This window comes from Nitrospirillum pindoramense (genome assembly GCF_007827955.1).
GTDB lineage: Bacteria > Pseudomonadota > Alphaproteobacteria > Azospirillales > Azospirillaceae > Nitrospirillum > Nitrospirillum amazonense_B.
Map to the genome: position 1 here is coordinate 1 of NZ_VITR01000025.1, position 52,785 is coordinate 52,785.

Below are 52,785 nucleotides of genomic sequence, written 5' to 3' on the forward strand. Positions count from 1 at the left end.
ATAACTTCGAGCGTTCTGCGGCGACCCTCTCCCGGCCATCAGGCCAACCATCCTACCAGGAGGCGGCCCGATGAGTGGAACTCATACAAGCATTCCCCTCATTCTCGCCGGCAAGGAGATCCGCGACGGTCTGCGCAACCGCTGGGTCGTGGCCGCCACCCTGCTGATGGCCACCCTGGCGCTGAGCCTCACCTTCCTGGGCAGCGTGCCCACCGGCACGGTCGGGGCGGGCGCCCTGGACGTGGTGGTGGTCAGCCTGTCCAGCCTGACCATCTTCCTGGTCCCGCTGATCGCCCTGCTGCTGTCCTTCGACGCCATCGTGGGCGAGGTCGACCGCGGCACCATGAGCCTGCTGCTGTCCTACCCCGTCTCGCGCGGGCAGGTCGTGCTGGGCAAGTTCCTGGGGCACCTTTCCCTGCTGGGCTTCGCCACCCTGGTGGGCTATGGCGCGGCGGGCGCGGCGCTGGCCCTGACCGGCGCCGACACCGGGCCGGAGGGGTGGCGCGCCTTCGCCGGACTGATCGGGTCCAGCATCCTGTTGGGCGCCGTGTTCATCGCCCTGGGCTATCTGGTCAGCGCCGTGGTGCGCGACCGGGGGGCCGCCGGCGGCATCGCCATCGGCCTGTGGCTGGTGTTCGTGCTGGTGTTCGACATGGCCCTGCTGGGCATCCTGGTGGCGGACCAGGGCAAGACCGTCACCGTGGGCCTGCTGAACTGGCTCATGCTGGCCAACCCGGCCGACGCCTTCCGCCTGTTCAACCTGACCGGCACCGACCAGGTCAGCCAATTCGCCGGCATGGCCGGCATCGCGGGCCAGATCCATCTGGGCCCCGTCACCCTTCTCGCCGTTCTGGCCGGCTGGACCGTCCTGCCCCTAGCGGCGGCGGCCCTCATCTTTTCCCGGAGGCAAATCTGATGCGCGCCCCTTACCTGTTCGCCGTGCTGGCCGTCCTGGCCATGGGCGGCTGCAAACCCAAGGCGGAGGTCGCGGCCATCCCGGCACCGCACAACCTGACCGACGGAGACCTCGCCCATTTCTGCAACATGGCGGTGACGGAGCACGGCGGCCCCAAGGGTCAGGTCTTGCTGAAGGGCGATCCCCTGCCGGTGTGGTTCGCCTCCGTCCGCGACACGGTGGCTTATACCCTGTTGCCGGAGGAGCCCAAGGACATCGCCGCCATCTATGTGACGGACATGGACAAGCTGAACGACCAGCACCACCCGCCGGCGGGCAGCTGGATCGACGCCCGCACCGCCTTCTACGTGGTGGGCAGTGGGAAGCATGGGGCCATGGGCGGCGTCGAACTGTTCCCCTTCGGCACCGAGGCGGGCGCGCGGGCCTTCGCCCAAGCGCACGACGGCACCGTGGTGCGGTATGCCGATATCCGCAAGGACCAGGTGTTTGAAGAGGACGATCGGGGCCCGGCCGGGCAGGATACGGCTGGGCGCACGGCCGGCGGCGCGTCATGAACACCCCCACGCGCCGCCGCGCCCTGACCCTGCTGGCCGCCGCCGCCGGCCTGCCCTTGCTGGACCTGCCCCTGATGGGCTTGCGTCCGGCCGCCGCCGTCGAGATGCCCACGTTGCGCCATTGGTCGGGCGTGGCGCTGGGGGCGGACGCCCACCTGGTCATCAACCACCCGAACCCGGCCGAGGCCGACGCCCTGATCCAGGCCAGCTTGGCGGAGGTGGCGCGGCTGGAGGCCATCTTCAGCCTGTACCGCCCGGACAGCGCCCTGAGCCGTCTGAACCGCGACGGCGTGCTGGTCGACCCGCCGGCGGAGCTGGTGATCCTGCTGGCCGAGGCCCTGTCCATCGCCCGCCGGACGGACGGCGCCTTCGATCCCACGGTGCAACCGCTGTGGACCCTGTACGCCGGCCATTTCGGCAGGCCTGGCGCCAGTCCCGCCGGCCCGCCGGAGTCTGCGGTGCGCGAAGCCCTCGCCCAGGTCGGGTATCACAAGCTGACGGTGGCGCCTGACCGGGTGTCGTTCCATCACCCCGGTATGGCCCTCACCCTGAACGGCATCGCCCAGGGCTATGTCACCGATCAGGTGGTGGCCCTGCTGAAGGCGCGGGGCGTGGCCCATACGCTGGTGGACATGGGGGAGATACGCGCGGTGGGCACACATCCGACCGGCCGCCCCTGGACCGCCGGCATCAAGGCGCCGGGGGAGGATGACCGCACGCTGCTGACCCTACCGCTGCGGGACCAGGCGCTGTCCACCTCCGGCGCCTACGGCACGCCGTTTGAGCCGACCGGCCGCTTCAACCACCTGTTCACCCCGGCGACCGGGCGGTGCAGCGACCCGAGGTTCAGCGTCAGCGTCAGCGCGCCCACGGCCACCCTGGCCGACGCGCTGTCCACCGCGCTCAGCGTCACGCCGGTGGGGGCCCGCGTCCTGGCCCGGTTCCCGGAGTGCCGGGCCTGGCGCGCGGGCGCCGACGGGTCGGTCACCGCGCTCAACCGGTCGCAAAGCACCTGACCGCCGCCCCTCATGGGAGCCCCCTCATGGGAGCTATGGGCGAGAAAGCCCTCGCCGGGCTCTCGGCGGCGCGATATCAAGGCGCGATGGACGATACGACCGATTTCGACATCTATGTGGTGACCACCCCCGGCCTGGAATCCGCGCTGTGCGCGGAGATGCAGGCGGCCGGTTTCGCGGGTTTGCAAGCCGGCAAGGGCGGCGTCAGCACCCGGGGCGGGTGGCGGGAGGCTTGGCGCGCCAACCTGGAACTGCGCGGCGCCACACGGGTGCTGGTGCGCATCGGCGCCTTCCGCGCCCTGCACCTGGCGCAGTTGGACAAGCGCGCGCGCCGCTTCCCCTGGGCTGACTTCCTGCGGACGGACGTGCCGGTGCGGGTGGAGGCGAGCTGCACCAAGTCGCGCATCTACCACGCCGGCGCCGCGGCGGAGCGCATCACCCGCGCCATCACCGAGGAATTGGGCGCCGCCATCGCGGATGATGCCGACATCGTCATCAAGGCCCGCATCGATGACGACCTCTGCACCCTGAGCATCGACACCTCTGGCGAAGCGCTGCACAAGCGTGGCCATAAGGAGGCGGTCAACAAGGCCCCGATGCGGGAGACCATGGCCGCCCTGTTCCTGCGCCAGTGCGGCTATGACGGCCAGGAGCCGGTGGTGGACCCCATGTGCGGGTCCGGCACCTTCGTGATCGAGGCGGCGGAGATCGCCGCCGGGCTGAAACCGGGGCGTAGCCGCGCCTTCGCGTTCGAGAAGCTGGCCGGTTTCGATGCCGCCGCCTGGTCCGCGCTCAAGGCATCCCCCCCGGCGGTTGCCGGCACGCCCCCCACCGTCCGCTTCCACGGCAGCGACCGTGATGCCGGTGCCGTGAAAATGAGCCAGGAAAACGCGGCGCGGGCCGGGGTGGAGGATCGCGTCCAGTTCCGCCACCACGCCATCAGCGACCTGACGGCCCCGGACGGGCCGCCGGGATTGGTGATCGTCAATCCCCCCTATGGCGGGCGTATCGGCGACACCAAGCAGCTCTACGCCCTGTACGGCGCCCTGGGCAAGGTGCTGCGGGAACGGTTCGCCGGCTGGCGCGCCGCCATCATCACCAATGAGCCGGCACTGGCCAAGGTGACCGACCTGCCCTTCCTGCCGACCACCGCCCCGGTGCTGCACGGCGGGATCAAGGTGACGCTGTACCAGACGGCACCCCTGCCCCCGGCGGCGTGACACCAAGCGCCAGCGGAAGGGCAATTCCGCAGGACTCGACAAAACTCCACAATTGGAACCGTGGCCCGGGGATATACTGGGATCGAAGCAAAAACGCGACCGAACCGATCCCCGTTTCCCGGAGTACCCATCATGAGCATTTCTTCCATCGGCGGTTACGCCAGTTCCGTCTCCTCGCTGTACCGTCCCGCCGCCCCGGCCGCGACGACCGACAGCGCGTCCACCCAGACCACCCAGGCCGCCCCCCAGCAGCCGGCCACCCTGGACCGGGATGGTGACGGCGATGTCGACACCGGTTCGGTCGACAACGATCGCGGCAAGCTGCTGAACATCAAGGCCTGATCCGGTTCAGGCGACGGCCGGCGCCGCCCGCGCCCCCAAGCGCGGCGGCCCGCCATCGACTTCGGCCCCCCGTTAGCCGATAAGTGGGTATGGACCGAATACTGATCGTTGATGACGATATCGCGCTGGCCGAGATGCTGCGCGAATATCTTGAGCAGGACGGCTTCGCCGTCGACCTTGCCAATGACGGCGCCGCGTGTTTCGACCATGCGCCCGAGGGCCAGGATCTTATCGTGCTGGACGTCATGCTGCCCCGGCTGTCCGGTTTCGATGTCCTGAAACGCCTGCGCCAGCGCTCCGACGTGCCGGTCATCATGCTGACCGCGCGGGATGACGATGTGGATCGCATCGTCGGCTTTGAAATCGGCGCGGACGATTATGTGCCCAAGCCGGTCAACCCGCGTGAGCTGGTGGGCCGCATCCGCGCCGTCCTGCGCCGCGTGAATGGCGGCACGGCCAAGGCGGTCGCGGACCTGCAGGTGGGCGGCGTGCGTCTGAACCCCACCGCACGCACCGCCTGGCGCGGGGAGAACCGCCTGGACCTGACCTCCGCTGAATTCAGCCTGCTGGAGCATATGCTGCGCAACGCGGGGCGCATCATTCCCCGCGATGAGCTTTCCACGGCCGCCTTCGGCCGGCACCAGGCGGCCGGCGCCGACCGCAACGTCGACACGCTGGTCAGCAAGGTCCGGCGCAAGCTGGACGCCGTCACTGACGATGCCGACCAGCCCATCAAGACGATCCGCAACGTCGGCTATCTCTACGCCCTGCCGCTGTCGTGACCGGGCGTGGACCGATACGCCATGCCTGAACACCCTTCACCGCCCCGCTCCCGCTCCGCCGCCGCCCTGGTCGCGGCGGTTCTGGCCCTCGCCGGGACAACCAGCGCGGCCCGGGCGCAAGACATTGAATCGGTGGACAGCTACGTGCTGGGCCAGGGGTTCAACGTCGGCCCGGTCAATTTCGCCGGGTATTCCAGCGTGGTCCTGGCCGCCCCCGACCAGGGCCGCAAGACCTTCAGCCTGGAAGACCTCAGCCTTTACGCCAGCGCCCATGTCGGCGCCCTGTTCAATCCCTTCATGGAGGCGGAACTGACAGGGCTTAACCTGGTGCCGTGGGGCAAGGACGGCGGCGAGGGCGATGGCGGCAAGGGCTATCTGGTGCTGGAGCGGCTGTATAACGACATCCAGTTGCCGGACGGCTTCACCGTGCGCTTCGGCAAGATGTTGGCGCCGGTGGGGGATTGGAACCAGATCCACGCCGCCCCCTTGGTGATGTCCACCATCCGTCCCGCCGCCACCTATCGGGGCTCCAGCCAATACGCCACCGGCCTGTCGGTGCTGTACAGCGACCCGCAGGCGCGGTGGCCGGATGTGCAGGTCTACTGGCAGCCGATGGATGAGTTCTCAGCCCGGCCCGACAGCATCGTCGACGACCATTATCGCCTGGTCGAGGGGCTGCATGTCAGTTTCCCCCTGGCCTTGCTGGACAAGGTGGGGTTTTCAATCCAGCGCACCATCGACCGGCAGGGGGTGGAACAACATCTGTTCGGCACCGACTTCCGGTATACAATGGATCAATGGAGCCTGCAGGGGGAGTGGGTGGTTTCCACCCTGTCCCAGCCCCCCAGCCTGCACTCGACCCGGGATTTGGAGTGGAGCGGCTACGTGGCACCCTCCTACGCCCTCAACGACCGATGGTCCGTCTACGGCTGGTATGAGGTCTATGACGGGCGGGGTTCCATGCCCCTCCTGGGCGCCACGCAGGAGCTGGCCGCCAGCACGGCGATGCCCTTTGGAAATGACCGTGTCGCCCAGGACGTGCTGGCGGGATTCGCCTTCCGTCCGCAGCCCGCCATGGTCTTCCGCCTGGAATATCTACAGAACGTGGGGGGCCGGCCGATCAACCCGACCGGCCTGTTCGCCTCTTGGTCCGTGCTGTTCTGATGCGGCGGCGGCGTTCCCTGCTGGCGTTCCTGATGGGACTGTTGCTGTCGGACTTGGCGCGGGCGGAGGATATCCTGGTGGTGGCCAACCCCTCGGTCACCCTGGGCCGATCATTGAGCACCGCCGATGTCGCCGCCATCTACCTGCTGCGCATGACCCTGTGGCCCGACGGCAGCGCCATCATTCCGGTGAACCGCGAGATCGCCAGCGACGTCCGCGCCCGCTTCACCGCCGGCGTGCTGCACCAGGACAATGCCAGCCTGATCGTTTATTGGAACGAGATGCACTTCAAGGGCAAGCTGCCCCCGGTGGTGCAGGAATCCGAGCAAGCGCTGCTGGCCTTCATCCGCCGGGTCCCCGGCTCCGTCGGCTATATCAGCGGCGGGGGCGTGCCGGAGGGCGTGGTGGTGCTGGCCCGCCTGCCCGTCGTGGCCACCGGCGGGGGCGGTCCATGAGAGTACGCCCATGAAGGCCATCATCGGCAGTTCCATCGGCCGCAAGATCGTCAGCGCCCTGCTGGCCATCTATCTGCTGACCTATGGCCTGACGGCAGCGGTGGTTTATACCGGCGTGCGGCGGTCGCTGCTGGACACGGCGGCGGACAACCTGGCCCAGGTGGCGGACCTGAAATACCAGCGCCTGTGCAACCGCATGGACGAACTGGCGACCGACCTGACCGCCTGGGCGCAGCTGGAGGTGATGAACGACCTAGTGTCCGGGGATGTCGACCGCCGCATCGGCACGACGCTGGAGGCGTTGCAGCGTCTCTATGGGCTGAGCGGCGGCATCTATGCCTTCGACGCGGCCGGGGCACTGATCGCTGATGCCGATGGCGTGGACGGCACTCCCCCGCCGGGCACGCGGTTGCCGGCGGGCTGGGGCGTGACGGCGCGCGGCGCCACCCTCCTGGACAAGCATCGGAACCCGCTGGGCGCCGGCGACATCGTCGCCCTGGCCATTCCGGTCTTCGGCACCTTCGCCCCGGACTACCGGGTGGGCACGCTGGTCATCGCCCTGCCCTGGACCGCCATCGAAACCTTGCTGAACGGGGTGGAATCGCGCACGACCCTGGTGCGCCTGGCGCCCCATCCCGCCGTGCTCTCCACCGCCGCCGAGCCCGCCGACGACAGCGGGAACCACATCGTCGGCCGCTCCCTGCCCCGCGACGGACTGCTGCGCTCCTGGCAGGTGGTGGTGTCGCAGCCGGCCTCGGCGGTGACACGCTCGCTGCGCCAGGTGGCGCTGGAACTGGCCCTGCTGGGCCTGCTGCTAGCCGCCCCCATCGTCGCCTTCGTGCGCTGGACCGGCCGCCGGCTGACGGCGCCCATCATGGACCTGACCCAGGCGGTACGCGCCATTTCCGAGACCGACCGGCTGGACATCCAGGTTCCCGTGACCAGCCGGGATGAGCTGGGGTTCCTTGCCCGCTCCTTCAACCAGATGACCGCCGGCCTGCGCAACGCGCGGGAGGAGCGCGACCGCAGCATGCGCGACCTGGAACACCTGAACCTGACGCTAGAGGGCAAGGTGGCCGACCGGACGGCGGAGCTGGAGGCGGCCATCACCGCCCAACGCCGGCTGCTCAGCGACATCTCCCATGAGATCAAATCGCCCCTGGCGCGGTTGAGCATGGCCCTGGGCCTGGCCCGCCGCCAGGTTGAACCGCAGGCTCCCCGCCATTTCGACCGGATGGAGCAGGAGATCACGGCCATCGCCGCCCTGGCCTCGGAGCTTCTGACCCTGGCGCGGCTGGAGGGCCCGGCCGGCGCCCTGCAACGGGCACCGGTGGATCTGCCGGCCCTGCTGCGCACTATCATCGCCGATGCCGCCTACGAACGGCCCGACCGGCAGGGGGACATGACGCTGACCGTGGCGCCCGGCCTGCCCCAGGACGGGGTCATCCCCAGCAACGCCGAGCTGTTGCGCCGCGCCATCGAGAACGTCATCCGCAACGCCCTGTTCTACACCACGGCCGGCGTGCCCGTGGCCGTGACCCTGGACGCCACCCCGGCCGGGCTGCACCTGGCGATCGCGGACAAGGGGCCCGGGGTGCCGGCGGACGCCATCGGGCAATTGTTCGATCCTTTCTATCGCGCGGACCCGGCGCGGGCGCGCGACACCGGCGGCACGGGCATCGGCCTCACCATCTGCAAGCGGGTGGTGGAGGTGCACGGCGGCACGGTCACGGCGGCCCACAACGTCCCCCATGGCCTGGTGGTGGACATCACGCTGCCAGCCCTGCCGGAAACGCCGCAGGACTGGCACGCGGCAACGCCTCAGGACTGAAGGAAACTGGGGGGCAAGTCCACACAACTCCACGCGGCCCCGCCCTAGGATGGTTCCCGCGTCACCGCCCTGGCGGCGGTTGAGGCGCGGTTCCCCCAGCGAAGGCGCGTGTCCCCCATGAACGCGGCAATCAACGCGGCAACGAACGCGGCAACCCAGCCCGCCCCCCCTTACGATCCCTGCCTAACCCCACCGGCCGCGACCGGCTTTCCGGAGGTGGTGAGCCTGCCGACCGGCCATCCCTTGCGGCCTGCGGTTGAGGCGTTGGTCCGGGATATTTACGCCCGGACATACGGCGCCCGGATCACCCGTTTCCCCCGCCTGATGATGGCCGCCCTGGACAGCACTGGCGCGCCGGCCTGCGCCGCCGGCGTCCGCACCACCGCCGACGGCTTTTTCTCCGAGGCCTACCTGGATCAGCCGGTGGACCGCGTGCTGGGCCGCCACACCGGGCGCCATGTCCACCGGGCCCGCGTGTTCGAGATCACCACCCTGGTCAGCCGGCGCCCCAGCCTGTCGGCGGGGTTCTTTCACAGCATGGCCCTGCGCGGCGCGGCGGAGGGCTATGACTGGTGCTTCTTCACCGCCACGGCGCGCCTGCGGCTGCTGTTGCAGCGGCTGCATCCGCCCCTGCTGATCCTGGCCCAGGCCGATCCCGCACGCCAAGCTGACGCCGCCACCTGGGGCCGTTACTATGACAGCGCGCCCACCGTCTGCGCCGCCGACGATTGGCCCGTCCTGGGCCCGGAGTGGCGCGATGCTTGATCTGTTGCGCACCTTGCGGCGGCACGCCGCCGTCACGCCCCATCGGCCCGCGATTGCGGATGGGACCACCACACTGGATTATGCCGGCCTGGCCGCCCGCGTGGCCGGCGCGGCGCAGGCCCTGAGGACGCTGGACGGCCAGGGCGGCCCCTGTGTGATCGGCATCCTCGGCGGCAACGGCGTGGACTGGGTGGTGGCCCAGCTTGCCATCTGGCAGGCGGGGCACACCGCCGTCCCCCTGCCCCCCTTCTTCTCACCCGCGCAATGGCGGCACATCGCCACCGACGCCGGCATCACCCATATCGTCCATACACCGGACGCCGATGCCGCGTCGGCTGCGGCACTGGGCCTGCCCCTGCACCCCGTCCCCATGGCAACGGCGTCCGCCGCCGCCCTGGACCACGCCACAGCGGCGCGGCAGGTCATCTACACCTCCGGCAGCACGGGCACGCCCAAGGGCGTCCTGCTGGAAGCGCGGCAACTGGGGTGGAGCACGACGGCCCTGGCGCAGGCCATCGCCGCCCGCGCGGACGACCATTATATCAGCCTCCTGCCGCTGGCCCTGCTGCTGGAAACGCTGTGCGCCGTGACCATCCCGCTGTCCGCCGGGGCGCGGGTCACCCTGGTGCCCGATCTGGCCGCCCGCATCGGCGGTCCGCTGGCGCCGGGGTTGGCGGCCACCATCGCCGACCTGGCGCCCACCTGCCTGATGCTGGTGCCGCAATTGCTATCGGCCTGGGTGGCGGACCTGGAGCGGCGGGGCGGTGCCGTCCCCGCGCGACTGCGTTACGTGGCGGTCGGTGGTGCCGCAGTGCCGCCGGCGCTGGCGCAACGGGCCTGGACGCTGGGCATACCGGTGCATGAGGGCTATGGCCTGTCGGAATGCTGCTCCGTCGTCGCGCTGAACCGGCCGGGGGAACGGCGCCCGGGGACAGTGGGCCACCCCCTCCCGGGCCTGCGGGTGACCATCGACCAGGGGGAGATCGTGGTGGCGGGTCCCCCCGTCATGTCGGGATATGTGGGCCAAGCCCCTCTGCCGTCCGGGCCGGACCAACCGGCGGTATGGCGGACCGGCGATCTGGGCGGCTTCGACGATGACGGCCACCTGGTCATCCACGGACGCCGCGACGCGCTGATCGTAACCCCCTGGGGGCGCAACATCAGCCCGGAATGGGTGGAGGCTCATTTCCTGGGCGACCCCCGCCTGTCCCACTGTCTGCTGAGCGACGCCGGGCCAACGGGCGGGCCAGAGGGTGGACCAGAGGGCTTGGCGCTGTTGCTCGTTCCCGCGACGGCGGCGGAGGCTTGGTTCAAGGCCGCCAGTGAGACGGCGGTCGCCAGCCTGGTGTCGGCCGCCGCCGCCAGCCTGCCCGGCTACGCCCGGCCACGTCGGCACCATGTGGCCTTCGCCCGCGACATGGCGGCGCTGGGCCTGTTCACCGCCAACGGCCGGCTGCGCCGCCGCGAGACGGCGGCGGCCTATCGCCCCCATCTCCATCCGCCCGGCGCCATTCCAGCGCCCGCCATCGATGTCCCTTCCCCTTTGTTGACGGAGGCCCCGTGACCGACGCCCCCCAGATCGCGCACCCCCAGCAGACCGCCTACCAGCAGTTGCTGGCTGAAACCGCCCAGGCGCGCGGCGCCTTTCTGTCCATTCCCGTCCTGAGTATGGCAATGGATGGGGCGGTCCCCCTGCCCCTCTACCGCGACTTCCTGGGCCAGGCTTACCATCATGTCCGCCATACCTGCCGCCTGCTGGCGCTGGCGGCGGCCCGCACCGACGACGACGTCTATCGGGATGCCCTGTTCGCCTACATCCAGGAGGAGCAAGGGCACGAGCGGTGGATCCTGGACGACATCGCCGCCTTAGGGGGCGATGCCGGGCGGGTGGCCGCCTCGCCACCCGGTGCCGCCTGCCGTGCCCTGCTGGCCTTCGCCTATGATGCGATCGAACGCGTCAGCCCCTACGCGCTGCTGGGCATGGTGCATGTGCTGGAGGGCATGTCCACCCTGCTGGCGTCGCGGGCGGCCGATGCCCTGCGGCGGGCCTACCGATCCGACGCCAATGGGTCGGGGTTCCGCTACCTGACCTCCCACGGCGCCCTGGATGAGGAGCACGTCGTCTTTTTCCAGCGACTGGTGGACAGCCTGGACGCGCCGGCGGCGCTGCCGGTCATCACCGATGCGGCCAACATGGTCTATCGCCTGTACGGCGACATCTTCCGGGACCTGAGCCGGGGCTTGGATCATGGCCAGGGGAGCGTCGGCCATGCCGCGTAATCCCGTGCACTACGGCCAGACCGCCCTGATCACCGGGGCCGGTGGCGGCATCGGGCAGGCCCTGGCCGTCGAGGCGTCGCACCGGGGCCTGGGGGTCATCCTGGTGGGCCGGCGCCGCCCAAACCTGGAGGCCACCCAGGCGCTGTTGCGGCCGGGCAGCCCCTGCCTGGTCAAGACGGCTGACGTGACCGTGGCCCAGGACCGGCAAGCCCTGACGCAAGCGGTGCGGGATTGGGCGGGGCAACTGGATTTCCTGGTGAACAACGCCGGCACGGTATGGGCGGGCCCGCTGTCCACCATGGACGACCAGGTCCTGTCGGCCCTGGTGGCCACCAACCTGACGGCACCCATGGCGTTGATCCGGGACCTGCTACCGCTTCTGTCCACCGCCGGCGGCCGGGTGGTGAACATCGGTTCCCTGCTGGGAGACATCCCCTATCCCCTGTTCGCCGCCTATTGCGCCACCAAGCATGGCCTGCGCGGCTTGTCCGACGCCCTGCGCCGGGAATTGCGGGGACAGGGCGTGGGCGTCACCTATGCCGCCCCACGGGGGGCCAAGACGCCGGGGACAGAAGCGCTGAAGCCGGTGCTGGCCCTTCTGGATATGCCAGCGGACCCGCCGGTGGATATCGCGCGACGGATTTGGGACGCCGCCCAGGCCGGCGCCGACACCGCCTATCCACCAGGTGCGGAACGGCTTTTCGTCCTGCTTCAGCGTCTTTTCCCGAAACTGGTCGACGCCGCCGTACGCCACCAACTGCGGCGCATTCGGCTGGACGCGCCAGCGGCTGATGGCGGCCAAGCCTTTGGCCGTGCGGCTGTCGACCAGCACCCCCAATTTTGAGGTACCGCCCCATGACACGGTCCGTTTCCGCCCTGCCACGCCAGGTCGCCCTTCTCCTTGCCCTATCGCTGCCGGCCACCCCGGCCGCCTGGGCGGCCGACACCCTGCCCGTCGCCCAAAGTGGTGCCGCCGAGGCCACCGCGCCGGCCATGATGACGGCCTTGGCCACCGTCGAGCGCGACTGGTCCCACATCACGTTCGAGATGACGGACCGCGACGCCCGCACCCAGGCCATGACCGCGCTGGTGGCGCGGACGGCGCAGTTGGCCGCCAATTATCCCGGGCATGCCGAGCCGCTGATCTGGCAGGCCCTGGCCATCAGCAGCCAGGCCGGCCTGCAAGGCGGACTGGGCGCGCTGCCCCTGGCCCGGCAGGCGCGCACCCTGCTGGAAACGGCGGGGCGCCTGGACTATCGCGCCGTTGGCGGGGCCGTGCCCACCAGCCTGGGTTCCCTCTACTACAAGGTGCCGGGCTTCCCCTTGGGCTTCGGTGACGATGACAAGGCGCGGCGGTATCTGGAGGAAGGGCTGGCCATCAACCCCGACGGCCTGGACGCCAACTATTTCTACGGCGACTTCCTGGCCGAACAGGGGGAATACCGCAAAGCAGCGGAGGTGCTGACCCACGCCCTGGCGGCCCCGCCCACGCCGGATCGCCCTGTCTGGGATGCCGGGCGCCGGGTGGAGATCCGCACCTTGCTGACCCGTGTGCAGCAGAAGCTGGCGGCTGGTTGATGGACGCGCCCGCCCCGTCCGACGTGATCCACCGGCCCCATCCCTGGTGGCACAGCCTGGGCCGACAGTTGCGTCATCCCACCGGCCTGTGGGGTGACCTGCTGGGCCGGCTGATGAACCGCCTGAACGCGGCACCCAACCGCGCGGCCGTCGGCGCCCTGGCACCCCGGCGGGGCGACACCCTCCTGGAATTAGGCTTCGGACCCGGTCACGGGCTGGCCCTGGCGGTGGACGCGGTCGGCACCGCCGGCATGGTTCATGGTGTCGATCAATCGGCCGTCATGCTGCGGCAGGCGGGCCGCCTCAACCGCCGGGCATTGGCGGCGGGACGCCTTCACCTGCATCTGGGCCGCTTCGACGCCCTGCCGCTGGCCGCCGCGTCGGTCGATGGCATCCTGGCGGTGAACGTGGCCTATTTCTGGCGCGAGCCCGCGCGGGTTCTGGGCGAGGCGAGGCGCATGCTGCGCCCCGGCGGGCGGCTGGTGGTCTATGTCACCGACGCCGCCACCATGCGGCGCTGGCCCTTCGCGTTGACCGGCACCCATCGGCTGTTCACCGCCGTCGACCTGATGGACATGCTGGTGGAGGGGGGATTTCCCGCCGATGGCATCAGCGTCCGCCCCCTGTCGCTGGGCCATGGCATGACCGGCCTGATCGCCGTTGCCGCCACCCCCCGCCCTTCCGCCTCTTCGTGACGGAGCCCCAAGGTGACCCTGACCAAGCACGCCATCGCCGCCTTCCTCGGCGCCCTTTTCGTCCATGCAGCAGCGGCGGCCGGCGACCTGACCGTCACCGTAGAGGGTATCGAGCCCGGCCCGGGCGCCGTACGCGTGGTGCTTTATGACAAGGCTGACGGCTTCCGGCATGAGGACAAGGCGGCGGCCGTGCAAAGCGTCCCCGCCACCCAAGCCAGCGTGACCGCCGCGTTCCTGAACCTGCCGCCCGGCCAATACGCGGTGATCGCCTATCACGACGCCAACGGCAACGGGAAATTGGACCTGACGCTGGGCATGTTTCCCAGCGAGGGGTGGGGCCTGTCGCTGGACCCCACCGTCCTGGGTCCGCCCCGCTTTGGCGCCAGCGCTTTCGATGTCGGCGCCGATCCGGTCTTTCAAACCGTCCGGCTGCACTACTAATCCCACAGCCATGAAGCCCCTTCCTATTCTGGAAGGAGGCTTCATCGCACTTCATGCAACCTCAGGCCCGCTTGCGGCCGGTAAGCATGGCCTTCACCAGGTTTTCCCGGTGCAGCACGCTGGACAGGATCACCCCACCGACGTGCAGGACCACCAGGATGAGGGTCACCGTGGCCATCGCGCCATGGATGTCCTCCATCGCGTCCTCGCCCAGGATGCCGCCGCCCGTATCCAGGACGACGCCGGTGGCCACGGTCAGGAGCAGGCTGGCCAGCAGTGCCACGATCATGGCGCCGCCCGCCGGGTTATGGCCCACATACCGGCCTGCCCGCCCCTTGACCAGGGCCGCCATGTAGGAGAGGAAGCCGCTTGGGCTGGGCACGAAGTCGGCGAACCGGGCATGCGGGGTGCCGATGAGGCCCCATAGGGACCGCAGCCCAACCGCCACCAGGATCACGAAGCCTGCCGCCTCATGCACCGGCATGATCTCTTCGGCCGACAGCCAAGCGATGGCGAAGGAGGCGGCGATGGTCCAATGAAGGAGGCGGATGGCCGGATCCCACACCCTCACCGTACCAGCGGGGGGTGTAGCGTCGGGGGAAACGGCGCCCTGTGGGGCGCCGTTGGAGGAGGTGGACATGATCATCAGTCCTCATCCTTTTCCGTCTTCAGGATATCGCCGGTGTGGGCGTCAACGGCCAGCTCGACGCGCTTACCCTGGGGATCGCGGGCTTCGACCTTGTAGTTCTTGTCGCGGTGCCGCTTGATTTCGGTGACGTCGGAATATCCCTGGGCGGCCAGGCGCTCGATCACCTGAGAAACGGTCAGGGCGCTTGCATCCCCGGCTTTTCCCGGCTGAGCCTGGCTGGCCGGCATGGTCTCGACGGCCAGCGCGTAGCCGCCGATGGCGAGAGAGCCCATCAGCAGTGCTGCGGCGGCGATTTTGCCATACATCATGGTGTTCTCCGTATTGGGATTGGATGGTGGCATCATCCTGGCGGGTTTCCATTGAACGGAGCCTGAACGGCATGTTCAGCCTGCGTTCAGGAAAGGGACGGTCAACTGTGCCGATGAGATGGATCGCCGCCCTTTTGTTGCCACTGCTGCCCCTGCTGGCCGTGCCCGCCGCCCTGGCGGACACGGACCAGGATCAGGACCGCGCGCGCGCCGCCGTGGAACAGGGGCGCGCGCTGCCCCTGCGCACCATCCTGGATCGCGCCGCGGAGCGCTTCCCCGGCCAGCTTCTGGAAGCGGAATTGGAGGAGGAGCACGGCCGATTGGTCTATGAGATCAAACTGCTGATGGACGGCGGGCGTGTCGTGAAGCTGCATTACGACGCCCGCACCGGCGATCTGCTGGCGGTCAAGGAACGCGGGGCCGAGAAGGACCGCAGGTCATGAGAATACTCCTAGCCGAGGATGATGCGGCGCTGCGCCGCCAACTGGCCGAGGCGCTGGCGGATGCCGGCTACGCCGTCGACCTGGCCCCTGACGGCGAAGAGGCCGCCTTCCTGGGGGAGAGCGAGCCCTATGACGCCGTGGTGCTGGATCTGGGACTGCCGGTGCGCGACGGCCTGTCCGTCCTGCGCGCTTGGCGGGCGGTGGGCATCAAAGTGCCGGTGCTGATCCTCACCGCGCGGGGCACCTGGCAGGAAAAGGTGGAGGGCATCGACGCCGGCGCCGACGACTATCTGGCCAAGCCGTTCCGGATGGAGGAGTTGCTGGCCCGGGTGCGCGCCTTGATCCGCCGGGCCGGCGGACTGGCGGCAGCGGAACTGCGCTGCGGCCCCGTGGCGCTGGACACCCGCACCGGCCGGGTGACGGTGGACGGCCGCCCCATCGCGCTGACGGCGCATGAATTCAAGGTGCTGTCCTACCTCATGCACCATCCGGGCAAGGTTGTTTCCCGCACCGAACTGACCGAGCACGTCTACGCCCAGGATTTCGACCGCGACAGCAACACCATCGAGGTGTTCGTCGGCCGGCTGCGCCGCAAGCTGGGCAGCGACTTCATCCGAACGGAACGGGGCCTGGGGTACCGCCTGGAGGCGGCGCCGTGACGCGCTCATCGCTGGTGCCCTCTGCCCTGGCCTCTTCCTCCCTGACCCGGCGCCTTTTCCTGCTGGCGGTCCTCTGGATCGCCCCGGCGCTCATCATCACCGGCATCATCCTGACCGACCTGTTCCGCACCCATGCCGAGGCGGAGTTGAGCCGGCGCATGGCCCAGCACCTGGATGAGCTGGCGGCGGTGCTGGAGGTGACACCGGACAGCGGTGTGGCCCTGGCCCGGGACCTGAGCGATCCCCGGTTTCGCCGCCCGCTGTCGGGGCTGTATTGGCGGGTGGATGGCCCTGGTAACAGGGTCTTACGCTCGCGGTCGCTCTGGGACCAGGCGCTGGACCTGCCGGCGGACACCCCCAAGGATGGCGAGGTTCATCGCCACACGCTGACAGGGCCGAACCGCACCCCGCTGGTGGCATGGGAGCGCAGCCTGCACCTGCCGGGCGCGGCGGCGCCGGTACGCGCCGCCGTAATCGCGGACGCCAGCGACGTCCAGGCCGCGACAGCCGGCTTTTCCCGCGCGTTGGGCCTGTCCCTCGCGGTGCTGGCCGCCGGTCTGCTGGCGGCGGTCGCCGTGCAGGTGCGTCTGGGGCTGGGCCCCCTGCGGCGGATGCGGGAGGCCCTGGCCGATCTGCGCATCGGGCGGTCCAATCGCCTGGAGGGAACCTTCCCCAGCGAAGTCCAGCCCGTCGTGGACGATCTCAACCTCCTGATGGAGGAGAACCGCGCCATGGTGGAACGGGCGCGGGCGCAGGCGGCCGACTTGGCGCATGCGCTGAAGACCCCGCTGGCGGTCATCGCCAACGCCGCCGCCGCGCCCGGCGGCATGGACCCGGCGGTGGTGGCGGCCGAAGCGGACCGCATGCGTCATCAGATCGAACGCCACCTGGCCCGCGCACGGGCCGCGCCGACGCTGCTTCATTCCCTAGGCGGAACGGTTGTCCTTCCGGTGTTACGGCAGATCGCCCGTACCGTGGCGCGCCTGCATACCGAGCGCGGCGTCGAAATCCAGGTCGATGGCGATGCGCAGGCCCGGGTTCGGGCCGACCCAGTGGACCTGCAGGAAATGGCCGGCAACCTGATCGACAACGCCGCCAAATGGTGCGCGGTGGCGGTGCGGGTGACGGCGGTCCTGGCCGAGGGCGCGGTGGTTATCACCGTCCAGGATGATGGTCCCGGCATCCCGGCCGACAGGCGGTCCGACGTCCTGGCCCGGGGGGCCCGTCTGGACGAGGCGGTGCCGGGTACCGGGCTGGGCCTGACGATAACCGAGGAGTTGGCGCGCCTTCACGGCGGAAGCCTCAGCCTGGACACGTCCCCAACCGGCGGGCTCAGCGTTTCGCTCCACCTGCCGCAGGCAACAGCCCGCTAATTCCCTTGGCGAATGATGTCGTTTTATCGGCGCGTGTTGGCTTGCGATTAATATGCTTTATCGTTAAAGTTAACGTTAACTAAGAGGCGACGACCGTTGCGTGCGGCCGCGTGAAACAACGAACGCGCAGGGGCTGAGGGAAGCATGGCCGCCCGGATGAAGGATATCGCGGTGGATTTGGGGCTGTCGGTGGTCACCGTCTCCAAGGCCCTGCGCGATCACCCCGACATTGGCGAGGCCACGCGCCGCCGGGTTCTGGAACGGGCAACGGAGTTGGGCTACCAGCCCAACCTGACGGCCCGGTCGCTGGTCACCGGGCAGAGTTGGACCATCGGCCTGATCGTCCCCGACCTGCTCCATCCCTTCTTCGCGGGCATCGCCAAGGCCATCTCCGGCGACATACGGCCCCATGGATATGGCCTGCTGATCTCCTCCTCCGATGAGGATGCGGAGGTGGAGCGGCAGCAGATCCGGCATCTGCTGGCGCGCCAGGTGGATGTGATCGTGCTGGCCTCCACCCAGGCGACGGCGGATGGTCTGCGCGATATGGCGGAGCAGCGGACACCCCACATCTTGCTGGACAGGCGTTTCGCGGACGCCGACGCGCATTTTGTCGGCAACGATGATGAGGCGGTGGGCGCGCTGGCCACCCGCCACCTGATCGCGCAAGGCTGCCGCCGCATCGCGCATCTGCGCGGGCCGGCGGTGAGCACGGCGGCGGGGCGGCTGGCCGGGTATCGCCAGGCGCTGGCCGAGCACGGACTGCCCCCGGCACCGGGCCATGTGGCGGACCTGGGCCCGTCGGGCGATCACCGGGGTGAAGAGGCGGGCTACGCCGCCGCGCGGCGGCTGTTGGCGATGTCCCCCCGGCCGGACGGCCTGTTCTGCTACAACGACCCCTCCGCCCTGGGCGCCATGCGCGCGGTGCTGGAGATGGGGCTGAGCATCCCCGGCGACATCGCCATCATCGGCTGTGGCAACCTTTCCTATGCCGACTTCCTACGCATCCCCCTGTCATCCATCGACCAGGGCGCCAAGGCCATTGGCCAGCGCGTGGCCGATCTGGCCGTCAGCCTGGCCGGCACTCGGAATCTCGTGGGCCGGAATCTAGTGGGCGGGAACCTGCCAGACCGGAACCTGCCGGCCCCCTGCCACGTCGATTTCATTCCGCCGCGCCTGGTGGCGCGCGCCTCAACCCTTCGCTTCAACGAGGAATAGCAGTCCATGGTCAGCCTGACGCGCCGCGATCTTGTCCGTTACGGCGGGGCGGTTTCCGCCCTTTCCCTCTCTGCCGGTTCCTTGCCCGCCGGAGCCGCCACCACGCCGGGAAGCGCCGCCGGCCCGTTCCAGCCGACCTGGGAATCCCTAGCCGCCGGTTACCAGGCGCCCACCTGGTTCCGTGACGCCAAATTCGGGATCTGGGCCCATTGGGGACCGCAGTGCGCCCCGGAATATGGCGACTGGTATGCCCGCCGAATGTACACCCAGGGGGAATCGGTCTATCAGCACCACGTTGAGACCTACGGCCACCCCACGCAATTCGGCTTCATGGAATTGATCAACCGCTGGAAGGCGGAGCGATGGGACCCGGAGGAACTGACCAAGCTCTACAAGGCGGCGGGCGCCAAATACCTGGTGTCCATGGCCTGCCATCATGACAACTTCGACAATTTCGACTCCCGTCACCATGCTTGGAACGCCACGCGGGTGGGACCGGGCAAGGATATCGTGGGGGGCTGGGCGGCCGCCGCGCGCAAGCATGGCCTGCGCTTCGGTGTCAGCAACCACGCGAGCCATGCCTGGCATTGGTATCAGACGGCCTATGGCTATGACGCCACCGGCCCCCACGCGGGTCAGCGCTACGACGCCTTCCGCCTGACCAAGGCCGATGGGGCTGGAAAGTGGTGGCAGGGGCTGGATCCCCAGGATCTGTACACCGGGCGCAACATGGTGATCCCCGACGGCATCACCGACCTGGCCGCCATGAACGCCTGGCATGAGGCGCACGACCGCATTTGGAACGAGTCCGTACCGCCCAACAACCGCGCCTTCGCCGAAACCTGGCTGAAGCGGTGCCAGGACCTGATGGACCGCTATCAGCCGGACCTGGTCTATTTCGACGACACCGGCCTGCCCCTGGGCGATTATGGCCTGCGGGCCACCGCCCATTATTACAATCAGAGCGTGGCCCGGAAGGGCGCCGTCGACGTGGTCGTGAATTGCAAGGAACTGACCGACCTGCAACGCCGCGCCGTGGTCGCGGACATCGAGCGGGGATTTGCCGACCACATCGTCGCCGAACCCTGGCAGACCGACACCTGCCTGGGCGACTGGCACTACAGCCGCCCCCTCTATGAACGCAAGGGCTACCTCACCGCCCTGCAGGTGGTGCAGCGCCTGGTGGACGTGGTCAGCAAGAACGGCTGTCTGCTGCTGAACGTCCCGGTGCGCAGCGACGGCACCATTGACGAGCTGGAGCGCGGCATCCTGCAAGAACTGGTCGGCTGGATGGCCGCGAACAGTGAGGGGATTTTCGACTCCCGCCCCTGGAACACCTATGGCGAGGGGCCGACGGAGGTGGCCGCCGGCCAGTTCAACGAGGCGAAGCTGCGTCCCTTCACGGCGGAAGACATCCGCTTCACGGTGAAGGGCGACACCCTTTACGCCTACGCCCAGGAATGGCCAGCCGGGAAAAGCCTGACCATCCGGACCTTGACGCCGGCCACCCGCCCCGTCCAGCGGGTCGACCTGCTGGGCGGCGGCCCCTTGGAGTTCAAGCAGGCCAATGACGGCGTCACCGTCACCCTGCCGGACCGGCGCCCCACCTTCACCCCCGCGTTCCGCATTCGATAAGCGCCAACCGGGCGCAAGGGCGTCACAACAGATCATGTGAGACGGATATGATATCGCGTTTTCCAGGGCGCCCGGCGCTGCGCGCCCTGCTGGCCACCGTGCTGTGCACCGTGTCGATGGGCATGGCCGACGCGCGCGCGGCCACGACCCCGGCCGGTTGGCCGGGCCCCGGCCAATTGTTCGTCGGCACCTGCTATCAACCGATCGACCGCACCCCGGCGCAGATCGACCAGGACATCGCCATCATGAAGCACGCAGGCTTCACCGTGGTGCGCATGGGCGACCTGTCGTGGGATTCGTTCGAGCCCGCGCAGGGGAAATTCACCTTCGACTGGTTCGACGCCATCCTGGGCAAGATGCAGGCGGCCGGCATCCGGGTGATCCTGGATATTCCGGGCACCCCCGCCCCCATCTGGCTGCACCGCGCCTACCCCGGCGTCGACATCGTCAACCAGGCGGGGGCGCGGTTGCCGCCGGCGGAACGCTACATGGACAACATCAGCGATCCGGACTACGTGCGCGAGGCCGGTCTTCTGGCGGAGGCGCTGAGCAAACGCTACGCCCACCATCCGGCCATCATCGCCATTGGATACGACAATGAGATCGGCAACGGCTTCATGTCCTATTCCGAGGCCGACCGGCAGCGCTTCATCACCTGGCTGCGGCGGAAGTACGGCACCATCGACGCCCTGAACAAGGCCTGGGCGACGCAGCGCTGGTCACGCCGCCTCAATGATTTCCAGGATGTCGACCTGCCCCTGGCCGACGGTCCCGGCCCGGCGGAACGATACCTGGACCTGCACCGCTATTGGTCCGACGTCGCCATCGACCGGCTGCGGGAATTGGACACCATCCGCCGGCGCGCCATGCCGGACCTGCCCAGCATCTCCAACCTCTGGGACAACGCCCCCCGGCGCGGCTTCGACTATCTCTCCACCTACAAATCCTATGTCTCCTATGGTGCGGAGGGGTTCTATCCGGCTGACCCCATAAGCGGGGCCTTCGGGGCCCTGATGACCAAGGGCGACCTGCCCACTCCCATCTGGTTCAATGAGTTCACCGCCGGCGGCGGCGGCGATTACGGCACGCCGGGCCGCAGCCGGATGTACGCCTATCTCGGGCTGCTGCTGGGGGCCCAAGGCATCCTGGCCTGGACGTTCAACAGCCACCTGGGCGGCGAGGAACAGGCGTTGTTCGGCCTGGTCGACCATGACGGCACGGCTTCGTGGAAGGTGGACGAATTCGGCCGCATCGCCACGGAATTCAAGGAACTCGCCCACTACGGCTTTCCCCGCTACACCCATCCCGAGGTGGCCGTCGCCTATTCCTTCGAGTCCGCCATCGCCTCCCACCCCAACGGGCCGTCCAGCACCACGTGGCAGTATTTCCAGGGGGCCTATGGCGACATGGTGCAGGGAGCGTTCGAGCCGCTGTTCCGGGCCAACATCGACACCGCCATCATCAACATCGGGCACGACACGCTGGCGCCCTACAAGCTGGTGCTCATCCCCGCCGATTATGTGATGGATGCCGCCAGCGCCAAGGCCGTGCGGGAGTATGTCCAGAACGGCGGCACCGTGCTGATGACCGGCTATTCGGCCAAGGTGGACGAACACGCGCAATGGTTCGACACACCCTTGCCGGGCAGGCTATCCGACGTGTTCGGGCTGAAGACCAACGCCTTCTACCGATCTGAGGCGCCCTTGGCCTACGGCCTGGGCTCGTCATCGACGACGACCACCACCCACTATTACGAAGTGCTGGTGCCGACGACGGCGGCGGTGCTGGCGACCTTCGACAATACGCCGGACCATACCCCCGCGATCACTGTCAACAAGTTCGGCAAGGGCACGGCCCTGTACCTGGCGACGGAGCCGGCCCCCTCCGCCATCGCGCCGATCCTGCGCCGCGCCTATGACCTGGCCGGGGTGCGGCCAGGGCCGCAAACACCGGAGGGCGTCTACGCCCGCGTCGTGGACGGGCGAACCTTGTATGTCAACACCACCCCGGAAACGCAGCGCATCCCCATCCAGGGCGCCAAGACCGGTCTGGTCAGCCACCGGCGCTATGAAAGCATGCTAGTCCTTGGGCCGCAGGAGGCGGAGCTTTTGCCCTGACCGGCTTGATGACCAGGGCCCTGTCACCGCCCGCCGGTATCGGCGGACGTCTGTCCGATATGCTCCCCAATATACTGTTCCAGCGCCGTGGCGGCGTTCAGCATATGGGCGCGCATACGGCGGGCGGCCGTCTCCCCATCCCCTTCGGCGATGGCGGTCATGACGCTGTCATGTTCCTCGCGGGAGTGCGCCATACGGCTGCCCTGGCGTAGCTGGGTGCGACGGAAGGCGTTCAGGCGCGTGCGCACCGCCATGGCCTGTTCGGCCATGAAGCTGTTGTGGGTCGCACGATAGAGCGTTTCATGGAAATCGCGGTTGAAGGCGTCGTAGGCGTCAACGTCGCCCCGCTCCACCATCTCGCGCGACTCCCGGTGCAGCCGCATGAGGCGGCTGCGTTCCAGCGGCGTCATGCGGTGCGTGGCCAGGCGCACGCACATGGCCTCGATCTCCGCCATGGCTTCGAACATGTCCATGATGCGCTCGGGCGTCAGGCGGGTGACGACCACCCCGCGCCGGGGCCGTATCTCGACAAGGCCGCTGACGGCAAGCTGGCGGAGCGCTTCGCGCACCGGCGTGCGGGAGGCGCCGAACCGGTCCGCCAGATCCTGTTCGTCCAGCTGCATGCCGGCGGGCAGATCCCCTCGGGCGATCTCATCGGTCAGCGCGTCGCGGATCCGGTCCGAGAGCAGCGTCCGCTCCTCGGGTATGTCCTCCGCCAGATCCACGACCGCGCTCATGATGTGTCAGCCCCCCACTATCGCCCGTACGACAAGATAAAGGATGGACGGGGCGACAAGGCAACCCAGACCGGTATGAAAGGTGGCCGTCAGGGCGCCATAGGGCACCAGCCGGCGGTCGGTAGCGGCCAGTCCGCCGGAAACGCCGCTGACCGTGCCCATCAGGCCGCCGAAGACCATCGCGCTGCGCGGATTGTCCAGGCCGATCAGTTTGGCGACCACCGGCGTGCCGATCATGACCAGCACCGCCTTGAAGACGCCGGTGGCGATGGACAGGGCCATGACGGCCGAACTGGCCCCCAGGGCGGCCCCGGTCACCGGGCCGACGATGTAGGTGACGGCGCCGGCACCGATGGTGGTGATGGACACGGCGTCCGTGTAGCCGAAGGCCACCGCCGCCAGCGAGCCGACGATGAAGGGCAGGATCGTTCCCAGGGCCAAGGCCAGCGCGCCGATGGCCCCGGCCTTGCGCGCCTGGACGACATCCACCTCGAACGCGGTGGCCACGATGGCGAAGTCGCGCAGCATGGCCCCGCCCAGGAGGCCGATGCCGGCGAAGACCGGGATGTCCACCACCCCCTTGGTCCCGCCGGTCCACAAACCGGCGGCGAAGGCGGCGGCCAGCCCGATGACAATGGCGATGGCCGAGCCATGAACCCGGCCGAACAGCAGGTGCTTCGAAATCGCGTTCGACAGCCACATCACCAGACCGACGATGGCGAACGCGGTCAACAAGGCGTTGGCGGACAGGGCGTGGGTCAGCATTTCCATGGCGGCCCCCGTCAAACGGCGTGCTTACCGGGGGACGGCGCGTCCCCCTGGGCCCGGGCCTGAGCCTGGGCCTCGATCTCGTCCATCGTCTCGCCCTTCTTGCCCAGGCGGCTGATCACGGCGACGGTGGCGAAGCACAGCAGGACTGCGGCGACGCCGGCGATTAACACCAGCGGTCCGCTGCGGGCGGCGACCAGGACGTTCTGCTGGGCGGCCATGGCCACCACGATGGGAATGTAGAGGGCGCCCCAGAACTCCACCCCGAACTTCAGGCCGGGGGTCATCAGGCCGCGACGGGCCATCCAGAGGCGGGCCGCGATCAGCAGCAACATGGCGATGCCGACACCGCCGACATTGGCCTTCACGCCCAGCAGCGACCCCAGCAGGTCGCCCAGGAAAGTTCCCAGCAAGGTGCAAATGGCCAGCAGGGCCACACCGGAAATGGTCATGAACGCCCTCCCCTTCCGGCCGGTCCACCAAAACGCGAAGTCGCCATCATATCCCTCCCGTGCATGCAGACTCTCCCGGCCTGCAGGATTCAAAATACACCATATTGAGTTTCCCGCAATTGTGGATACACTGACCGCGAAAAATCCCACTTGCGCATACGAAGGTCGATCATGCGGGACTGGAACACCAAGGGCCGGGACAGGCAGGCGCGGCTGGATGCGGGTCGGCATTTCGCTGCCGGCAAGATTGTCGCCGCCCATGACCTTGTCGCCTTCCTGGAGGCGGTGCTGCGCCCCGGCGACCGGGTCTGCCTCGAAGGCGACAACCAGAAGCAGGCCGACCTGCTGGCCAAGGCGCTGGCCAAGGCGGACCCCGCCAAAATCCATGACCTGCACATGGTGCAGTCGGGCGTCGTCCTGCCGGAACACCTGGACATCTTCGAAACCGGCATCGCCCGGCGGCTGGACTTCTCCTACTCCGGCCCGCAATCGGCGCGCATCGCCCGCATGATGTTCGGTGGCCAGATCGAACTGGGGGCGGTGCATACCTACCTGGAACTGTTCGCCCGCTATTTCATCGACCTGACGCCGCAGGTGGCGCTGATCGCCGCAGTCAGCGCCGACAAGGACGGCAACCTGTACACCGGCCCCAACACCGAGGACACGCCCACCGTCGTGGAGGCGACCAGCTTCGGCAAGGGCCTGGTCATCGCCCAGGTGGGCGAGATCGTGGACAGGGTGCCGCGGGTGGACATTCCCGCCGACCAGGTTCACTTCGTCGTCAACGCCCAGCGGCCGTTTTATGTGGAGCCGCTGTTCACCCGCGACCCGGCGGCCATCACCGAAACCCAAATCCTGACGGCGATGCTGGCCATCAAGGGCTTGTACGCCCCCTATGGCGTGCGCCGCCTGAACCACGGCATCGGCTTCAACACCGCCGCCATCGAACTGCTGTTGCCGACCTTCGGCGAACGGCTGGGCCTGAAGGGCAAGGTCTGCACCCATTGGGCGCTGAACCCCCACCCCACCCTGATCCCCGCGATTGAAAGCGGCTGGGTCGAGCAAATCCATTGCTTCGGCTCCGAGGTCGGGATGGAGGACTACATGCGGGCCCGTCCGGACATCTTCTTCACCGGCCCCGACGGATCGCTGCGCTCCAACCGCGCTTTCTGCCAGACCGCCGGCTTGTATGCCTGCGACATGTTCATCGGCTCCACGCTGCAGATCGACCTGGCCGGCAACAGCTCCACGGTCACCGGCGGCCGCGTCGCCGGCTTCGGCGGGGCGCCCAACATGGGATCGGACGCGCGGGGCCGCCGCCACCCCAGCGCCCCCTGGCTGCGCGCTGGTGAGGAAGCGGACCCCGACGGCACGCCCGCCCTGCGGCGCGGCCGCAAGCTGGTGGTGCAGATCGGGGAAACCTTCGGCGACGGCAACGCGCCCATGTTCGTGGAGCGGCTGGGCGCGCTGGAGCTGGCCGACAAGCTGCACCTGGACCTGGCGCCGGTCATGGTCTACGGCGACGACGTCACCCACATCGTCACGGAGGAAGGCATCGCCAACCTGCTGCTGTGCCGTGACAAGGACGAACGGGAACAGGCCATCCGGGGCGTCGCCGGCTATACCGAGGTGGGGCGCGCCCGCGACCGCAAGATGGTGGAACGGCTGCGCGAACGCAAAGTCATCCAACGGCCCGAAGACCTGGGCATCGACCCCTTGGATGCCGACCGTGGGCTGTTGGTCGCCCATTCCATCAAGGACCTGATGATCGCTTCGGGCGGGCTCTACCGGCCGCCCAGCCGTTTCCGCAATTGGTAAGGCCGCGCCCCCATGGAAAACCTGCGCTATGAACTGAGCACGACCAAACCCGCCGGTGGAACCCGCGCCGTGGCCCTGGTTGGTGTCGTCGCCTCCGGCAACCTCGAAGTGCTGCTGGAACGGGGGGAGGCGGCCGACCGCTGTGTCATCGACATCGCCACCCCGGCCCATGGCTTCGCCGACCTCTGGCAGGCGGTGACGGCCGACTTCGCCGCCCGGTCCGCCGCCGGCGGCTTGCGCATCACCATCAACGACGGTGGCGCCCGACCGGACACGGTGGCGCTGCGGCTGGCCCAAGGTGTGCGCCTGATGGAGAAACCGGAATGACTAGCCCTACCGCCGCCGCACCGCACGCCCCGCTGCCCGCCGATCCGCACCGCAGCTGGTACGAGGAATCCGCCCGGGGCCGGCTGTCCCATTTGCTGGACGCCGGCAGCTTCAGCGAATTCCTCGGGCCCCAGCGCCGGGAATTGAGCCCGCACCTGGCCCTGTTCAACCTGCCCCGCCAGTTCGACGACGGCATTGTCGTCGGCGCCGGCGCGCTGGCGGGCAAACCCGTCCTGGTGGCGGCCCAGGAGGGGCGCTTCATGGGCGGCGCCATCGGCGAAGTGCATGGCGCCAAGCTGACCGGCCTGCTGCACGCCGCCCGCCAGATGAAGCGGGACGTGGTCATCCTGTTCGACACCGGCGGGGTGCGCCTGCAAGAGGCCAACGCCGGCGAACTGGCCATTTCCGAGATCATCCGCGCCACCGTGCAGGCGCGAGCGGCGGGCGTGCGCGTGGTCGGGCTGCTGGGCGGGCGCGCCGGCTGCTACGGCGGCGGCAGCCTGATCGCCGGCTGCTGCTCCGCGCTGGTCATTTCCGAACAGGGGCGACTGTCCGTCTCGGGACCTGAGGTCATCGAGACCAACAAGGGCGTGGAGGAGTTCGACTCCAAGGACCGGGCGCTGGTCTGGCGCACCATGGGGGGCAAGCATCGCTACCTTATCGGCGGTGTCGACCTGTTCGTGGCCGACACCGTCGCCGCCTTCCGTGCCGGCGCCCTGGCCGCGCTGGACCGCCCCCCCACATTGGACCAGGCCGTTCTGGCGGCGGAACAGGCGCGGCTGGAACGCCGCCTGGCGCGCTTCGGGGATACCGCCGACGGGACCGAGGTGTGGGCGCGGCTGGGCGTCAACCAGCCCACCGACGTGCCGGACATGGACCTGGACGACTTCCTGACCATCGCCAACCGCCAACGGGAGGGCGCCGATGCTGCCCGCTGAAATCCTCACCTCGCTGTTCCCCGCCGGCCACCAGGTGACCGAGGAGGGGGGCCTTCTGGCGGGCACTGGCCGGCTTGATGGGCAGACGACGGTGGATGTCGTGGGCATCACCGGCAAGACCTATCCCGGCGTGGACGAGGCCCTGACCCTGGCCGGCCGCATCCTGGACATCGCCGCGCGGCCGGCCCCGGCGCCGCTGCTGTTCCTGGTTGATTCCGGCAGCCAGAGGATGAGCCGCCGTGATGAATTGATGGGGCTCAGCGAGACGCTGGCCCATCTGGCGAAAGCGTTGTGGCAGGCCGAGCGGGCCGGCCACCGGACCATCGGCCTGCTGTACGGCGGCAGCGCCGCCGGCGCCTTCATCGCCACCGCCCTGGCCTGCGGTGAGCTGGTGGCCCTGCCCGGCGCCTGGCCCGAGGTGATGGACCTGCCCTCCATGGCGCGGGTGACCAAGCTGTCGGTCGACGTGCTGAAGGAGAAGGCGGCCACCACGCCGGTCTTCGCGCCCGGCCTGGACAATTTGTTCGCCACCGGCGCCATCGCGGAAATCTGGGACCCGGCCCAACCGCTGAGCGACCAGCTGAAGGCCGTGCTCGCCCGCCCCGCCACTGGCGACGAGCGGGCGCGGTGGGGCCTGGACCGGGGCGGCCGGCAGAAGGCCGCCGCCATCGCGCGCGAAGTGGAACAACTGGCGCTGGCCCATGGCTGACCCTGCCGCCGCCCGCCGCCACGACCTGGCCTACCTGACCCCCGCCGCCTGGCGCGACCACGTGGCGGGGCTGGAGGACACCGTGCTGGATTGGGCGGACTTCGGCCGGCCGGCCATCTTTCGCCGGCGGCTGTGCGGCGACCCGGCCGGGGCCGTTCCCCTCGGGCTGCCACTGCCGCCGGGCATGGGCCGCAAGCGCCTGGCCCTGTCCTGCCCCCCGGACGCGATCCGGTGGGTGGCGCCGCCACCCCTTTTGCGGGACGCCCGCGCGGCGGCGCCGGAGGCTTGGCAGACGGTCATCGACGCCTTGCTTTCCCGGGAACCCGCCTGGCGCTGTTTCGGCAGCCTGGCGTGGCAGCATTTGACCGGGCTGCCCTATCTGACGGCCACGTCGGACCTGGACCTACTGATCCCCTGCCCGACCCAAGCGGACGCCGCCCGGCTAACGACCGCGCTGGCGGAGATCGCGGTGGAGGCGCCGATGCGCCTGGACGCCGAACTGCTGTCCCCCGCCGGTGCCGGCGTGCAGTGGCGCGAGTGGATGTCGGACGCGCCGGACCTGCTGGTCAAGACGGCGGAGGCCACCACCCTGGTCCCGCGGGAGGGCGTGTTTCCATGACCTCCCTTCCCCAGACACGGACGCCCTACATGCGGGCAACGGATCCCCGCTGGATCGGATGCCTGGCGACGCGGGCGTTGGTCCTGGAGGTGGAGACGTGGCCCAAGCCCGGCCTGGTCAGCCACATCGACACCGGCGCCCACCGCGACATGGACGCCGACCTGCTGCGCCTCAGCGCCCGGACGCTGGAGCCCTTTTTCGTCGCCTTGGCGCAGGCCGGCGCCGCTGATGCCGGCATGGACCGGCTGCGCCAGATCGGGCTGGCGGCGGAACGGGCCATGCGCCAGGCCACGGGTGGGGTGAACACCCACCGCGGCGCCATCTTCGGGCTGGGCCTGCTGTCGGCGGCGGCGGGCCTGGCCACCGCCCGCCCCTGGCAGGGGTCGCTGGGCGCGCTGATCGCCCAGCGCTGGGGTGTGGAGATCACCGCCACGCCGCAGGAAACGGACAGCCATGGCGGCGTGGTGGCGCGGCGGTATCGCGTCGGCGGCGCGCGGGAAGAGGCCGCCGCCGGCATGCCATGCGTCTATGACGTCGCCCGCCCCGCCCTGGCCGAGGGCCGCCGGCTGGCGCCGCAGGATGAGGAAGCGGCGCGCGTTCACGCCTGCATGGCCCTGATCGCCGCTGTGGACGACAGCAACCTGCTGTATCGCGGTGGGGCGGAGGGGCTGGCGTTCGCCCGCGACGCCGCGCACGGCTTCTTGCGCGGCGGCGGTGTGGGGCACCCGCGCTGGCGTTGGCAGGCCAAGGCGGTCCATCAGGATTTCGTCGCCCGTAACCTGAGCCCGGGCGGATGCGCCGACCTGCTGGCCATGGCGCTGTTCACGGAAATGGTGGAAGCGTGACCCTGGCGCTGCTCTGCTCCGGCCAGGGCCGGCAGGATCGCACCACCTTCGATCTGCTGGCGGAGGTGCCGGCGGCCGAGGCGGTCCTGGCGGCCGCCACCGTCGTGCTGGGCGTCCATCCCGTTGAGTTCTGCCGAACGGCGCCCGACGACGCCCTGCATGCCAATCGGGAGGGGCAGATCCTGTGCGTGACCCGCGCCCTGGCCACCGCCGCGGCCCTGTTCCCCGAGGGGGCCCCGGCGGATACCCTCGTGGCGGGCTACAGCGTCGGTGAAATGGCGGCCTGGGGCGTCGCCGGAGTATGGAGCGCCGCCGACACCTTGGCCCTGGTCGATCAGCGGGCGCGCGCCATGGACGCCGCGGGCGGACCGGACGACCAACTGGCCTATGTGCGCGGGCTGCCCCGCGCCGCCATCGAAGATCTGGCCCGGCGCTTCGATTGCGCCATCGCCATCGTGAACCCCGACCAGTTGTTCGTTGTCGGCGGGACACGGCCGGCGACAGAAGCGTTCTGCGCCGCTGCCCTGGCCCAAGGGGCGGCGCGGGCGGCACCCATGGCTGTGCGCGTCGCCTCCCACACCCCCCGCCTGGCCGGGGCGGTGGCACCGTTCGCCGCCGCCTTGGAGGCGACGCCGGCGGCACGTCCCACCCTGGGCCTGATGACGGCCAGCGGAGCCCGGCGGGTCATCAATCCCAGCCAAGCCCTGGCAGGGCTGGCCCGCCAGGTGGCGGAAGCCATCGTGTGGGCGGACGTGCTGGACGCCCTGGGCGAACGGGGCGTGACCACGGTGCTGGAATTGGGCCCCGGCCGCGCCCTGGCCGACATGGCGGCGGCCGTCCTGCCCAACGCCGATGTGCGGGCGGTGGATGACTTCCGCACCATCGGCGGCGTGCGGGCCTGGCTGGCCTCCCGTTAGCGGCGGGCGGCCAGCCCATTCCCACTCCGGACCGCCTTACTCAGACAGCCCCCCTTAGAATTGGTAGGCGGCGGTCAGCGTGATGAAGCGCCCGGTTTCCACATAGGAACCGTTACCGCCGCCATCCTGAGTGCCCAGGTACTGCGTGGTCTTGCCCAGGGTTTTGTAGAACTGGACATTGTCCGTCAGGTTCTTGGCGGCCAAGGTCACCGTCACGCCGGCGAAGGGATAGCTGACGCTGAAGTCCAGGCTTTTCACCGGCTGCAGGTAGGTGTCCAAGTTGTTGCTGGTCAGGCCCACCAGCTGCAGCCCGGTGTACTGGAAGGACAGGTCGGCCTTCAGGCCATCCTTCTCGTAGAACAGGTCGACGTTGTACATCAGCTCCGGCGCGCGCGGCAGCCAGGTGTCGCGGCCGAAATGGTCGGGCCGCCGGCTGTCGGCGGAGCTGTGCTGCACCGTCACCGAGCCGCCGAGGCCGAAGCCGCCCCAAACGCCCGGCAATTCCGTCAGCTTGCGGCGGGCATCCAAGGTCAGGCCCATCAGGTCGGCGTTGCCGCCGTTCTCATACTCGCTGACGACGATGCCGCCATTGTTGGCGGTGGCGACATTGGCGCTGGGCGCCGCACCGGAGGAGCTGGCGGCGTAAATGAAGTCGCGGATCGATTTATAATAGGCGTTGACCTCCACCACCATTTGGTCCGGCCCGTAATATTCGGCCGACAGGTCGTAGTTGGTCGCCTCCGACGGCTTCAGATTGGGATTGCCCTGGCTGATCCCGTTGATCTGGCCGGTGACGTCGTTGCGGGAAATGGTCACCGGGCTGGCGATCAGGCCGAACGCCGGGCGGGAGAAGGACTGGCGCACCGCGGCGCGGTAAACGAAGGCGTCGTCCGGGCGATAGGTCAGGATCAGGCTGGGCAGGACCTCGCCATAATGGTTGGAGCTGGTTTTCCAGGCGCCACCGTCACCGTCCACCTGCCACTGCCGGCTGGCGAAATCGGTATCCTCATAGCGCATCCCCACCGTCGCGCGCAGATCGCGGTATTGGAAGTTCGCCTCGACATAGGCCGCGTAGATGTCCTCGGTGCCGTACACCGTGTTGCGGATATAGTCGTTGTAGGTGTAGGCGCCCGGATTGCCGGTCGCCTGGCCGGTGCTGGGGTCCAGGCCGTATTGGCTGGTGTATTTGTACGGCAGGGCGCCGTTCTCATAGGTGGAGCGGTCCAGGACGCGGAACTGGCCGGCGTAGGTGCCGTCCAGGAAGGACGACAGGTTGCGCCCTGCCAGCGCCTGCACCGTCGGGCCCGCCGGGTTGTAGTAGGGACGCACGGCGCCACTGGAGTCCAAGATGACGAAATTGTCGCCGTTGTTGCCGAAGAACTGGTGCTGATACTGGTAGCGGTCGGACCGGCTGAGGCTTAACCCGCCCCGGATATTGTCCAGAATGCCCTGGTGGACGCTGTAGTTCAGGTTCACCTTGCCGCTGTACATGGTGTTTTCCTGAGCGCTGTCCGACCCTTGGAATTTCCACAGCCGGTCGGACGTCTGGCTCAGGGCATAGGCCTTGTCCGCCGATGTACCATAGGTGACCTTGGTCGCGGCCGGATCGCTGAGGTCGAAGGACGTGGTCCCGGTCGTATCGACGGCGCCGTAGGCGCTGCCCTCGACATAGTTGGGCCGCTCGATCCGGCTGTAGCCGTAGGAGAAATCATAGTCGGCCGTCAGCCGGTCCCAGACGTTCCGCCCACCGATCTTGGTGGTCAGCAGCTCCTCATTCTGGTCGCGCAGCTGGAAATAGGTGCCGGGCAGGATGCCCTGTTCGCTGAAGGTCGTGCCGTTACAGTAATAGCAGACTTGGCCGCCGTTGATGCTGTGCTGGGTGTCGGTGCCCTTGACCTGGTATTTCGAATACGAGCCCAGGATGTAATAGCGCTGGTCCTGGTCCTGCTTATCCAGGGTGAAATTGCCGCCGTAGCGGGTGATTTCATCCTCGTAATAGTCATAACGCACGCCCGCCGCCGACAGACCGTGGACCTTGGTGAAATCGGTCTGCGTCGCCTCCGACGCCAGCGTCGGCCCATAGCCCGTGGCCTCTACCGTTTCGCCCGCCGTGTTCTTGCGGGTGAAATAGCCGGTGGCGTACAGGCCGATATTGTTGGCGAAGCGTTGCGCCGTTTCGATCTGGCCGCCGCCGCCCATGAAGTCGGCGCCGGTCTTGCTGGCCAGGTCGGAATAGTCGCCCTGCATCGTCACCTTGGTCATGGGACCGATGAAGTCGAAGGCTGACGGGGTGCGGATGTCGATGGTGCCGCCGATGCTGTCGCCATCCATGTCGACGTTGGGGGTCTTGTTCACCGTCACCGCCTGGATGCCATAGGGCGCGACCATTTTCAGCGACAGGGCGCGGCTGTTGGCATCCGCCGCCGGCACCCGCACGCCGTTCAGCGTGTAGGCGTTGTAGGAAGAGTCGATGCCCCGGATGGAGACGTATTCCTGCTCACCCGTCGCCGCCTGCCCCAGGCCCATGTCGCTGAACGCCGACAGGCCGGGCAGGTGGGTGATGATGTCGACGATGTTGCCACCGGGATGCTGGGCGATCTCCTCGGCCGACATGACGCTGGTGACGGCGGTGCTCTCCCGCTTTTCGTCCAGCGCCCGCTGGGTTCCGCCCACGCGTTCGCCTGTGACCAGCACGTCGCTTATGGGCTGATCCGCCGGGGCGGCCCCATCCGCCGCCCGCGCCATCGGCGCCACCCCCATTGGCGCCAACAGCGCCAACAGCACCGTACCGCTCACCGTCCAATGAAGCGCTTGGCGGCGCCCCGCGCCCACCCCACCAAAGCCGATCATCCCCTCGCTCCTTCATCATCGGCGCTGGCTGCGTTCGACGTGCGCCAGCTGTTGTTCGAAGGGGCTTGTCCGTTGTCTCCGTTGCAGTTTCGATGCGGGGCTGTGAACATTGCATAATGTATAACTTTTGATATTCCGGTTGCCGCCCCCTATGCCATTCGCTCATTTCCCTGCGGTTGAAGCCCTTATGGCGGCTGGAAATCTAAGGCAGCACATCTCACGGAACCGCCTTGCGCGCCATCGGTGGCGGCGGTGCGCCTGGACGAATCGACCATTAACCGGTCGCATGGTTACCTCGGGAGCATCGGCGGCCAAATGAGCTGGCCGGCCGGGCGATGCCGAGGACGGCGACCAGGACGGCGGCGGGTTCTCAAGAGGGGTCGCAGGCCGGCAACCGCAGGCGGAACACCGCACCGCCACCGGCCCGGTTCCCGGCGGAAATGCCCCCGCCCATGGCCTGGGCGAACCCCCGGCAGATGGCCAACCCCAGGCCGGTTCCCGTCCGCTTGGCGTCGCCGGCCCGCAAGCGGCTGAATTTGTCGAAAATCGCCTCCAAGGCATCCGGGGGAATGCCCGGCCCCGCATCTTCGATACTGATTTGCACTTGCCCGTCCTGGAACATGGCCGAAACGGACAGGGCGGTGCCGGGCGGCGTGTGCTTCAGGGCATTGTCGAGCAGATTGAACAGGATCTGTTCCATCAACAGGTAATCGGCCATGACCATGGGCAGGTCCGGGGCCACGGCGATGGCCAGCGGCCGCCCCGTGCGCGCAGCGCCCACCCGGTCCAGGGCGGCGTCCATCACATCCGCCACCTCCACCGCCTCACGCTTGCAGCGCAAGCCGCCGGCCTCCAGCCGCGTCATGTCCAACAGGTTGCCGATGAAGCGGTCGAGGCGGTCCGCCTCTTCCTGGGCGCCGGCCAACAGTTCCTGCCGTTCCGCCGGGCTGTTGTCCGCGTTAGCATCCAGCAACACGGAATGCACCCCCATGATCGTGGCCAAAGGCGTTCGCAGGTCATGGGAAATGGAGGTCAGCAGGGCGTTGCGCAAACGCTCCGTTTCCGCCTGGGCCTGCACCTGCTGCACCTGCGCCGTCAGCCGCATCCGCTCCGCCGCGTGGGCGGCCTGATCGGCCAGGGCGTGCAACAGGTCGAACTCCGCCGGCAGAAAGGGCGACGTGGCCGGCCGGAAGACCGCCAATACCCCCAACAGCGCTCCCGACGCCCTCAGCGGAACCAGGCACGCCCCCGGCCTGCACGACGGCCGCAACCGCAGGCCGGCCGCCTGCTCCGCCCGCCACTGCACCATCAAGTCCCGCAATTCGGTGTCCGACGCCGCGCCGGACACCGGTTCGCCGCCGGTGATGAGGCCGTCCGCCCCCGACCATTGTAGCGCGGCCTGGCCGCCGAGCAGGCCCGCCACCTGCCGCGCGATGGTTCGGCTCAAAGCCTCCTCCGTGTCGACGCTGGTGATCTCGCGATAAAAGGCGAACAGGGCGGCCGTGGTGTCCGCCTGCAACTTGATGGTCGCTGTCTTGCTTCTGATCTGGGACACCAACTCACTGACCACCACGGCCACGATACAGAACAGCGCCATGGCCAACAGGTCTTCCGGGCTGCCGACCTCAAAATGATAAACCGGCGGGATGAACAGGAAATCCCAGGCGGTGATACTGAGGATACCGGTCGCCAGGGACGGCCCCCAGCCATAGCGCAGGGCGCTGAAAACCACGGCGCTCAAGTAGATGGTGGCAAGGCTGGCGGGCGCCACCAGTCGGTCCGCCAAGTACGCGACACCGGTGGCCACCAGCACCATGGCGAAACTGATGACATAGGGTCCGAGCAAAATCGGCAACCGCGTCAGCAATTTCCGAGGGGCCGCCGCAAATATCGGACCGTTACCAGCCGCCATAAGTGTTTCCACTTTTACTTGGGTATCGTTCATGTCATTCCCAAATGCGGGCCGTCCGCCTTGAACGGGCCCCAGACAATTTGCCGCGCCCTAAACAATCGCCTGTCGTTGCAATGATGTGCGCGCTTCGCCATCACCATGAACGCGATCGCGCCGCCCCGCTTGTCAACAAGATCCTGGGCCGTCCCCCGGCGCGGGGGCTCCGGCGAAGCCCCTGCCCCTCGGCCCCAACTCCCAGCCTGACGATGTCCCTGAACCCCAGCATCCTCGCCATTGATGACGAACCCCAGATCCAGCGCCTGCTGCGACTGGGCCTCAGTGGCCACAACTTCAAGGTCACGGAGGCCCGCCTGGGCAGGGCCGCGCTGGACAGGTTGGGCAAGGGCGGCTTCGACGCCGTCATCCTCGACCTCGGCCTACCGGACATGAGCGGCTTTGACGTGCTGGCGGAAATCCGCCGCAGCTCCCCGGTGCCGGTGCTGGTCCTGTCCGTCCGCGACCATGAGGCCGACAAGATCAAGGCCCTGGACCTGGGCGCCGACGACTATGTGACCAAGCCGTTCAGCGTGGGTGAATTGGCGGCGCGCCTGCGTGTCGCCCTGAAGCATGGCTATCAGATGAAGGGAACCGAGGCCCGCCTGCGGGTGGGACCGCTTGAGATCGACCTGGTGGCTCAGCGCGTCTATCGCGACGGGGCGGAGGTCCGCCTGTCACCGACGGAATTCAGGATCCTGAGGGTGCTGACGGAACACCGGGGCAAGATCCTGACCCACGACTTCATCCTGCGCAAAATCCGTGATGAGGCGGAGACGTCCGTGGACCCGCAGTATCTGCGCGTCTATGTGCGGCAACTGCGCCTCAAGCTGGGGGACGAGCCGGGCCGCGGCCGGCTCATCCGCACCGAGATGGGTATCGGCTACCGGCTGGCAGCCGACACCTGACGCGCCCGGGACTTATGGTACAGGGCACCGCCCCGGATAGGAAAAGCGGCCGGATGATACACCAGCCGGGCTCCAGAAGCGTTGCCCGGCTGGAAACGCTGGCTCAGTTGGGTCGCCCGCGCACCCGGATCACCACGGAGGGTGATATGCGACACCACGGCGGCGGCGGCCAAACAGGGAGCGGGATCATCCGGTGCCGTGTCACCGCTCCGGGGCCAGACCCAGCTGGGCCAGACGGTGCCGCATCGCCGCGATATGGCGCAGCGCATCGCCGGTGGCCCCTCCGTCGCACTCGCGGGACGCCAGCACCAGCTGGTTCTTGAGAAAGGCGTAATCGATTTCCGAAACTTGGCGGCCCGCTTTACCCACAACATAAATTTGGGCGGGCTTGGCGGGGGCCTGGAAGCCCGCCTCATCCCATTGCCGCGTCATGGCGGCCAGGGGGGCGGCGCAAGCCGCGTCGGGTTGGGCCGGCGACGCCAGGGTCCCAGCGGCGCACAGGATCACCAGGGCGACGCCGGCAAGGGGCAGCATCTTTTTCATGTCAGTCTCCATTTTTGTCGGCGGCGCATGGAGCGAGGATGGTCCGCGCCGGCCATTGCTCATATCCCCGGGCCTGGATCGACAAGGCGAAGGCCTTGTCCTGCCTCTTCTCCACCCGGGATATTGAAATTCTTCTTCCGGCGCGGCTTGCCCGCAGGCACTCCTCCAACCACACCGTGTTATCCCGCATGGGACCTTCCAGTGAGAATCGTCGGGTGTCATGGTCAACCACGGCCAGGAAATGATGGGGGCCGATCAGTCGCGGTTTCTTTCGCGCCGCCATCTTGACCAGCCCCCACCCGCCGCTTTTTCTAGAAGTGCAGGATCACGTCCATGGCACCCATGACCGTGTATTTACGGTCGGGGGCGATACCGGCATTGGCGTTGCCGTTGAAGGCGTTCACGCCCAGGGACCGATCCCAGTCGATCTCGGGCCGGATCTCCACCTGCGGCGACCACCAATGCTGCCAGCCCAGGCCCAGGTTGAAGTATTTCGCCTTAGTGCCCGTCCGCTGCCCCTGCTGGTCATCGAAGAACTCCGGCCGGAACGAAATATTATCCCGGGGAGTGATCTGATAGTTCAGGTAGGCCACGGTGCCGATGGCGGTGGCGCGGCAGGTCAACGCGTTGGGGTTGGAGCAATTGGCCAGCCCCGGCGCGTTATAGGGCATGTATTGCGGCGAGAAAGGCGTGCCGCCGGCGGCATAGGCGGCCATGGCCGTGGCGTTGTTCAGATTGGGCACGCCGTTCTGGTGCAGGTCATAGATTTCCCAGGACAAGTGCCACTTATCGTTGAATTTGTGATAGTAAGTAACACCATACCACTGGAGGTTATTGTACCCCCAGACGCCGTTATTGATCCCGTTTGCACAAGTATAGACGTTATCGTCGCCGCTATCGGTCGTATAGCGGATGCAGCCCGTCAGCGACGGCTTGGCCCCCGGATCCTTCAGGAAAGTGTTGCCGGGGTAGAGCGGATTGGGCGCCGGGTTCTTGACCCTTTCCCCCCAATGCCAGAACGGCGCCTCGGTGCCGATACTGACGCCCAACTGCAGGAACAGGTTCTTCGTCGCGGCCAGAGTGGCCTGCACGCCCTCGTTCGTGTAGTTATCAAACGTATACGTCATCGAATGAGTATACATGTAGTTGTTCGGGGCAAGCTGTGCCTCGATATCGGGCAGGGAAATGTAACGCCCGGCGCGCAGCATCAGTCCCTGTGCCACTTGCGGAATGTACAGCTCCCCATAAAGCATGGGGAAATCGTAGCCATTGACGTTGTTTTTCTTCAAAAGCTGATAGCTGGCGATGCCGTATGACGTCGTGTAGCGATAATTCTCGCCATAGATGGCCGACAGCCGCATGCCCCAATCGATATGATCGGTCTGCACCGTATCAGGGAAACGGTCCAGGTATAGGACGACCTGGTCCAGTTGCACGGTGTTGGGGGTGTACGCATAGGCGATGGGCGCGTTGCCACCAGGACGAACGGTGTTGCTGCTGACGTTGAAGCCGGCATTGACCCAGCCATAGAGCTGGAAATTATGATCCTGCAGCCATTCGCCGGGCGCGGTGTTGCCCAAGGCGACCATAAGGGGAGAGTCGACCGAGTTGGGCCGGGTGACGCCCAGCGCGGTCGCGCCACCATAGGGCCATTCCGTGAAGGGCATGGGCGGGGTCGACTGCGGCGTGGCGGGCCAGTCATCACGGCGGCTGGCCGGCGCATTGGGATCGGAGGGGGCGGCCGCCTGTCCCCATTCCAGCGCGTAGTAATTGGCGAACCGCTCAAAGAAACCGGTGCCCAAATATTCGTCCAGGCATGAATAGGTCGCGTAAGGATCGCACGATGCCCCCGCCGACGCGGGAGCGCTGGGCTTGGACGGGTCCGCGACTTCATCGGCCAGGACCGCCGACGACATCAGCAGCGACGCGGGCACGGCCGTGGCAAGAAGCAGGGTCCGCGCTGTCCCACCCCGGGCGCGGCGGACAGGACCACTTTTGAACATTTCACACCAATCCATAGCTGAGTTACCCCCTTCGTCAATTGCCGCCTTGCCCGATCAGGAGCGAGCCTGACCGCTAAGCACTTCCACCATGCCGAATACTGAATGACAGCACCCGGCACGAAGGTGAAAGGACAGCAACTGCCGCGCAAATGCGACGGCGATGGAAGATAACCGCAAAGAACGATAAAATTTCTATGGCATAGGCCCGTTATGTTTATAAGAACACTTTAGTGATTTTGACGGAATTTAATTATCTATTATTTTGCAAGACACCTTAAATTTCCCCAGAATTATTTATTTTTTGGAGCATTGAAACGTAATATCTTTATGGGGCATTTATAAGGTCACCCCACAGAAATCTGCATCTCATTGTTTACAAAAGATTTTTCCATCCATCCACCTTTCTGGCCGGCCCGCTTGGGTGGTTCCCCCATCATAAGCGTTTCGCAAATGAAACGGTGAGGGAACGCCGGATGGACGGTAAAGCCGAGATTGGGATGCCGACATGTTGCCGGCAACTCCCTCAAACCCCATCGAAGGCGGCATGGCCACACCGGCACTCGCGGCGGCCGGTGTGGCGGGTACCGTCAGGTGATCTATCAGCGCAGCCCGGTTCGGCCCTTCCTGAACGGCGCCGGCCATCGCTTAAAAGGCAGAGTCAAGTCCCGTGACCACGGCCTCACGGCCCCCTCTCAAGATGGAGTTGCCGGCGAAGGAGGTACGCTGATCAATGACGGCCGGCCCCGCCCAGTCGGTTTCGGAAATTTGACCACTCGGGGCGAAGGCCGTCAGGGCGTTGGCATAGCAGGCCAGACTCACCTGTTCGGCCGGAACCCCCTGCTCCAACGCCAGGCGCGCGGTTTTGGGCACCGCCAGGGGATCGGAAATGCCCCAGTCGCAGGCTGAGTTGACAATGATCCGATCGGCACCGTAGCGCTTCAGTATCTCCACCATGCGGGCGTCGCCCATCTTGGTGCTGGGATAGATGGAGAAAGCGGCCCAGAAGCCCTGGTCCAGGACGTCGCGCACCGTCTCTTCATTGTTGTGATCCACCACCACCTGGGCCGGCGACAGGCCGTGTTCCAGGCAAACGGCCATGGAGCGCAGCGTGCCCTGCTTCTTGTCGCGGTGTGGGGTGTGGATCATGACCGGCAGCGACAACTCCCGCGCCAGATCCAGTTGCAGGCGGAAATAACGGTCCTCCAGCGCCGTCTGTTCGTCATAACCGATCTCGCCAATGGCGACGACACCGTCCTTTTGCGCGAACAGGGGCAGGATTTCCATTACCGCCTCAGCCAACGCCTCATCGTTCGCCTCCTTGGAATTGAGGCCGATGGTGCAGTAATGGTGGACGCCGAACTGGCTGGCGCGGAACCGCTCGAAACCCAGAATGGCGGACAAATAGTCGGCATAGCTGGCGACATGGGTGCGGGGCTGGCCCAGCCAGAAGGCGGGCTCGATGACCGCGACCACGCCGGCGGCCGCCATCGCCTGGTAATCATCGGTGGTCCGCGAGATCATGTGGGCATGCGGATCGATATACTGCATCAGAAGTGTTCCCTTTCCATCCACGCGCCGGCCGCGGCGCGCTCCTCCGGATCGTCGCTGCGCGCCGCCAAGGCCAGGTCGTCAACCGCCCCGATCTCGGCGGCGAAGGGGCCGAGGCACCGCCACAACTCCACCGATATGCGTCGGCCCGCCGCCCGACGTTCCCGGGCGTAATCGCGCAGTATGCGGGCCAGATCAGGGTTCGCCCGCGCATCCAGCCCCTGGATGGGGGCCAGCGTGCTGTCGACGAACAGCGCCTTCAGCACCATGTGGTTCCAGCGATGCTCATCCATATGCTCGCGCGGATAGGGGCTGTGATGGGCGATGGCCTCGAAGACAGGGCGGATGTTGGTGCGCAGTCCCTCCCCCACCTCATCCACCAGCGCGTGGGCATGGGGATAGAGCGGAAGCCCCTGGAAAAGGGCGACCTGTTCCGCCGGGTCCGCCGCCCGCCGCAGCCGTTGAAAGCGCGCGTGGAAGGTATCAGGCGTGGCGGACGGGCAGCGCAGCAGCAGCAGGATGCGTGCCGCCCCTTCCAGGCTCCATGACTGGGGCCGCCAGCCGGGCCGCACCGCTTCCGCCGCGGCGATGTCGTCGGCCGTCAGGGCCAGGGGACCGCGCCCCAGTTGGCGCGGGACCTGGCCAAAGGCGATGGCCAAGGCCCTTTCGGCGGCCGGATCGCCCGGGGTCATGGCGCCGATCTGGCCCAGCCGCGCGTCCAGCCATTCCCGCCCCGTAGCCGGCGCCTGCCGGGCGGTCCAGTCCCGCAACAACTCCTGAGCAGCATCGTTCATGCGCACAACCACGTACTTAAGGTTTTAATCCGTTCCTTATCCATATCATAATGATACATGTTGCCGCATGATGGCACGCGAAAAACGATCCGACACGGCGGGATATCCTAAAAATATGCATCGTACCGTTGTTCTTCTTGTGGTGGGGCTCACCCCCGATCTGGTGGGGGCCGACACGCCCCATCTCGCGGCTCTGGCGTCGCGTGGCGGACTACGGCCCCTGGCGACGGTGACGCCGGCGGTGACCTGCACGGTCCAGTCTACGCTGGTGACGGGCCTGCCGCCTTCCGGGCATGGCGCCGTGGCCAACGGCTGGTATTTCCGCGACCAGGCGGAGGTGATGCTGTGGCGTCAGTCCAACCGTCTGGTCCAGGGGGAAAAGCTGTGGGAGGCCGGCAAGGCGCGCGATCCGGGCTTCACCTGCGCCAAGCTGTTCTGGTGGTACAACATGTATGCGTCGGCGGATTGGAGCGTGACACCCCGGCCCCTGTATCCGGCGGATGGCCGCAAGATACCGGACTGCTACAGCCATCCACCGGAATTGCGCGACACCCTCACCGAACGGCTGGGCACCTTCCCCCTGTTCCGTTTCTGGGGGCCGATGGCCGACATCACCGCTAGCCGCTGGATCGCGGAGGCCACCCGCCATGTCATGACGGCGCACCAGCCGACGCTGACCCTGACCTATTTGCCCCACTTGGATTATGATCTGCAGCGCTTCGGGCCCGACCCTTCCCACCCGGCGGTACGCCAGGCCCTGCGCGATGTAGACGCCCTGGCCGGTGATTTGATCGTCGACGCCGAGGCCGCCGGCGCCCGGGTGGTCGTCGTGTCGGAATATGGCATCACGCCCGTCACAGAGGCCATCTTCATCAACCGCGCGCTCCGCGAGGCGGGGCTGATCGCCGTCCGGTCCGAACTGGGACGTGACGTTTTCGACGCCGGCGCGTCCGCCGCTTTCGCCCTGGCCGACCACCAGGTGGCGCACATCTATGTACGCGATCCCCAGGATATCGACCGGGTCAGGGATCTGGTCGCCGGGCTCGATGGGGTCGAGGCGGTGTGGGGGCAGGCGGAAAAGCGCGTCCAGGGGCTGGATCATCCGCGCGCTGGCGAACTGGTGGCGGTCAGCCGGGCTGATCGCTGGTTCGCCTACCATTACTGGACGGATCCCGCCCGCGCGCCCGATTACGCCCGCACCGTCGATATTCACCGCAAGCCGGGCTACGATCCGGTGGAGTTGTTCTTCGATCCGGCCCTGCGGTGGCCCAAACTGGCTTCGGCCTGGCGCCTGGCCTTGCGCAAGCTTGGCCAGCGCCGCCTCATGGATGTCATCTCCGCCGGCGACACGGCGCTGGTGCGCGGGTCCCATGGCCGCCTCACCGACGATCCGGCACAGGGGCCGCTGGTCATCAGTTCGGCCCCCCATCTGCTGCCGGAGGGGGCCGTGGCCGCCACGGATTTCAAGGCGCTGGTGCTGGCGCATGTGTTCGACTGACCGCCCAACGGCCACGCCGTCAGGTGCCTGGGATCACACGCTGCAGGATCAAGGTAAGGGGGAAGCATAGGACCGCCACGGCCACCACCGCGACGTCGCCCCCGGCGGCGGCGATCAACGCGGCGTCATACAGGGCGATGGCCGCGATCAGCAGCGCCACCGCCCGGGGCACATCGCCGGGCGCACGGCGGAAAAAACGGCGCAGGCCGGCGGCGCAGGCCAGCCCCAACGCCAGGCTCAAGGCCAGGGCCAGCGGGACGGCTCCCTGCCCCGTCAGCGCGGCGCCGATGGCGATGATCAACGGCATGGCCAGCACGGCCAGCGGCCAGGCGGCGCCCAAGCGGTCGTAAGCCTCCTGCCGGGCGGCGTAGGTCAGGCCCACGACCAGGCAGAACAGCCCCGTACCGCCGATCCACAGGCCGGGGGCGTCCAGGCGTCCACCGGCCATGGCCGCCGCCGTGCCGTAGCACAGCAAGCGGCAGAGCCCCATCACCAGGGGGGCCGCTGCCGTCCGCTTGTGTATCCAATCATAGAGCAGGATGGCGCCCACCAGGGCCCCCGCCGCGACACCGGCGCGCGGGCCCGCCGCCGCCGCCAGGGCCAGGCCCAAGCCCAGCAGGGCGAAGCCGGCGGTGAACACCGCCGCGCGTGAGGCGTCGCCCTTGGGAATGGGGCGGCCGGGCCTTTCGCGCGCGTCGATCTCCACATCCATGGCGTCGTTCAGGTACATGCCGCCGATGTAGAACAGGACCAGCGCCAGCAGGGCGCGGGCGGCGTCGGCGGGGCCGATCTCCGGGGCACCCCCGGACAGGATGATGCCGGCCAGGGCGTTGGACAGCACCGTCGGCAGGTTGGAAACCCGGCCCAGGATCAACACGGCGCGCGGCCGGATCAGGATAGCTGGCGCAGTACCCATTCCAATTCCCTCTCAATGCCCCCGGTGACGTCCGCACCCCCGCCGAAATCCTCCATGAGGCCGGTGCCGGCGGGCAGCACGTCCCAGGTATAGGTCTCTATCTCCAGATGAGCGGAGATCGGTCGCGCCCGGTGCAGCGCCAGCACCCGCTCCAGTACCGGCCGGGTGGAGCCCAGCGGTGGGCGCGGCTCCGTGAAGACGGGCACATGGAAATGGATGCGCCATTCCTCGCCATCCCCAGCGGAGGCCAGCGCCTCCGGCAGGTCCAGGAAACGGCGGGTAGCCCCGTCCGGCGCCCGGGTCACCACCTGGTGCAGGTAGACGGTGTCCCTGAAGGCGGCCACCTGATGCCGCGCTTCCGCATCCATGCGGTCAATCCGCAATGCTGCGCTCAATTGCACCTTGTGGATGGGAATGCCGGCCTCGGCCAGGGACGCGAAGGTTTCCTCCGGTGTCTCGAACGCCACCGCCATGTGGCACACGTCCAGGCACAGCCCCAGGTGCCTGGGCAGGGCGGCCGCGGCTTCGTCAGGCGTGAGGCCCGTCAGCGCCGCCAATTGCAGCACCGCCGTCGGGGTGAACAACCAGTCCTTGAAGAAGCTCACGGCATCCTGCGTGGTTTCCAGCAGGCACCAGGGCTCCGGCTCCAGGGCCAGCGCCACCGTGCGGCCGGTCTGGCGCCACAGGGTCACGAGGTCGGCGACGCTGCGCAGCAGGCCATCGGCCACACGGTCCTGCCAGTCGCGGGTGCTGCCGACGAAGCCGCCGGGCACGGTGCTGATGGTGGCGGTGCCGCCGGCCGGTATCAGGGCCGCCATGATGCGTGCCAGATTGGCCGTGTAGTGCCGCCGCTCCGGCGTGGTCCAATCCGGTTGATATACGTCGGTCTTGACGCTGACGCCGTGGAAGGGACCGTAGGGGAAGCCGTTCATGGTGTAGGCGACGTACCCCTCGGCAGCGAACAGGTCGGCCAGTTCGGCCGCCGCCGCATCCGGATCGGCGGCCGCCTCCGCCGACAGGCGCAGCCCCACGGCGAAGGGCGCGTCAGGACACAGCCGCCGCTTGATCTCGCGCACCGGGCCCAGCAGCGCCGCTTTGACGTCGGCTATGGTTTGTGTGGGGTGGACGTTCAGGCAGTAGCCCAGCCAGCCTTGTCCTCCGGGCAGGCGCATCAGGGGGTCTCCCGTTCGGCCAGCCAGTCCAGCGCCTGCGTGATCAGCGCCGTGTCCATCTCATGCACTTCCACCCCGTGGCCGATCCCGGCCAGCAAGGTGATGGTCAGTTCCCCGCCCAGATGTTCGCGGAACTCCTCCAGCGCCGCCAGGGCAAGGGCCCGTACCTCCGCCGCCGGCCGCGCCAGGATGGGGTGCCACAGGCGAAAGCCCAGATGCTCCAGCAAAACGGCGACGCGGGTCTCCGCTCCGGGGGGCAGCATGCCCGCCAGGACGGAGTAGCGGGTGTCCAGCGCCAGGCCGATGGCCACCGCCTCGCCATGGCGCAGATGGTGGCGGGTCAGGCTTTCCAGCTTGTGGGCGATCCAGTGCCCGTAATCCAGGGGCCGGGCGCTGCCTTGCTCGAACGGGTCGCCGCCCCCGGCGATCTGGGCCATGTGCAGTTCGGCACAGCGCCGGATCATCCAGTCCGTGGCCGCCGGTTCGAACAGGGCCAGGGCGTCGGCGTTGCGCTCCAGCCACTGGAAGAAGGCGCCGTCGCGAATCAGCGCCACCTTCACCGCCTCCGCCATGCCGGCAACACGGTCGCGGGCCGGCAAGGTGTCCAAAAACGCGGAGTCGTTCACCACCGCCCAGGGTGGGGCGAACGTACCGATCTGGTTTTTGGCGCCATTGCGGTTGATGGCTGTCTTCACGCCCACGCCGCTGTCGTTTTGGGCCAGGACGGTGGTGGGGATCCGGATCAGGCGCACGCCGCGATGGGCGGTCGACGCCGCCAGGCCGACCGCGTCCAGAAAGGCGCCGCCCCCCACGGCCAACACATAAGAGTGGCGATCGATGCCGGCGTCGAAAATAGCGTCGTGCATGCGGCCGATATAGTGCGCCTCATTCTTCACCCCCTCCCCCCCCGGCAGTGGGATGGGCGCCCGCGTCAGGGCCGGCACATCGGCGCGGGTGTGGAAATAGGCGCTGACGGCGTCAGACAGGCCAGGGCGTCCCTCCATCACCCCCATGTCCAGGAAGACCAGACAGCGCGCCCCCGGGCACGCCCCGGCGGCCATCACGGCGGCCAGGGTCCCATTCTGCGGGTGGAAGCAGTCCCGGGTGAAGGCGACGGCGTAATCGTAGGTCACGGCAAAGCGCTGGCGAACGATGTCGCCGGGGCCGTTGGTGTGCGCGGGGACGGTCACACCTCTTGATTGAAGGTTCATGCGTGCAAATACCTTTTCTAGTGCTCGATAAAATGGTATAGCCGCACAGACAATCAATCAATGGCGTATGCCGTTTCCGCACAGATCTAGTCGTATGTGACGCATAGCGCGCGCCCATACGCTTTAATTGCAATTTTCCGAAGCGCCGGGATGGTGGTCGCCGATGGCTCCGCCGCCGGTCGTCTTCCGTGCCGCAATCTTCTTGCCGTAGCGGTTCATCCGCATTGGCGCACCTTCACGACAGGGGCCAACGCCATGAGTTATTTGAACGCGACCCGATTGGTGTTTTCCGGCCGATTCCAGGCGGATCCGTCGACGGTCAACAACGACGTCCGCCACTACGACAGCGCCAGCTTCTTGCCCGAGTATCAGGAATACGGGCACGGCGACAAGGCGGAGGGCTGGTGGAATCCCTCGGGATCGGGGGCATTCCGGCTGATCGACTGCGTGGTGCGCGGCGTGCATTACGCCGATGGGCGCAGCACGGACAACCCCAGCGTCGACCCCATCGTGGGCATGGCGGTATTGGATTCCAACACCCGTACTAGTGGCAAGATCGTCGACATCGACCCGCAATGGCAGCTCGCCTCCCAGTTGTGGGGCCTGGTGGTGCGCCTGGCCAAGGTCGACGCCACAGGTGCCACGACGCTGGTCGGCGGCAAATACGCCCCCAACCCCTTCCGCGACCTATGGTTCACGCGGGTTTCCGGCTTTGGGGGGGATGCCGCGGCCTCGGCCCTGTTCCAGTCGGTGCTGACGGGGGTGGAATGGGCGGACGATCTGCCCGACAGCGCCTTCCTTAAGGAGCTGCGCGACAAGACCGAGGGGGATCAGCTATCGATCCGACTGGTCACCTACGCCTACCGTGATGACCATACCCAGCCCGGCTTCACTTTCGGCACCGTTTCCGGCGTCATCGGCCCCTATTTCGTGGGGGAGCCGGAATCCTTCGTGGTGGGACGCCGCTTCGCGCCGCAGAGCGGTTCCACCTCGTGGAACAACATCAACTTCTTCACCGGCACGCTGGGCAACGACCACCGGCTGCTGCTCGACCTGGGCAACGCCCTGCCCATCGACACGAACTATCAGCCGCTGGATCTCGGCACCATGACCGTGGGGTCGCTGCTGGGACCCGACACGGCGGAAGGCGGGCCCGCCGGCGTCGGCAACTTCCAGCCCATCGGCACCGTCCCCTACCAGGACCCCGACTGGCTGCTGAAGGCGGGCGGCATCGCGGAGTTCACGCTGAACAAGACCCAGCTGAACAACCAGTCACCCGGCGTCTATACCCCCCTCGCCCTGGCCACCCAGCCCCAGAACGCGCCCGTACCCCTGGTCGCTATCCGCGAAACCGCCGGCGGCCAGTTCGTCGGCGCCGAACCCTTTGTGCTGCGCATCGACAGCAGCCAGAATGGGCCGGTCGGCGTCACCACCACCCTATACGCCGCCAGCTATGGCCAGCCCACGCCCTTCACCAGCCTGGTGCTGGCCCAGACCGGCGAGATGGACGGCCTGGGCGGTGGCTACGGCATCGATCAGCCCGCCGCCCCCATCCCAGCGGCGGGCATTCCCATGTCGGCCCTCAATTTCCCCACCACGGTGGCGACCGGCGCCGACGGCACGGTGACCATCACCGTCCAGGGGTCGCCGCCGAACAATCCGCGCGGCTACATCGATGGTCAGCTCTACAACATCACCTATCAGATCGCCGGAGAGAGCCGGCAGAATTTCGGCCCCTTCGAGGTTATCGCCGTCCATCTGCGCGACGCCTATCCGGTGCCGCAAACCCCGACCTGGGCCGCCAACATCGAGCCCATCTTCCAGCAGTACGCCAACCTTTACCCCATCATGAGCCGGCGGCTGGTCAACCTGAACAACCCGCTGTCGGTTTTCCACAACCGGGAGATCCTGTCGCTGGCGTTCTCGCTGCATATCACCGACCCCAACTACATGCCGGTCACCCGTGACCTGTCGGAAGGGAAGCGGCAAACCATCGTCAAATGGCTGGGCGCCCTGGACCGGGACGCGGACTTCCAGGCCGCGCTGGCCCACGCGACGACACCGGCGGCCCCGGCTCCGGCGACGGACCTGAAAACGGCATCCGCCCCGGCCGAGGTCGTGGCGCCCGCTGGTGGCAAGACCACCTTCGCCCGCGCCTATGCCAAATCCAAGGCGGGCTCGAAGGCCGGCGCCTGACCGGCGCCGACACCTGTTCCCCGCTGGCCATACCCCGCTGGTGCGCGCCAAGAACACGCTCCTTGGCGCGCCCGCCCCCCGATCGGAGATGCCCGCCCATGTCGACCAACGCCGCCCGCCACCTCAGCCTCCGCCCTGACATCCTCCAACGTCTGAAGGGGGCGGCCTGCGCCGCCGACCTCTGGCCCTTCCTGCAGTCGGCGGTGGAACTGGAGCACTCCACCATCCCGCCCTACCTTTCGGCCCTCTACTCCATCAAGAAGGGCCACAACGTCGCGGCTGCGCAGATCATCCACTCCATCGTGGTGGAGGAGATGCTGCACATGACCATCGCCGCCAACGTGCTGAACGCCATCGGCGGCAGGCCGGTGATCAACCATCCCAAGTTCATCCCCACATATCCCGGGCCCCTGCCCATGAACGTGGATGACGGCCTGATCGTGGGGCTGGCGCCGCTGAGCCTGGATCTGGTTCAGAACGTCTTCATGCGCATCGAGTTGCCGGAGACGCCGCAGCATTTCCCCCGCCTGCTGAAGGCGCCGGGCGAACGCGGATACGCCACCATCGGCGAATTCTACGACGCCATCATCGCCCGCATCGTGGCCCTGGGCCAAGGCATCTTCACCGGCGATCCGGCGCGCCAGGTGGTGGACAACGCCTGGTTCCCGCCTGATCAGCTTTTCCCCGTGACCGATGTGGCGTCCGCAGTGCGGGCGCTGGAAGTGATCAAGCGCCAAGGCGAGGGAACATCCCACAATCCCTTCGACGGCGACGGTCAGCCGGCCCACTACTACCGCTTCGAGGAGATCGTGGCCGGCCATCGCCTGGTGCGGGATCCGATGGCGCCCCAGGGTTATTCCTTCACCGGCGCGCCAGTGCCCTTCGAGCCTGAGGGCGTTATCCAGTTCGTGGAAAACAGCCACCTGTCCGATTACGCGCCGGACACGCTGGCCTATAGCGGGGTGGCCCAGGCCAATTACACCTACACCAGCCTGCTGAACGCCCTGCACACCACCTTCAATGGCGAGCCGAACAAGCTGCGCGCCTCCCTGGGCCTGATGTTCGAGTTGCGCCTGGTGGTGCTGGAAAAGGTGGTCAACCAACCGGCGGATGGTTCAGCGCCAACCGACGATACGCTCTACGCGGCCCCGGCCTTCCAGTTCGCGCCTGCCGCCGCAACCGCCGATTTCGCGGCCGCGCCCATGGTGACGGCGGAGACCGTGGCGGCCCAGTCCTGACCACCCCGCCGGCGATCGCGGCGCAACATCCTGCCTACAATACAGGGGGCTTTCATGAAACGGACAGCAATCGCGGCAGCTGCGGCCTTGGCATTGGGTCTGGGCGCCCTTACGGCCCAGGCGCAACAGGCGGGCGGCAACGCCTGCCAATTCCCCACCACGCCGCCGCCGCCCAGCGGCGACGCCGGGACATTCGCCACCTACGCCTGGCAGATGTTCATCGCCTTGAACTGGACGCCGCAGGTGGGCGACCGCGGCGTGCCGGACTGCACCAAACCCCTGGGAGGCAGCACGTCGGGCACCGTCTGGCAGACCTACAAGACGGTGGACGAAATCTTCCTGCCCAACGCCCAGAACCCCGGGCCGTGGAACTCCTCCCTGACGCCGACGCTGTTCAAGCAGACGGCGAAGGCATCCACCGCCGTCATGAAAAGCACGATGGGCACCGTGATGCAGCCGGTGGGCGGCTGGCTGATCGACCAGGCGGGCAACCCCACCTACTACGAGATCGCGGCCAACCGCGTATCTTACGACTACATCGTCGCCAACGGCTTCTATAACGCCAACACGGTGAACGCGGCTCGTAACATCGCCTTTCCCGAGGGGGCGACCGAGATAAAGGCCAGCTGGCGCATCCTGACCGCCCAGGACGACATGTCCCGCTACCTGACCCTGGCGGCGACGGTGGAGACCTTCGACGCCAACGGCAAGCCCAATGGCACCAAGGCGGCGACCTTGGGCTTGGTGGGCTTGCACATCATCGTCAAGGCCAAGGGGTATCCGCAGTGGATCTGGTCCACCTTTGAGCAGGTGGACAACGTGACGCCGGCCCCGAACGGCAAGGCGTCCTATTCCGACCCCAACGCGAAACCCAGTGACGTGAACCAGTCGCCCTGCCAAGTCGGCGTGCTGCCGTGCACGCCCAAGCCGGGCAAGACCTTTCAGACGCCGGACCCCCTGACCCGCGTGACCGCCATCCCGTCGGCCGTGGCGGCCGTCAACCAGCAGATCCAGGCGCAGTATGGCTCCACGTTCGTGAAATATTATGAGCTGGTCGGCACCCAGCATCCCGCTGATCCGGGCGATCCCGGTAACCCGCTGGGCACGCCGACCCCCAACCTGTTGGCCAACGTGACCATGGAAAGCTACCTGCAGCCAACCAGCAGCTGCATGGCGTGCCACTCCACGGCCGTATCCGGCCCCAGTCGCTACAAGTCCGACTTCTCCTTCCTGTTCATCCATGCCCAGGCCCCCAAGAGCGGACACTGAGGCGGCACCAACGCGGGTAAAGGGAGCACCAACATGGGTATTTTGAACGGCCCCCGGATCAACTTCTGGGGCGGCATCCGCGCCAACGTGTGCACCGCCAATAACAGCGACCAGGTGGGCGACGTCGAACTGTTGGACCTGGCCAATTCCATGGTCCGGCCGGGGTACAGCGACGAGCAGGCGATCGACCTGATGCGTACCCCCACCACCAATAACGGCGTGCCCTATTACACCAATGGCGGCTGGAATTATTACGGTGATCACCAGGTCAATTTCGTCAGCGCCACCGTCAGCAGCCAGGGCCCCGCGGGGGGCGTGGTCGACAGCGGCGATCTGGTCGGGCTGCCGGTGTACCTGCTGGGCTCCATCGACCCCGTGACCGGTCAAGGGCCGTTCTTTGGACCCGTCATGGTCGATCTCGACCCCACCAGTTCGCAGGCCACGCAGATTTACGTGGGCGGCTTGCAGATCGGTGACAGCACGGCACCCAAGCTGCTGATCCGCCATGACACGGTCTGTTCCAGCCAGAGCCTGAGCAGGCGCGTTCTGACCTTCGAGACGGACGCCCCCGGCTCCTCCGGCTTCAACGGGACCTTCCAGGTGACTTTCCCGAAGTCGGCGGTGACTCAGTACGATGCCAGCAGCCCCATCATCGCGGCCCTCATGAACGATGCGAAGGCCACGGGCATCGTATTGCGCTTTTCCATGTTCGAGATGGCGCCACCGCTGACCACGGATGAACTGGTGGCGGCGTATAACGCCAATACCAATCCATCCAATCCCAGTTCCGGGCGCGTCGTAGGCACGCTGGGCCCCCATTATGAGGGCGAGCCGGACACCTGCCCGCCGGGCCGCCTGCTGTCCAACCCCGCGCTGCCGGCACTGGTCCCCGGTACGTTCGCCGAGGGTTACGCCTTGGTGGATGCGGCGGCGGCGCGCCTGAGCATCGACACGCTGAACCTGTTCCCCAAGCCGTCCTTCCGGGCCGACCGCACGGACATCACCAGCCCCCTCACGCCCAATGTCGACTATGGCCCCATCACCGTGGGGACGGGAAGCCATGACACTCCCCTCGGCGTCACGTTCGATGCGCGGCCAGCCGACTATTACAAGTTCGGCGGCATCGTCGATGTGCCGCTGAGCCCGCAGCAGGTTCAACTAGCGCAGTCGATGCCTTTGGTCCTCTCGGGCAGCAACGGCGGCAACAGTGTCAAGATCACCGAACAGCCGTTGCGCATTTACGGCGACCCCCGCAACATTTATTTGGATGATAGTGCCGACCGCCAGGTGATGTGTTCCTTCACGGTGGCCTATCTGGGCGGGCCGCTGCCGGCGGATACGACGTTCGACATCGTCAGTTCGACCTCCGGAACCCTGCCCAATCCGAATTACCTGACATTCCCGCCCCATGTGGTGGTGCGGACGGGACAAAGCCTCCTCAACCTCCCCGTCAGTGATTATGGCGGCGCGAATTTCGGTTTTGAATGCCTGACCATCAAGAGCGGCACCAGTTCCTATTTCGTCAATTACCGCAAATATCCAAAGTCGGATTTTGGCATTCCCAAGGGGGCCACGATCACATGGCAACAGGCCTACGACATCGCCCTGCGCTTCCACTACATCGTCTTCCCGGCCATGTCGTTGCGCATTCCGCTCAATGACATGGGGACGGTGGTCGCCACGGCGGAGCAGTTCCTGGCCCGCCTGTCACCGGCCTATCGCAACACGACCCTGTGCATGCCCATCACGCGCAGCCTATCGCCCAGCCAGATCCAGTTGCTGGACTGCTTCTTGTCGAATAAGCCTTGGGAGCCGCTTCCCTGAGCGGTCGCTGATCATTCTATGGCGATGCCCCGCTGCCGGTCGCCGGCATCGGACTACAACACAGCCTCATCGGAAGACCAGCAGGGGGCCAGACTGGCCCCCTGCCCGGCCACCTGGAAGCGGATCGGGGCAGCCAGCTCTCGCTGAGTCTGTCCCACAAGCAGCTTCACGCCCAAAGGCGATTCCGCCTTTGGGCGATCTGCTCTAGCAGGGTGCGGAAGAATGGAGCGTTAAGGCCCCTTTCCCCATGAACCAAGCCGATTGAAGGCTTGATCGAGGGGCTACGGGCCGCTTTTGCG

49 protein-coding genes are annotated in these 52,785 nt (G+C 67.6%); 35 read left to right on the plus strand and 14 right to left on the minus strand.

Going from position 1 to position 52,785, the window contains the following annotated elements; translation table 11 throughout:
- Positions 1 to 70: 70 nt before the first annotated feature.
- From FBZ90_RS26205 to FBZ90_RS26280, 16 genes are all read left to right on the plus strand, one after another.
- Positions 71 to 916, plus strand: coding sequence for an ABC transporter permease (locus tag FBZ90_RS26205; protein WP_145736409.1), 846 nt, complete (start codon positions 71 to 73; stop codon positions 914 to 916).
- A complete protein-coding gene (locus FBZ90_RS26210) occupies positions 916 to 1,470 on the plus strand; it encodes a nitrous oxide reductase accessory protein NosL (protein ID WP_145736411.1) in 555 nt (184 codons plus the stop codon). The genes FBZ90_RS26205 and FBZ90_RS26210 overlap by 1 nt, the downstream gene beginning before the upstream one ends.
- Complete coding sequence (locus FBZ90_RS26215; protein ID WP_145736413.1) at positions 1,467 to 2,486, plus strand: FAD:protein FMN transferase; 1,020 nt, start codon at positions 1,467 to 1,469, stop codon at positions 2,484 to 2,486. Before FBZ90_RS26210 ends, FBZ90_RS26215 begins: the two co-directional genes overlap by 4 nt.
- A gap of 86 nt (positions 2,487 to 2,572) precedes the next feature.
- Positions 2,573 to 3,706: a THUMP domain-containing class I SAM-dependent RNA methyltransferase gene (locus FBZ90_RS26220; protein ID WP_145736415.1), complete on the plus strand. Its 1,134-nt coding sequence runs from the start codon at positions 2,573 to 2,575 to the stop codon at positions 3,704 to 3,706.
- 132 nt (positions 3,707 to 3,838) lie between these two features.
- A complete protein-coding gene (locus FBZ90_RS26225; RefSeq protein ID WP_145736417.1) occupies positions 3,839 to 4,048 on the plus strand; it encodes a hypothetical protein in 210 nt (69 codons plus the stop codon).
- An 89-nt stretch (positions 4,049 to 4,137) separates the two neighbouring features.
- Positions 4,138 to 4,830: a response regulator transcription factor gene (locus tag FBZ90_RS26230; protein WP_145736419.1), complete on the plus strand. Its 693-nt coding sequence runs from the start codon at positions 4,138 to 4,140 to the stop codon at positions 4,828 to 4,830.
- Between the two features lie 21 nt (positions 4,831 to 4,851).
- On the plus strand, positions 4,852 to 5,994 hold the full coding sequence (locus FBZ90_RS26235; protein ID WP_145736421.1) for a hypothetical protein: 1,143 nt from the start codon (positions 4,852 to 4,854) through the stop codon (positions 5,992 to 5,994).
- The gene (locus FBZ90_RS26240; RefSeq protein WP_145736424.1) at positions 5,994 to 6,449 is read left to right on the plus strand and encodes a hypothetical protein; all 456 of its coding nucleotides are present in this window, start codon (positions 5,994 to 5,996) and stop codon (positions 6,447 to 6,449) included. Before FBZ90_RS26235 ends, FBZ90_RS26240 begins: the two co-directional genes overlap by 1 nt.
- Before the next feature lie 10 nt (positions 6,450 to 6,459).
- Positions 6,460 to 8,280, plus strand: a complete 1,821-nt coding sequence (locus FBZ90_RS26245; RefSeq protein ID WP_145736426.1) for a sensor histidine kinase — start codon at positions 6,460 to 6,462, stop codon at positions 8,278 to 8,280.
- Between the two features lie 117 nt (positions 8,281 to 8,397).
- Complete coding sequence (locus tag FBZ90_RS26250) at positions 8,398 to 9,045, plus strand: thermostable hemolysin (protein ID WP_145736428.1); 648 nt, start codon at positions 8,398 to 8,400, stop codon at positions 9,043 to 9,045.
- Positions 9,038 to 10,609 (plus strand): AMP-binding protein, encoded by a 1,572-nt coding sequence (locus FBZ90_RS26255; RefSeq protein WP_186456056.1) that lies wholly within the window; start codon positions 9,038 to 9,040, stop codon positions 10,607 to 10,609. Before FBZ90_RS26250 ends, FBZ90_RS26255 begins: the two co-directional genes overlap by 8 nt.
- Positions 10,606 to 11,325, plus strand: a complete 720-nt coding sequence (locus FBZ90_RS26260; protein WP_211102342.1) for an iron-containing redox enzyme family protein — start codon at positions 10,606 to 10,608, stop codon at positions 11,323 to 11,325. The genes FBZ90_RS26255 and FBZ90_RS26260 overlap by 4 nt, the downstream gene beginning before the upstream one ends.
- Positions 11,315 to 12,169 carry an SDR family NAD(P)-dependent oxidoreductase gene (locus FBZ90_RS26265; protein WP_145736432.1) on the plus strand — a complete coding sequence of 285 codons (855 nt, stop codon included), beginning with the start codon at positions 11,315 to 11,317 and terminating at the stop codon, positions 12,167 to 12,169. The genes FBZ90_RS26260 and FBZ90_RS26265 overlap by 11 nt, the downstream gene beginning before the upstream one ends.
- An 11-nt stretch (positions 12,170 to 12,180) precedes the next feature.
- Positions 12,181 to 12,903: a tetratricopeptide repeat protein gene (locus tag FBZ90_RS26270; RefSeq protein ID WP_145736434.1), complete on the plus strand. Its 723-nt coding sequence runs from the start codon at positions 12,181 to 12,183 to the stop codon at positions 12,901 to 12,903.
- Positions 12,903 to 13,598 (plus strand): class I SAM-dependent methyltransferase, encoded by a 696-nt coding sequence (locus FBZ90_RS26275; protein WP_145736436.1) that lies wholly within the window; start codon positions 12,903 to 12,905, stop codon positions 13,596 to 13,598. Before FBZ90_RS26270 ends, FBZ90_RS26275 begins: the two co-directional genes overlap by 1 nt.
- Positions 13,599 to 13,610: 12 nt before the next feature.
- Positions 13,611 to 14,039 (plus strand): DUF2141 domain-containing protein, encoded by a 429-nt coding sequence (locus FBZ90_RS26280; protein WP_211102344.1) that lies wholly within the window; start codon positions 13,611 to 13,613, stop codon positions 14,037 to 14,039.
- A 61-nt stretch (positions 14,040 to 14,100) separates the two neighbouring features.
- Here FBZ90_RS26280 and FBZ90_RS26285 read toward each other — a convergent pair whose 3' ends face one another.
- Both FBZ90_RS26285 and FBZ90_RS26290 read right to left on the minus strand, forming a co-directional pair.
- Complete coding sequence (locus FBZ90_RS26285) at positions 14,101 to 14,685, minus strand: cytochrome b/b6 domain-containing protein (RefSeq protein ID WP_246130889.1); 585 nt, start codon at positions 14,683 to 14,685, stop codon at positions 14,101 to 14,103.
- Positions 14,685 to 14,996 (minus strand): PepSY domain-containing protein, encoded by a 312-nt coding sequence (locus tag FBZ90_RS26290; RefSeq protein WP_186456057.1) that lies wholly within the window; start codon positions 14,994 to 14,996, stop codon positions 14,685 to 14,687. Before FBZ90_RS26290 ends, FBZ90_RS26285 begins: the two co-directional genes overlap by 1 nt.
- 113 nt (positions 14,997 to 15,109) lie before the next feature.
- On the opposite strand from FBZ90_RS26290, the gene FBZ90_RS26295 reads away from it, so the two are divergent.
- The 6 genes from FBZ90_RS26295 (at position 15,110) to FBZ90_RS26320 (ending at position 22,441) form a co-directional block, all read left to right on the plus strand.
- A complete protein-coding gene (locus tag FBZ90_RS26295) occupies positions 15,110 to 15,439 on the plus strand; it encodes a PepSY domain-containing protein (protein ID WP_145736501.1) in 330 nt (109 codons plus the stop codon).
- The gene (locus tag FBZ90_RS26300; protein ID WP_145736439.1) at positions 15,436 to 16,098 is read left to right on the plus strand and encodes a response regulator transcription factor; all 663 of its coding nucleotides are present in this window, start codon (positions 15,436 to 15,438) and stop codon (positions 16,096 to 16,098) included. The genes FBZ90_RS26295 and FBZ90_RS26300 overlap by 4 nt, the downstream gene beginning before the upstream one ends.
- Positions 16,095 to 17,471, plus strand: coding sequence for a sensor histidine kinase (locus FBZ90_RS26305; protein WP_145736441.1), 1,377 nt, complete (start codon positions 16,095 to 16,097; stop codon positions 17,469 to 17,471). The genes FBZ90_RS26300 and FBZ90_RS26305 overlap by 4 nt, the downstream gene beginning before the upstream one ends.
- Positions 17,472 to 17,615: 144 nt before the next feature.
- Positions 17,616 to 18,689 (plus strand): LacI family DNA-binding transcriptional regulator, encoded by a 1,074-nt coding sequence (locus FBZ90_RS26310; RefSeq protein WP_145736443.1) that lies wholly within the window; start codon positions 17,616 to 17,618, stop codon positions 18,687 to 18,689.
- 6 nt (positions 18,690 to 18,695) lie between these two features.
- Positions 18,696 to 20,324, plus strand: a complete 1,629-nt coding sequence (locus FBZ90_RS26315) for an alpha-L-fucosidase (RefSeq protein WP_186456058.1) — start codon at positions 18,696 to 18,698, stop codon at positions 20,322 to 20,324.
- Positions 20,325 to 20,371: 47 nt separating this feature from the next.
- On the plus strand, positions 20,372 to 22,441 hold the full coding sequence (locus FBZ90_RS26320) for a beta-galactosidase (RefSeq protein WP_145736445.1): 2,070 nt from the start codon (positions 20,372 to 20,374) through the stop codon (positions 22,439 to 22,441).
- Between the two features lie 23 nt (positions 22,442 to 22,464).
- Here the strand turns inward: FBZ90_RS26320 and FBZ90_RS26325 are convergent, their stop codons facing one another.
- From FBZ90_RS26325 to madL, 3 genes are read right to left on the minus strand one after another with little or no spacing between them, the layout of a single operon-like run.
- Complete coding sequence (locus FBZ90_RS26325; RefSeq protein ID WP_145736447.1) at positions 22,465 to 23,178, minus strand: GntR family transcriptional regulator; 714 nt, start codon at positions 23,176 to 23,178, stop codon at positions 22,465 to 22,467.
- Positions 23,179 to 23,184: 6 nt separating this feature from the next.
- Complete coding sequence (gene madM, locus FBZ90_RS26330; RefSeq protein ID WP_145736449.1) at positions 23,185 to 23,949, minus strand: malonate transporter subunit MadM; 765 nt, start codon at positions 23,947 to 23,949, stop codon at positions 23,185 to 23,187.
- 11 nt (positions 23,950 to 23,960) lie between these two features.
- Positions 23,961 to 24,398, minus strand: coding sequence for a malonate transporter subunit MadL (madL, locus tag FBZ90_RS26335; protein ID WP_145736451.1), 438 nt, complete (start codon positions 24,396 to 24,398; stop codon positions 23,961 to 23,963).
- A gap of 171 nt (positions 24,399 to 24,569) precedes the next feature.
- On the opposite strand from madL, the gene mdcA reads away from it, so the two are divergent.
- The 7 genes from mdcA to FBZ90_RS26370 are packed head-to-tail and all read left to right on the plus strand — an operon-like array spanning position 24,570 to position 30,571.
- A complete protein-coding gene (mdcA, locus tag FBZ90_RS26340; protein WP_145736453.1) occupies positions 24,570 to 26,216 on the plus strand; it encodes a malonate decarboxylase subunit alpha in 1,647 nt (548 codons plus the stop codon).
- 12 nt (positions 26,217 to 26,228) lie between these two features.
- Positions 26,229 to 26,543 carry a malonate decarboxylase acyl carrier protein gene (gene mdcC / locus FBZ90_RS26345; protein WP_145736455.1) on the plus strand — a complete coding sequence of 105 codons (315 nt, stop codon included), beginning with the start codon at positions 26,229 to 26,231 and terminating at the stop codon, positions 26,541 to 26,543.
- The gene (locus FBZ90_RS26350) at positions 26,540 to 27,481 is read left to right on the plus strand and encodes a biotin-independent malonate decarboxylase subunit beta (protein ID WP_145736457.1); all 942 of its coding nucleotides are present in this window, start codon (positions 26,540 to 26,542) and stop codon (positions 27,479 to 27,481) included. The genes mdcC and FBZ90_RS26350 overlap by 4 nt, the downstream gene beginning before the upstream one ends.
- A complete protein-coding gene (locus FBZ90_RS26355; protein WP_145736459.1) occupies positions 27,468 to 28,190 on the plus strand; it encodes a biotin-independent malonate decarboxylase subunit gamma in 723 nt (240 codons plus the stop codon). Before FBZ90_RS26350 ends, FBZ90_RS26355 begins: the two co-directional genes overlap by 14 nt.
- Positions 28,183 to 28,809 carry a malonate decarboxylase holo-[acyl-carrier-protein] synthase gene (gene mdcG / locus FBZ90_RS26360; RefSeq protein WP_145736461.1) on the plus strand — a complete coding sequence of 209 codons (627 nt, stop codon included), beginning with the start codon at positions 28,183 to 28,185 and terminating at the stop codon, positions 28,807 to 28,809. The genes FBZ90_RS26355 and mdcG overlap by 8 nt, the downstream gene beginning before the upstream one ends.
- Positions 28,806 to 29,654, plus strand: a complete 849-nt coding sequence (mdcB, locus tag FBZ90_RS26365; RefSeq protein ID WP_145736462.1) for a triphosphoribosyl-dephospho-CoA synthase MdcB — start codon at positions 28,806 to 28,808, stop codon at positions 29,652 to 29,654. The genes mdcG and mdcB overlap by 4 nt, the downstream gene beginning before the upstream one ends.
- Positions 29,651 to 30,571, plus strand: coding sequence for an acyltransferase domain-containing protein (locus FBZ90_RS26370; RefSeq protein ID WP_145736464.1), 921 nt, complete (start codon positions 29,651 to 29,653; stop codon positions 30,569 to 30,571). Before mdcB ends, FBZ90_RS26370 begins: the two co-directional genes overlap by 4 nt.
- Positions 30,572 to 30,625: 54 nt before the next feature.
- On the opposite strand, the gene FBZ90_RS26375 is transcribed toward FBZ90_RS26370, so the two are convergent.
- Positions 30,626 to 33,421, minus strand: coding sequence for a TonB-dependent receptor (locus FBZ90_RS26375; RefSeq protein WP_145736466.1), 2,796 nt, complete (start codon positions 33,419 to 33,421; stop codon positions 30,626 to 30,628).
- 370 nt (positions 33,422 to 33,791) lie between these two features.
- Complete coding sequence (locus tag FBZ90_RS26380) at positions 33,792 to 35,267, minus strand: ATP-binding protein (RefSeq protein WP_186456059.1); 1,476 nt, start codon at positions 35,265 to 35,267, stop codon at positions 33,792 to 33,794.
- A 311-nt stretch (positions 35,268 to 35,578) separates the two neighbouring features.
- Between FBZ90_RS26380 and FBZ90_RS26385 the strand changes: the two genes are divergently transcribed.
- Positions 35,579 to 36,274 carry a response regulator transcription factor gene (locus tag FBZ90_RS26385; protein WP_145736470.1) on the plus strand — a complete coding sequence of 232 codons (696 nt, stop codon included), beginning with the start codon at positions 35,579 to 35,581 and terminating at the stop codon, positions 36,272 to 36,274.
- A gap of 201 nt (positions 36,275 to 36,475) precedes the next feature.
- On the opposite strand, the gene FBZ90_RS26390 is transcribed toward FBZ90_RS26385, so the two are convergent.
- The 4 genes from FBZ90_RS26390 to FBZ90_RS26405 all read right to left on the minus strand — a co-directional run bounded on the left by FBZ90_RS26390 (position 36,476) and on the right by FBZ90_RS26405 (position 41,162).
- Positions 36,476 to 36,817, minus strand: a complete 342-nt coding sequence (locus FBZ90_RS26390) for a hypothetical protein (protein WP_145736473.1) — start codon at positions 36,815 to 36,817, stop codon at positions 36,476 to 36,478.
- A 311-nt stretch (positions 36,818 to 37,128) separates the two neighbouring features.
- The gene (locus FBZ90_RS26395) at positions 37,129 to 38,835 is read right to left on the minus strand and encodes an outer membrane beta-barrel protein (RefSeq protein ID WP_211102346.1); all 1,707 of its coding nucleotides are present in this window, start codon (positions 38,833 to 38,835) and stop codon (positions 37,129 to 37,131) included.
- 630 nt (positions 38,836 to 39,465) lie between these two features.
- The gene (locus FBZ90_RS26400) at positions 39,466 to 40,368 is read right to left on the minus strand and encodes a TatD family hydrolase (protein ID WP_145736475.1); all 903 of its coding nucleotides are present in this window, start codon (positions 40,366 to 40,368) and stop codon (positions 39,466 to 39,468) included.
- A complete protein-coding gene (locus FBZ90_RS26405) occupies positions 40,368 to 41,162 on the minus strand; it encodes an EboA domain-containing protein (RefSeq protein ID WP_145736477.1) in 795 nt (264 codons plus the stop codon). Before FBZ90_RS26405 ends, FBZ90_RS26400 begins: the two co-directional genes overlap by 1 nt.
- A gap of 115 nt (positions 41,163 to 41,277) precedes the next feature.
- On the opposite strand from FBZ90_RS26405, the gene FBZ90_RS26410 reads away from it, so the two are divergent.
- The gene (locus tag FBZ90_RS26410) at positions 41,278 to 42,660 is read left to right on the plus strand and encodes an alkaline phosphatase family protein (RefSeq protein WP_145736479.1); all 1,383 of its coding nucleotides are present in this window, start codon (positions 41,278 to 41,280) and stop codon (positions 42,658 to 42,660) included.
- A gap of 19 nt (positions 42,661 to 42,679) precedes the next feature.
- Here the strand turns inward: FBZ90_RS26410 and FBZ90_RS26415 are convergent, their stop codons facing one another.
- Genes FBZ90_RS26415 through FBZ90_RS26425 form a run of 3 tightly spaced genes read right to left on the minus strand, consistent with a single transcriptional unit; the run spans position 42,680 to position 45,938 of the window.
- Positions 42,680 to 43,576, minus strand: a complete 897-nt coding sequence (locus FBZ90_RS26415) for a UbiA family prenyltransferase (protein ID WP_145736481.1) — start codon at positions 43,574 to 43,576, stop codon at positions 42,680 to 42,682.
- The gene (gene eboE, locus FBZ90_RS26420; RefSeq protein ID WP_145736483.1) at positions 43,552 to 44,748 is read right to left on the minus strand and encodes a metabolite traffic protein EboE; all 1,197 of its coding nucleotides are present in this window, start codon (positions 44,746 to 44,748) and stop codon (positions 43,552 to 43,554) included. Before eboE ends, FBZ90_RS26415 begins: the two co-directional genes overlap by 25 nt.
- Positions 44,748 to 45,938 (minus strand): 3-dehydroquinate synthase, encoded by a 1,191-nt coding sequence (locus FBZ90_RS26425; protein WP_246130890.1) that lies wholly within the window; start codon positions 45,936 to 45,938, stop codon positions 44,748 to 44,750. Before FBZ90_RS26425 ends, eboE begins: the two co-directional genes overlap by 1 nt.
- Before the next feature lie 276 nt (positions 45,939 to 46,214).
- Here FBZ90_RS26425 and FBZ90_RS26430 point away from each other — a divergent pair, with 276 nt between their 5' ends.
- From FBZ90_RS26430 to FBZ90_RS26445, 4 genes are all read left to right on the plus strand, one after another.
- Positions 46,215 to 48,155, plus strand: a complete 1,941-nt coding sequence (locus FBZ90_RS26430) for a hypothetical protein (RefSeq protein WP_145736487.1) — start codon at positions 46,215 to 46,217, stop codon at positions 48,153 to 48,155.
- Between the two features lie 98 nt (positions 48,156 to 48,253).
- The gene (locus FBZ90_RS26435; RefSeq protein WP_145736489.1) at positions 48,254 to 49,393 is read left to right on the plus strand and encodes a ferritin-like domain-containing protein; all 1,140 of its coding nucleotides are present in this window, start codon (positions 48,254 to 48,256) and stop codon (positions 49,391 to 49,393) included.
- Positions 49,394 to 49,447: 54 nt separating this feature from the next.
- On the plus strand, positions 49,448 to 50,662 hold the full coding sequence (locus tag FBZ90_RS26440) for a hypothetical protein (RefSeq protein WP_145736491.1): 1,215 nt from the start codon (positions 49,448 to 49,450) through the stop codon (positions 50,660 to 50,662).
- Positions 50,663 to 50,695: 33 nt separating this feature from the next.
- Positions 50,696 to 52,486, plus strand: a complete 1,791-nt coding sequence (locus tag FBZ90_RS26445) for a hypothetical protein (RefSeq protein WP_145736493.1) — start codon at positions 50,696 to 50,698, stop codon at positions 52,484 to 52,486.
- Positions 52,487 to 52,785 lie beyond the last annotated feature (299 nt).

What these genes read in the sequence shown, in the direction of transcription:
- madL (WP_145736451.1), bottom strand. Translation starts at nt 24,398, where the DNA reads ATGACCATTTCCGGTGTGGCCCTGCTGGCCATTTGCACCTTGCTGGGA.
- FBZ90_RS26215 (WP_145736413.1), top strand. Translation starts at nt 1,467, where the DNA reads ATGAACACCCCCACGCGCCGCCGCGCCCTGACCCTGCTGGCCGCCGCC.
- FBZ90_RS26210 (WP_145736411.1), top strand. Translation starts at nt 916, where the DNA reads ATGCGCGCCCCTTACCTGTTCGCCGTGCTGGCCGTCCTGGCCATGGGC.
- FBZ90_RS26350 (WP_145736457.1), top strand. Translation starts at nt 26,540, where the DNA reads ATGACTAGCCCTACCGCCGCCGCACCGCACGCCCCGCTGCCCGCCGAT.
- FBZ90_RS26440 (WP_145736491.1), top strand. Translation starts at nt 49,448, where the DNA reads ATGAAACGGACAGCAATCGCGGCAGCTGCGGCCTTGGCATTGGGTCTG.
- FBZ90_RS26245 (WP_145736426.1), top strand. Translation starts at nt 6,460, where the DNA reads ATGAAGGCCATCATCGGCAGTTCCATCGGCCGCAAGATCGTCAGCGCC.
- FBZ90_RS26385 (WP_145736470.1), top strand. Translation starts at nt 35,579, where the DNA reads ATGTCCCTGAACCCCAGCATCCTCGCCATTGATGACGAACCCCAGATC.
- FBZ90_RS26430 (WP_145736487.1), top strand. Translation starts at nt 46,215, where the DNA reads ATGAGTTATTTGAACGCGACCCGATTGGTGTTTTCCGGCCGATTCCAG.
- FBZ90_RS26220 (WP_145736415.1), top strand. Translation starts at nt 2,573, where the DNA reads ATGGACGATACGACCGATTTCGACATCTATGTGGTGACCACCCCCGGC.
- FBZ90_RS26225 (WP_145736417.1), top strand. Translation starts at nt 3,839, where the DNA reads ATGAGCATTTCTTCCATCGGCGGTTACGCCAGTTCCGTCTCCTCGCTG.
- FBZ90_RS26405 (WP_145736477.1), bottom strand. Translation starts at nt 41,162, where the DNA reads ATGAACGATGCTGCTCAGGAGTTGTTGCGGGACTGGACCGCCCGGCAG.
- FBZ90_RS26415 (WP_145736481.1), bottom strand. Translation starts at nt 43,576, where the DNA reads ATGGGTACTGCGCCAGCTATCCTGATCCGGCCGCGCGCCGTGTTGATC.
- FBZ90_RS26410 (WP_145736479.1), top strand. Translation starts at nt 41,278, where the DNA reads ATGCATCGTACCGTTGTTCTTCTTGTGGTGGGGCTCACCCCCGATCTG.
- FBZ90_RS26250 (WP_145736428.1), top strand. Translation starts at nt 8,398, where the DNA reads ATGAACGCGGCAATCAACGCGGCAACGAACGCGGCAACCCAGCCCGCC.
- FBZ90_RS26290 (WP_186456057.1), bottom strand. Translation starts at nt 14,996, where the DNA reads ATGATGTATGGCAAAATCGCCGCCGCAGCACTGCTGATGGGCTCTCTC.
- FBZ90_RS26390 (WP_145736473.1), bottom strand. Translation starts at nt 36,817, where the DNA reads ATGAAAAAGATGCTGCCCCTTGCCGGCGTCGCCCTGGTGATCCTGTGC.
- FBZ90_RS26445 (WP_145736493.1), top strand. Translation starts at nt 50,696, where the DNA reads ATGGGTATTTTGAACGGCCCCCGGATCAACTTCTGGGGCGGCATCCGC.
- mdcC (WP_145736455.1), top strand. Translation starts at nt 26,229, where the DNA reads ATGGAAAACCTGCGCTATGAACTGAGCACGACCAAACCCGCCGGTGGA.
- FBZ90_RS26310 (WP_145736443.1), top strand. Translation starts at nt 17,616, where the DNA reads ATGGCCGCCCGGATGAAGGATATCGCGGTGGATTTGGGGCTGTCGGTG.
- mdcB (WP_145736462.1), top strand. Translation starts at nt 28,806, where the DNA reads ATGACCTCCCTTCCCCAGACACGGACGCCCTACATGCGGGCAACGGAT.
- FBZ90_RS26240 (WP_145736424.1), top strand. Translation starts at nt 5,994, where the DNA reads ATGCGGCGGCGGCGTTCCCTGCTGGCGTTCCTGATGGGACTGTTGCTG.
- FBZ90_RS26230 (WP_145736419.1), top strand. Translation starts at nt 4,138, where the DNA reads ATGGACCGAATACTGATCGTTGATGACGATATCGCGCTGGCCGAGATG.
- FBZ90_RS26255 (WP_186456056.1), top strand. Translation starts at nt 9,038, where the DNA reads ATGCTTGATCTGTTGCGCACCTTGCGGCGGCACGCCGCCGTCACGCCC.
- FBZ90_RS26295 (WP_145736501.1), top strand. Translation starts at nt 15,110, where the DNA reads ATGAGATGGATCGCCGCCCTTTTGTTGCCACTGCTGCCCCTGCTGGCC.
- FBZ90_RS26235 (WP_145736421.1), top strand. Translation starts at nt 4,852, where the DNA reads ATGCCTGAACACCCTTCACCGCCCCGCTCCCGCTCCGCCGCCGCCCTG.
- FBZ90_RS26435 (WP_145736489.1), top strand. Translation starts at nt 48,254, where the DNA reads ATGTCGACCAACGCCGCCCGCCACCTCAGCCTCCGCCCTGACATCCTC.
- FBZ90_RS26265 (WP_145736432.1), top strand. Translation starts at nt 11,315, where the DNA reads ATGCCGCGTAATCCCGTGCACTACGGCCAGACCGCCCTGATCACCGGG.
- FBZ90_RS26320 (WP_145736445.1), top strand. Translation starts at nt 20,372, where the DNA reads ATGATATCGCGTTTTCCAGGGCGCCCGGCGCTGCGCGCCCTGCTGGCC.
- FBZ90_RS26300 (WP_145736439.1), top strand. Translation starts at nt 15,436, where the DNA reads ATGAGAATACTCCTAGCCGAGGATGATGCGGCGCTGCGCCGCCAACTG.
- FBZ90_RS26325 (WP_145736447.1), bottom strand. Translation starts at nt 23,178, where the DNA reads ATGAGCGCGGTCGTGGATCTGGCGGAGGACATACCCGAGGAGCGGACG.
- FBZ90_RS26275 (WP_145736436.1), top strand. Translation starts at nt 12,903, where the DNA reads ATGGACGCGCCCGCCCCGTCCGACGTGATCCACCGGCCCCATCCCTGG.
- mdcG (WP_145736461.1), top strand. Translation starts at nt 28,183, where the DNA reads ATGGCTGACCCTGCCGCCGCCCGCCGCCACGACCTGGCCTACCTGACC.
- eboE (WP_145736483.1), bottom strand. Translation starts at nt 44,748, where the DNA reads ATGCGCCTGCCCGGAGGACAAGGCTGGCTGGGCTACTGCCTGAACGTC.
- FBZ90_RS26285 (WP_246130889.1), bottom strand. Translation starts at nt 14,685, where the DNA reads ATGATCATGTCCACCTCCTCCAACGGCGCCCCACAGGGCGCCGTTTCC.
- FBZ90_RS26270 (WP_145736434.1), top strand. Translation starts at nt 12,181, where the DNA reads ATGACACGGTCCGTTTCCGCCCTGCCACGCCAGGTCGCCCTTCTCCTT.
- FBZ90_RS26375 (WP_145736466.1), bottom strand. Translation starts at nt 33,421, where the DNA reads ATGATCGGCTTTGGTGGGGTGGGCGCGGGGCGCCGCCAAGCGCTTCAT.
- FBZ90_RS26205 (WP_145736409.1), top strand. Translation starts at nt 71, where the DNA reads ATGAGTGGAACTCATACAAGCATTCCCCTCATTCTCGCCGGCAAGGAG.
- FBZ90_RS26395 (WP_211102346.1), bottom strand. Translation starts at nt 38,835, where the DNA reads ATGGATTGGTGTGAAATGTTCAAAAGTGGTCCTGTCCGCCGCGCCCGG.
- FBZ90_RS26315 (WP_186456058.1), top strand. Translation starts at nt 18,696, where the DNA reads ATGGTCAGCCTGACGCGCCGCGATCTTGTCCGTTACGGCGGGGCGGTT.
- FBZ90_RS26400 (WP_145736475.1), bottom strand. Translation starts at nt 40,368, where the DNA reads ATGCAGTATATCGATCCGCATGCCCACATGATCTCGCGGACCACCGAT.
- madM (WP_145736449.1), bottom strand. Translation starts at nt 23,949, where the DNA reads ATGGAAATGCTGACCCACGCCCTGTCCGCCAACGCCTTGTTGACCGCG.
- mdcA (WP_145736453.1), top strand. Translation starts at nt 24,570, where the DNA reads ATGCGGGACTGGAACACCAAGGGCCGGGACAGGCAGGCGCGGCTGGAT.
- FBZ90_RS26355 (WP_145736459.1), top strand. Translation starts at nt 27,468, where the DNA reads ATGCTGCCCGCTGAAATCCTCACCTCGCTGTTCCCCGCCGGCCACCAG.